We start from the raw sequence: 57,671 nt of genomic DNA, 5'->3' as shown, positions 1-57,671 counted from the left end.
GGCATCAACAAGTGTATAAAGCAGAGCTATTTGCCAAACTGAAAAAAGAAATTCCATGTAGCACATGGCAGGCGAAAAGCCCGCAGCAAATATTGTACTTTTCAGGTTGGTGTTTTGAAGAACTGACCGATTTAGACCGTATTATTGAAGAATCGAAAAACTTTAAACACTGTTTGGCACTGAGCTATGCCAAAGCCATGAGTGAAGGACAATATGTGGCGTTTCACATGGCATCACCACATTATGTGCAGCAATTGACCTTGGGCTGTCACTTTAGGAATGGGCAACTTGTGTTTGATCAATTGGAATATCCTAATAATCAAAAAGCGGAACAATTGTTGGTTACTATCGCAGCGCAGTTTATTGCATGGCTGAATCCACAATTACCATCAAAGTCATAAGTTACAAGTCATAAGACAACTGTTGTCGTATTCACGGACTTGAGCCTTAACTTTTGGCTCAAAACTCGTTAGGCTATAGCCGTTCAATCATGGTATAGGTCTTATGAAACAGGAAACTGCACTTAAACTTTTAAAAGCAGGCGAAAATGTCTTTTTAACAGGCTCGGCTGGTGCGGGTAAAACCTATACCCTGAATCAATACATCAATTATTTAAAAGCGCGCAAAGTGCCAGTGGCAATTACGGCATCTACAGGCATTGCTGCAACGCACATGAATGGCATGACCATTCATACATGGGCAGGCATTGGTATTAAAGATTTTTTGTCCGATGCCGACCTGAAAAATATGAAAGAGCGCAAATATCTCAAAGAACATTTAGAAAATGCGCAAGTGCTGATTATTGATGAAATTTCGATGTTGCATGCTAAGCAACTGAATTTGGTCAATCAGGTTTTAAAATATTTCAAAGACAGTGATGACGCTTTTGGTGGTATTCAGGTGATTGTCGCGGGAGATTTTTTCCAGTTACCGCCTGTGGGAAAAAACGATGAGCGCAATCGTGACAAGTTCTGTTTTATGTCAGATGCGTGGGTCGAAGCTAAATTTCGGGTCTGTTATTTAACCGAGCAGCACCGTCAGGGCGATGACTACTTAAATGACATTCTCAATGCGATTCGTGTACAAAGTATTGATCATCAACATATTCAGGCTTTGGAACACACCCGTCATCAAGATATTGGCGACACTTTCACGCGTTTATATACGCACAATATGGATGTGGACAATATCAACTTTAAGCATTTGAATGAAATTGAAACTGAGAGCAAGCAGTTTGATGCCGTGTGTGATGGCAATGAAAAGTTGATTGAAACGCTGAAATCATCCGTACGTGCGCCTGAAATTTTAAATCTAAAAAAACATGCCAAAGTGATGTTTGTTAAAAACAACTTCGATATGGGCTATATCAACGGCAGTTTGGGCGAAGTGATTGGCTTTGAAGAAGATGATGATCACGGCATTTTGCCTAAAGTAAAATTGACCGATGGCACAGTATTACTGGTCGAGCCTGAAACTTGGTCGGTGGATAATGATGCAGGCAAAACCATTGCCAGTTTCCAGCAAATTCCGCTGCGTTTGGCATGGGCAATTACCATCCACAAATCACAAGGTATGACCTTAGAAGCGGCAGAAATCAATCTTAGCCATACTTTTGAAAAAGGGCAGGGTTATGTGGCGTTGTCACGATTAAAATCGTTAAGCGGTTTGCGTTTATTGGGATTTAATAGCCAAGCTTTGGAACTCGACAGTTTAGCGATTAAGGCTGACCGCCGTTTTCAGGAATTGTCTGAAGAAGCTGAAACGCACTATGAGCTGATGGATTTAACACCACAACATAATGCATTTATTCGTCACTGTGGTGGCACGTTGAACGAAACCGAAATTTTGCGCAATGAAAAGAAAATTGCCAAAGGTGGAAAAACCAATTATGCGACTGCCACGTTAGATGAAACCCGCGCTTTATTTGAAGAAGGTTATGATATTCAGGATATTGCAGTAGAGCGAGGTTTAACTCCTGCAACTATTATCAACCATTTGGCACGTTTGCAAAAAGAACAAAATCTGGATATTTCAGTGGCACATCCAGGTGAAGAAGTGGTGGAAGAGGTCCGTAAAATTTATAAGCGATTAATGAAGCGTCAAAATGCAGAGCACTTCAGCGATGATGGCGCAATTAAACTGCGCCCGATTGTTGAAGCGACTAGTCCACGCATGGGCTATGATCAGGTGCGTTTAGCATTACTGTTTATTCAGTAGTTTAGTCATTTGGATAATGATGACTTATACTGCAATTCTGCATTAAAAATGCCCGCTTAACGTCACATAAAATACTATCGTTTTGAGAAAAACTTCGGTTAAACTGCCATCACTGTAAGCTTTAAAATATAATATTCGGTATGGCATTTACACCGTGGTACACATTTCGAAAATTTGTCTATAACAACTTACACGACGATGACTATGAAACATGGTTTAGTCGTTGCATTAACTATTTTTTAATTTTACTGATTTTAGGCAATGCCAGTGCGGTTATTTTAGAGTCGGTGAATGATGTCTATCTTGCCTATCAGGTATTTTTTGACCATTTTGAAAATTTTTCCATTGCAGTGTTTACGCTTGAATATTTGCTGCGGATTTGGAGTATTGCCGAAAAAGACCCGTTTATTTCGCCGTGGAAACAGCGTGTAAAATGGCTTACCAGCGGTGGGGCAATTATAGATTTGTTGGCGATTCTACCTGCTTATATTAACTTCTTTGTGCATCTAGATTTACGGTTCCTAAGAATTTTACGTTTGCTGCGTTTGTTAAAACTGACACGTTACTTTGTATCATTGCAAATTTTATTAAGAGTGATCGAACGGGAAAAAGGATCATTTCAGGCAGTCATTTTTATTCTCTCTATTATGATTGTGATGTCTGCCGCAGGTGTGTATGTGGTGGAAAGCAAGGCACAGCCTGAAGCCTTTAGCTCAATTCCCGCTTCGATGTGGTGGGCAGTGGTGACTTTAACCACAGTCGGTTATGGCGATGTCACACCAATTACCCCTTGGGGCAGAATTTTAGGTGCGTTAATTACGGTATTGGGTGTCGGCTTGGCAGCATTGCCTGCAGGTATTTTAGCCACAGGTTTAGCCAACGAACTTGAACAACGTAAGCAGCATTTAGGGTTGAAATTTAGAGAGCTATTGCAAAATAGTGAGATTGATCTGTTAAATGATCAAGAAAAAATTGAAGATTTACGCAAACAAGTCGGTTTAAACACTGAGCAAACCCAAGATATTTTATTGCAGTTAATTCGTGAGCGTCGTGAAGAAGAGCTGCGTTTAGAACAGGAGCCTTATAAATACTGCCCACATTGTGGAGAGAAGTTGTCGGAGTAAGCGAGGCTTGGGTTAAGAATTTCAATTCTAGTTTGGCTCTGCACGTTGGAAGCCTAAAACATGCTTGCTGAAAGCCATATTATTTTTATGGAATTGTATTGATTTCGTAGTAAATATCATCGAATAAAAACTAAGATGAAGAAAACTCATTATTTACATGCTAAGATTAAATTAATTCATTATTAAATTGAATCATGTTTGGCTTTGTCTCTTATTTTGCAAAATAAAAATGCGACCTAGGTCTAAACATGCAGTCAATAACTTGAAAAACTAGGAACAAGCAATGCTTGAAATTCGCCACTTAAAAACGCTATCAGCCCTGCGTGAACATGGTTCTTTGGTTGCTGCCGCCAATGATTTATGTCTGACGCCATCTGCCATTTCTCATCAACTCAAAGAACTAGATCATTGGTATGGCGTAGAAGTGGTGAATCGCCGTAGTCGTCCTGTGACATTTTCCAATGTTGGGCAGCGTTTATTGAAACTGGCGGATGATGTCTTGCCACAAATTCAAATTACCCAAACCGATATTACCCGCATTGTGCATGGGCAAACGGGGCGGATTATTTTTTCTTCGGAATGTCACAGTTGTTTTGACTGGTTGATGCCGCTGCTGAATCAATATCGTCAGCAATACCCTGATGTAGATTTAGATTTTGCTTCAGGTTTTGAAGCCAATCCGCATGAATTATTGCAAAACGCAGAATTTGACCTATTGATTACTGCAGACCCGATTGCCTTAAAAGGTATCGAATATTTTCCAATTTTTGAATATGAATCGCGTTTGGTGTTGTCAAATACTCATCCTTTAGTACGTGCCGAGCGCATTACCGTACAGGAGTTGGCAGAAGAAACCCTGATTACCTATCCTGTCGATAAACACCGTTTAGATATTATGTCTAAGCTATTCATTCCAGCCAATATTCAGCCAAAAGCTATTCGTACTACAGATTTAACCCAAATGTTGATTCAACTGGTGGCGAGTGGGCGAGGGATTGGCGCATTGCCAGATTGGGTGGTGAATGAATATGAGCAAAAAGGCTGGGTAACTTCACGTCGTTTAGACTGCGTTGCTGCGGGAGGATTACGCCGTACCTTGTATGCGGGTTATCGTAGCGAAGAAAAAGAAAAGAGCTATTTTGAAGGCTTTTTGAAGCAATTAGAGAAATTTTCCCAAAAACGCACACAATATTATTCGAGTTAAAAATTGCACAATCAGCATTTTAAAGAGGATGCTGATTAATTGCTAAAAACACTAAGCTCATCTAAATCTCCACTAAAAACAGTGAGATGTTCTTGCTAAGCTTGCCTTGCGAAAATTAAGGGAGAGCGCTGTGAGTTCGGTACGTTGGCTGACCAAGGATTTATGGATTGTTGCTGCGGGTTTTATGGCAGCAATGCATATTGGCAAGTTGCCACCGACTGTGTCTATCCTTCAAGCTGAACTCGGAATTAGTCTGGTTCAGGCAGGCTTTTTGCTGTCTTTAGTACAAGCTGCAGGCATGACTTTGGCGTTGTTGCTAGGCAGTTATACCGCAAAAATTGGCTTAAAACGCTGTGTACTTTTGGGTTTGTCTTTATTGGCAGGTGCAAGTTTTGTCGGTGGTTTTGTACATAGCTTTTCCGCACTATTAAGTCTGCGTGTAATTGAAGGTTTTGGCTTTTTACTGATTACACTCAGCGGCCCTGCATTTATTCGTCAACTGGTTGCAGTGGAGCAGTTGCCTGCCAAAATGGGGCTGTGGAGTGCCTATATGGGCGGCGGGATGGGTATTGGTTTACTAAGTACGCCGTTTTTACTGACCATCTTGGATTGGCAAGGCGTGTGGATGTGTTTTGGATTGTTATCCTTTGCGCTCGCAATCATCATTTATAAAGCCGTACCGAGTGTGCAGATCAGCACGCAAGCCATTGCCATCTTTGAACTGATTAAAAGCACTTTGAGCCATCCACCCGCATGGATATTGGCTTTGGTTTTTGGTGTTTATGCAGGGCAGTGGTTCAGTTTGGTGGGTTTTTTGCCGATCATTTATCAGCAATATCAAATATCTTTACAAACCGCAGGTGTGCTCACAGCTATGGTTGCAATGGCAAATGCGGTGGGTACATTTGTATGTGGGTTGTTATTACAGCGTGGGCTGAGAGCGCAAGTGTTGATGCAAATGGGTTTTGCGGTATTGATGCTATGCGCACTGAGTTTTTATATTTTGCGTGATGTTTTACCATTCATTGTGCAGTTTTTATTGGTCATCCATTTCTCTTTATTTGGTGGTTTAGTCGCAGCTGTGGTATTTGCGCAAGTACTTAATTTTGCACCACAACCGATTGCGATTAGTACCACCGTAGGTTTGGTGTTGCAGTGCTCGGCAATTTCACAATTTTTATTGCCGCCTGTGGTCGCAGCGATCGTATCTGCCACAGGAACATGGCTTTGGGTTGGTATTTTAATGGCCGTTTTATCTGCAATGGGAATGATATTAACATCTATCTTGTTTCGCAAAGTGGCTTAGATTTGGATGGTTTTTATTGAAATTGGTTGATACAAGACGATGAATTCAAGCAAAACCATCTAAACCAAGCGTCCCTAAATCTATGTTAAGAATAGCCAATAAACAAGGTGAGAATTCCTGCTGCAATCAGTGGTCCCACAGGCACGCCACGTAGCACAGCAACACCTGCGACTGTACCAATCAATAAGCCTGCGACCACATCAGGCTGATTGGTCATGAGCTTGACACCACGCCCGCCTAACCATGCCACAAAAACACCAATTGCAATCGCAAGTAAAGATTTCCAACTCAGGAAAGATTTTAGAATTGCTTCGCCTGGAAGTTTGCCACTGGCAATAGGTGTCAGTACGCCAATGGTGAGAATGATAATGCCCAGATTTAAGCCATGCTGCTGCAATAGTGGGAAAAATTCACTTAGCGGCGTAATTCTAAAAACAATCAGTACTGCTGCGGCAATGGTCACAGCCGTATTTTGGCTAAAAATACCGCATGCGAGTAGAACGATCAGCACCATCAGGTTAAGGTCTAATTGAGAGAGCATGGTGATCCATAAAAGGGGAAATAAATTGGAAAAGTGCAGTTATTGTAACTGTTTTGAACTACAAGCGGGCAAGGTACGCAATGTGTTCAGAATTTACGGTGTATTTGGTTTAGAATAGCAGCAAATATATTTATACTTTTTATCATTAGGTCGCTCATCATGTTGTTGGAAAAAATGTTGCAATCACAAGGCTTTGGATCACGTAAACATTGCCAACAACTCATTAAAAATGGTGCAGTCACCATTATGGGCGAAACCCAGACCAATCCTAAATTCGCGATAAAAATTGCGCCTGAAACGGTTTTGCAATTTTCGGTGTATGGGCAAAATTATCAATATCGTGAAAAGGTCTATATCGCCTTACATAAACCACAAGGCTATGAGTGTTCGCATCAAGCGACCCATCATTTTAGTGTGTTTGACTTGTTTGATGATGTATTGCTGAATCGTGGTTTGCAGTGTGTTGGACGCTTAGATCAGGACACCACAGGGCTGTTATTGCTGACGGATGATGGACAGTTTTTACAAGCATTGACCCATCCTAAAAAGCATGTGGCAAAAGTGTATGCTATGCACACCGCAGACCCGATTAATGCAACACAAATCCAGCAACTTGAGCAGGGTGTCGCATTGCGCAATGAATCAGGGACATTTGCTGCAACAGAGGTACAACAGCTTGCTGAACATGAATTGCAGATGACCATTCATCAAGGTGTTTATCACCAAGTTAAACGTATGCTGGCAGCAGTGGGCAATAAAGTAGAACAATTACATCGTCAGCAAGTTGGTGCATTAAACTTGACTGATTTGGCTTTAGATGTGGGTGAATGGATGTATTTAAGCCCTGAACATGTCGAGTTGGCAAAAAGCCGTATGGAATAACATGAGTTTAGCTGAGCTTTCATCAATAGCTTATGAGCAATGGCTTGGGCTAGGTTAAATTTAAATCCATTGTCTAACTCTGCAATCGTCAGATCAGGTGACTATTTTAAAAAGCAGTGATAAGTCTGGAATTCATCATCTTTGACAAAGCCCATCTTTTCATACAATTGGTGGGATTGGTAATTACTTTTTTGTGTTTCAAGGCTAATCCGTAGCGCATTTTCATGTCGTGCAAATAAAATTGCAGTATCAATGAGCTGTTTGGCCGAACCTTGTCGTCTAAAAACAGGGGTGACATAAACGTCATCTAAAATATAGTAGGTCGAGCAGGCAACCGAAGAAAAGCCTAAATAAAGTAATACAAATCCAGTGATTTTTTGATCTTTGATATGAATGAAAATCACACTTTCCTGATTTTCAAAACGCTGTTTTAAGAATGCTGCTGAAAGGCTTAAATTCGAGGATGCACCATAAAACTGACGATACTCATCGAACAATACAGCAAGCTGGTCTAAGTCTTCTAAAGTGGCACGTCTTACAATCATTACGATACTCCATGCTTTTTTATTGTCCTTGCATGAAGCATAGCTAAGTTTTTAAAGTAAATTTTTAAAGAATTGTTTAAAAATGCAACACTGTTAATTTTTGTCAGTTTCACCCAAAATTGCATTGAGTTCATCAAACAAGTCTAGATGTTCATCATCCAGTTCAAAATCTTCAACACTATTATTGCCAGTTACAGATGCTTCATTGCTTGGGGTTGCATCCACTAGCGTTGCTTTTTGCTCTTGTTTTAATTTGCGTAACTTAATCAATTGTTCCAGATTAATATTCTGATTTTCAATTGAAAAGGGAATTGATTTAGTCAGCACGACTTGCTTAAAAAACAAACGTACCGCTTGCGCAGGCGTAATCCCCAACTGTTTAAACACAGCAAAGGCTTGTTTTTTCTCTTGAGAGTCCAAGCGTACTTGATAGACTTCAGTTTTTCTCATAATTTTTAATAGAAGGAAATAGATTTAAATTTTAGCAATATTGTAAACAATTCATTTGTAATTTCAATATGACTACAACGAAAATCCACTATTTTGTAATGACAAACATATTACAATGTCAATTCCTGCTGTGCGCTAAAGTGGAATTGTTGCTGGCTAATCGGGTCAAAAAAACTTAAATGCTTGGCAAGCAATTGTAGCGGTGCAGAAAAATCATCTGCTTGTTTGTGCTGTAAAATGGGATAAAACGGGTCGTTCTTAATCGCAATACCTAAGCTATTTAAATGCACACGCAGTTGGTGCTGCTTGCCTGTTGTAGGCTTTAATTCATATTTTGCCCATGTTTGATTATGTTCAAGCAAACGAATTTCTGTTTCGCTGTTAGGTGTGCCTGCCACGACGTGCATCAAATAAAAAGGTTCACCTTTTTCCATGCGTAATTGCACAGTACATGGTAGTGACAAATTAGCTTGATAAGGCGCAATGGCATGGTAGGTTTTTTGCACCTGACGTTCTACAAATAATTGCTGATACACCGCCCGAGTTTCTGGTTGTTTGGAAAACAGCACCACACCCGCAGTTTCGCGGTCTAAACGATGAATAGGTGTGAGCTGCTCATTCTGTGTTTGTTTTTTTAAGCGTACTAATAGGGTTTCTTGTACATATTGCCCTGTAGGACTCATGGTCAAAAAATGTGGTTTATCTACAACCAATAAGTGTTCATTTTCAAATAAAATTTGATGCTGAAAAGGCACGGCAACTTCATGCGCTAAAAAACGATAATAAAAAATATCCTGATGTGCGCTATAAGGTGTATCTAAATCTAAACGCTTGCCTTCGGCATCATAAACCAGACCTTCCTCAAAGCGTTGCAGCCATTCCTGTGCAGAAATATGGGCAAACTGGATACATAAATAACGAAAAATTGATTCAGGCTGTGTGCTTAATTTGGGTAAATGCAATTTGCTGGCGCTCACACCATCTAGCATGGGTGGAACAAAGGTGTTGGGATGAGTCGACTTCATCTGCAAATTGCTCATATTCAGGTGGGAGAGTTTCTTTTTCATCATATTGAAAATAGCCTAAGCAGTTTGGGTGCTAAGCTTAACAATATTGATTCATTGCCTTGTCTAAACTTGTTATAAATTGTCCACATTTACACAGTTTTATCCATCAGTACATAGGCTTTAAAGCAGTGCGATGCTATCATAATTGGTCTTTTGAATCATGTCGTGAGCGTTATGCAGTATTCATTTAATTTGGCTTTAAATAATGAGCAAGATACCCAAAATCTGGCGCAGGTTTTGGCAACGCATTTTCGGTCGGGTGTGATTTATTTAATTGGTGATTTAGGCGCAGGAAAAACCACTTTATCGCGTTATTTTCTACAGCATTTGGGGCATCAGGGCGCGGTTAAAAGCCCGACTTACACCTTGGTGGAACCTTATCAAATACAAGGACAAGATATTTTTCATTTTGATTTATATCGTTTAAATGATCCTTATGAATTAGAGCTGATGGGCATTCGTGATTATTTAGAAACCCCAAATGCCTTGTTTTTATTTGAATGGCCATCAAAAGGTGGCGATGAAATTCCGCCCGCAGACTTGATCATTGAAATTAAAAAATCGGAAGATGAATTAAGCCGTACAGCAATGCTAAGTTCGTCTTCGGCTGCATTACAACAAGCTTTGGAGCAACAATTTAATCATGCCTAATGATGTGTTAAATCTACGTCGGATCCACACGCTTGAACCTGCCTTAGCCAACCAAATTGCTGCGGGTGAGGTAATTGAGCGTCCTGCCTCTGTGGTCAAAGAGTTACTAGAAAACTCCATTGATGCAGGTGCAACCGAGCTGATTATTCGTGTGGCACAAGGCGGCAGTACACTCATTGAAATTATTGATAATGGTCGTGGCATTCATGCCGAAGACTTGCCTTTGGCGGTGACTCGTCACGCGACCAGTAAAATTCAAACGGCCGATGATTTACATGCCATTGTCAGTTTAGGCTTTCGTGGAGAAGCACTGGCATCAATTGCAGCAGTATCGCGTTTGACTTTGGTCAGCAGCCAAACTGAAGATGGTGTTGGTTATCAGGTCGAAGTCAATGGCACTGCCTTTGACCATCAAGATATTCAGGCCGTTGCTGCACAAAAAGGCACACATATTCGGGTACAGGATTTATTTTTTAATGTGCCTGCACGACGTAAATTCCTGAAAAAAGCGGGTACAGAATTCGGACATATTGAAGAAATTGTGCGTCGTTTGGCACTCACACATTTCGATATTCGTTTTGTTTTGGAACACAACGACAGCATCAAACTGAATTTACCCATTGCAGACAGTGGCGAATTGCGTTTTCAGCGCGTGCAGCAACTTTTAGGACGAAACTTTGTCGAAAATGCCTATTGGATAGATGCTGACAGTGTCACCATGCACTTATCGGGTTGGTTGGGGCATCCTTCCGATGCACGTTCGCAAGCCGACTTGCAGTATGTGTATGTGAATGGGCGCATTGTAAAAGACAAGACCATCTCCCATGCTTTGCGTATGGCATACGAAGGTATTTTGCATGGACATCAGCATGCTGCGTATTTACTGTTTTTAGAGGTTGAGCCTGAAAATATTGATGTCAATGTGCATCCGACCAAGCATGAAATTCGCTTTTTAAATCAGCGGGAAGTGCATGAGTTTGTACGACATTATGCCAAAGAAACCTTGGCGCAATTTCAAACTGCAACAGCAGATTTAGCCACTGCTATGAAAGCTGATCCTGTCGAACAAGCTGCGCCTTATGTGGTGCAACCGCGTTATCAGGAACAATTTTTACTGCACAAACATGCCGAGGCAAATCCTTACAATTCCGCTGACGATGCAGTAGATGCGTACACGATGCAGCCCGCTTCACAAGCGGGAAGTGAGTTACTTACCGATTTTAATCAGAGTCAGCCGCAGACAGTTCAATATAACCGACCTGTGCAGAGTAATTATCAAGGTTCGCAACAGCTCAACAATGCTTTAAAAAGCTATCTCGCGCCTTTACGTGATCTAGATCAAGACTCAGCCAATCTTACGCAAACAAACACAACACCTGCGGTGGATGAGCATCCGCTCGGCATTGCAATTGCGCAATTGCATGGTATTTACATTCTGGCGCAAAACAGTGAAGGCTTGATTATTGTAGATATGCATGCCGCCCATGAACGAATTGTGTTGCAACAGATGAAAGCCGCTTGGGATAAACCTGAGTTTTGGACTTCGCAGCAATTGCTGATCCCCAAAGTTATCAGCATTAGCCGCATGCAAGCCATGCGGGTGGATGATTTAAAAGAACAATTGGCACGACTGGGCTTGGAAATAGACCAATATGGCGATGAACAGGTCATTGTGCGCGGTGTGCCCGCGATTTTGCATAAGGCAGATTTTGCCGAATTAATTCCTGAATTACTTGATGATTTAGACCCGAATGATGAGGCGCAAGCCTTGTTGCAAAAGCGTGATCATATTTTGGCGGGAATGGCATGTCATAGTGCAGTACGTGCACATCGGATGTTAAGTCTTTCTGAAATGAATGCCTTATTGCGTCAAATGGAACAAACCGAATTTGCTAGCCAATGTAATCATGGTCGCCCGACTTGGCGTGCCTTTCCATTGGCACAACTAGATAAACTTTTTGCTCGAGGAGAGTAGCGTTACATGTCAAATCAATTGCCGGTCATCAATTTAATGGGACCAACTGCAAGCGGTAAAACTGCTTTGGCATGTGAGCTGTATGAATTGGGGCATTTTGAGCTGATTTCAGTCGATTCTGCGCTAGTTTATCGAGATATGGATATTGGTACAGCCAAACCAACTAAAGCGGAACAGGCGCGTTATCCGCATCATTTGATTGATATTATCAGCCCGCTTGAAGTGTATTCTGCTGCACAATTTGTCGAAGATGCCTGCGCCTTGATTGACGATATGCACGCGATAGGAAAAACCCCAATTTTAGTGGGCGGAACCATGCTGTATTTTAAGGCATTGCTTGAAGGTTTATCTTCAAATTTACCCAGTGCCAATTACCAAGTACGTGCTGAAATTGAAGATAAAGCCGCGCGTGAAGGTTGGGAGGCTGTATATGCAGAATTATGTGCGGTAGATGCATTGGCGGGACAAAAGTTTAAAGTGTCCGATAAGCAACGTATTATTCGTGCTTTGGAAGTTTATAAATTAACAGGCACACCAATTACCCAACTGCAAGCAGAACAACCTAAAAATGTACCATATCGTTACACTTTTCATAACCACGCCTTAGTGCCTGATCGGGTAGAATTACATCAGCGTATTGAAAAACGCTTAGAGATCATGTGGGAAATGGGTTTTTTGAATGAGGTGCGACATCTTATTGAAAAATACGATTTAGATGCAAATTTACCTTCCATGCGCTCTGTCGGTTATCGTCAAGCTTTAGAGTTTTTACAAAAAGGTGATGAAAGTCGCGGAAAAATGCAGGAAATGGAGGATAAGGCGCTATTCGCAACACGACAACTTGCGAAACGTCAATATACTTGGCTCAGATCGTTGCAAGAATCGCATAAATTTCACACATATTTTACGATAAAGCAGGCTCAAGAAGACTTGCGAAACTGCTACGGATAAAGCAAAATTTACACACTGTCTTTTTTATAATTTTTAATTGAAAAATAAAGATAGTTTTTGCGCTGATTTTTAATTATTTTTGGAGTTATAACATGTCTAAAGGTCAAACTTTACAAGATCCGTTCTTAAATTCTCTCCGTAAAGAACGTATTCCTGTTTCTATCTTCCTTGTGAACGGTATCAAGCTACAAGGTCATATTGAATCTTTTGACCAATATGTTGTTTTATTGAAAAACACGGTAAGCCAAATGGTTTACAAACATGCAATTTCTACAGTTGTTCCTGCACGTAATCCACGTCCAGCGGGTGCACCAGCAGGCGGTCAAGGCGCAGGCTTTGGTGGTCAAGGTGGCGGCTTCGGTGGTCAAGGTGGTGGCTTTGGTGGTCAAGGCGGCTTCGGTGGTCAAGGTGGTGGCTTTGGTGGTCAAGGTGGCGGTTTCGGTAGTCAAGGTGGCTTTGGTGGTCAAGGCGGCGGCTTCGGTGGTCAAGGTGGCTTCGGTGGTCAAGGTGGCTTCGGTGGTCAAGGTGGCTTCGGTGGTGGTCAAGCAACTGGCGGTTTTGACAACGATTCTAAATTTGAAGAATCTTCAGAAGACGATAACAACCGTTAATTGATCTTCTTAAAAAAACCTCTCGAAACGAGAGGTTTTTTTTATGTCTATGGTTTTTATCAAAGTCATATTTGAGTAGTAAATAAGATGCGGTGCACATGTTAGAAAAGCATAAAAAACCAGTGTTGCTACACTGGTTTAATCTTAGAAATAGCATAAAACTTAAGCTTAGTTTTTCTTACGGTCTAAGCTTGGGTCTTTAATTTCTACAAAAGCATTGTTGCGTGTTTCACGTAACCAGCTATCCAATTCAGTATCAAACTGGCGTTCACCTAATATTTGACGTGCCATACGTTCTTGGTATTCACGAGTCATATCTTGCTGGCGTGTATCGGTCACTTGTAGTACATGCCAACCAAACTGGGTTTGGAATGGTGCGCTGATTTCACCTTTTGCAGTGTTTTTCATTTGATTTTCAAATTCTGGCACCATCATGCCAGGATTCACCCAGCCTAGACTGCCACCATCACGTGCAGAACCAGCATCATTAGAGAACGTCGCTGCTAAGGTTGCAAAGTCTTCACCCGCTTTTAAACGGTTGTGAATACTGTCAATCATGTGTTTCGCATTTTCAGGGCTTACGACTTCACTTGGCTGAATCAAGATATGTCGAGTTTGGTATTGTGGAACTAGTGCACGTTGCTCAGTACTTTTGCGCTCCAGTAATTTTACGACATGAATACCATCACGGACTTCAATCAGTTCACTGGTTTGCCCCACATCTAATGGCGTAATACGTGCAGCAAGTTCCGCGGGAATATCGGTCAAGTTACGTAAACCCATGTCTGCAGACTGAACGGTTACACCATTGCCTGTATATTTTTTACTAATGGCTTGAATATCGTTGCTTTGTGCCAATTCAGCTTTTACTTTTTGCGCAACTTGTGCGGCGTTTTCTGCTCCAGAAACACGCACATGCAAAATATGTACTTGATTGCCTAAGGCAGCCTGACCTTGTGGTGTTTTCAGGAAATTATCAACATCTTGGTCGCTAATTTGAATACGTGACATTACGACTTGCTGACGTAAGCGATTCATTGCCAAATCTTCAGCAATACGGTTACGTAAAAACGCATAACTGCCTGGTGCAGATTTATCTAATTTTTGCTGAAAAGTTTCTAGGCTGTTTGCGCCATTTTGCTGTGCAACTTTTAAAACTGCTTCATTTAAAGATTTTTCATCAGCTTTAATGTTATAGCGTTTGACTTGCTCTAATTGCGCTTGGCGTACAATCAGTTGTTCTAAAGCTTGTTGTTCTAAAATGTGTTGTGGTGGAACAGGGCGCTTTTGCATCTCAAGTTGTTGTTTGAGTTCAACCACGCTTTGCGCTAAATCACTTTTTAAAATGACACTATTGTCAACTACAGCCACAATTTGATCATTCGCAGCAAATGCAGGCAGCGCTGCTGTCATGCAAAGTGCTAAGGTTGATGCTTTTAAAAATCGTTTTAACTGTTCTGTTTTCATTAACGTTGTGTCCAAGATTGATTAATTTTATTAAAACCTAAAATACGGTTTTCAAGTAAAGATGCAAGTTTATTATTGAAACTGCCTAAACCTTTTAAATTTAACTCTGCCATAATGGCACGTTTGGGTTTAACGCCCGCATCCGTCACATCATCCAAGTCGTTATAGTAAGAGCGTCCATAGACTGAAATGCCCCAACAGCAAGATTCATAATTCACCCCTAGCAAATATTCACGGGCGACGCTATGGTCTAGGTCGTATTGCGCATGACCTAAAATACGCCAGTTGTTGTGAATCGGCTGAATAAACGATGCCACAACTTGATCATAATGATCTTGACGGTTTGGAATAACACGACGGTTAATATAACCAAAGCTATATAAGTTGCCTTGATCACCCGTGTAAAGCATATTGACACTGCGCTGTGCATTGTCGCCATTTGACATCCATGCAGCATTGGCACCCACACTGAGGTTTTGACTTAGCTGACTGGTTAAGCTCACAATTGGCCCAGTACGGTTTTCCGTATTAAATTCGTCTTCGGTATTATCCAGCGTGACACGACGATCTTCAAAGTAAAAACTTTGACCAATTCCTGCTCTAAGGCGTTCCAAACCAATTTCATCAAATAGGCTATAGTTTAAACCCAAAGACAAAAAGTTGTTGTCTTCTAAACGGTCATGACCATAGAAACGGTTTGGACTGAACAACTGGTCATAATTAATCGAAGCTGTTGCAGAGTCAAAGTTCGGGTGGTCGTTTTGATTGCGGTACGGTGCATAGGCATAGAACGCACGCGGGGTGATGGTTTGCAAGAAGCGACCATCTTTTTCAAAGGTAATCCCTGTATCTAAAGTGAATTGCGGAACAGTAACCGACTCACTTTTACTTGAAGATTTATACGTATCTGTACTTAGGGTCTCTTTGTCATAGAAGGTGTTGATGTTACGTAACGATACTTCAGGAATTACAAATGACCACGGGTTGCGGTAGTTGTAACGCACAGCAAAGTCATTATAAATACGCGTACCACTTGGTTCCCCATCTTGCGCAGCTAGATCTTTTTTGAAGTAAGCTGTGTCGTTATTAAATTCGACTTGGAAGCCTTGAGGATTGCCCGTTTTATAGTTCAATAAAAATTGTGGTAGGCGTGCATAAGGGCGATCCACAGATGGAATCGTCTTATCCAGGGTTTGGAAATCTTCAACTTTGAGCTGTGCTTTTAAACCCGGAATGCCGTTACGATAGTTAAGTTCCCAAGCACGACGTAAATTAAGATCGGTTTTGGAGTTAGGATTATTATTTAAATCGGCAAAGTAGTCTTTGTCCGATGCATAGTTATATTCCAAGTTGGTTGAAAATTGTTCGTTGATTTGCCAACCGTGTAAAAAATGTAAGTCTTTACGGTCTTGGTCATCATATTTGGCATCCGATGCTAAATAACCGCCCCAAATTTTACCTGAACCAAAATTTTCAGTTAAATAACGGAATTCACCTTCTAGCATCGCGCCACGATCTGCAATATAACGTGGGCTAACGGTAGCATCAAAATTCGGTGCAAGGTTTAAATACACAGGCACAGATAGCTCGACACCACCATCATTGGTAAAGCCAAAACTAGGCGTCAAAATACCTGTGGTACGGCGGTCATCAATTGGGAAATTGAAGTAGGGTACAGCCAAAACTGGTACATTTTTCACATACAATTTGGTGCCGCGTGTTTCACCGCGTCCCGTTTCCTGATTCAGCTTAATTTCATTGGCTTGAATTTTCCAAGTCGGGGCTTGTTCAGGCGGGCAAGTACTGTAAGTGGCATTATTCAGCACCATCGTATTGGTTGAGGTGCGTGCAATTTTTTCTGCCATGCCGTGTGCATGTTGTTCTTCGGCAATATAAAAACTGTTGTTTAAGTCACCTTGCTGGGTTTTTAGGTTGTAATTAATTTCATCACTTTGCGCCAGTAAACCCGCTTGCGCCATTTGTACCCGACCTTCGGCTTTGGCAAAGGTCTGAGTTTGATCAATGGTAATTTTATCGGCACGAATTTGACGACCTTCTTGGTCAATCACCACGTTGCCTTCTAAGACTGAATCACCATTTGGGTCATAGTGCCCATAATCGGCAGTCACTGTAGAAGTGGCATTTGCAGCATCTACCGCAACAGTACCTGAGCTGATCGGCGTTAGCCACGCACCCTCACAATAGGCAGAACTTTGGCTGTGACCAAATTGTTGTTGTGCTTCAGGTGCAGCTTTATCAACATAATATTGCTCAAAGAACTGCTGCCCAGGATAAGCTTCCTGAATGGTGTGTTTAAGCTGTTGGTTATTGAGATTTGTGACAGATGAAGTCTGATCTGTGGTCTGCGCATAGCTGGAAACAGAGTGACCACATAACAGAGTTAAGACCGCAGTCGCTAAAGGATTAAATTTAAACTGATGCTTCATTTATCTCATCAACCAAGAATGCTTAATCGCAATTAATTATTGTCGCATCATAGAGAAAAAGCGCAGAAGTAGCTACACTTAGCACTTTAAAAACTCAGCCTGTATTAGAATTTATTGCAAATGAATACACAACGCGAACAATTGATACAAACATGGATAACATCTGTACTTGGTTCAGATCAATTTGAAACTCATTTTTTAGCAGGCGATGCAAGTTTTCGTCGTTACGCACGAATCAAGTTGAATAATAAAACATTTATGCTCATGGATGCACCACCAGAAAAAGAAGATTGTGGTCCTTTTGTGACGATTGATGAATTTTTTGCTGCCCATGGCGTGCGCGTGCCAAAAATTGTAGCCAAAGACCTGACACAAGGCTTTTTGTTGCTTGAAGATTTTGGTGATGTCTTATTATCTACCTTGCTGAATGATCAGACTGTAGATGACTACTATGCGCAGTGTTTTAAGCAGTTAATTCAATTACAAGATATTGATGGTACGGCACATTTCCCTGAGTATTCCTATGACAAACTCATCAGTGAAATGGAATTGCTCACCGATTGGTTATTGCCTGCCTTACAGATTCAGCCAAGCGCAGAAGAAAGTGCCTTAATTAAACGTACTTTTGCTATTTTAGCCAATGCAGCTGTGGCACAGCCGCAAGTGATTGTGCATCGTGATTTTCATAGTCGTAACTTAATGAAAGTAGGCGATGACACGGAACTTGGTGTGATTGATTTTCAGGATGCGGTCATTGGTGCAGATACATACGACTTAATTTCGATTACCCGTGATGCTTATGTGCAGTGGAATGCTGAGCATGTGTATCGTTGGTTTAAAATGTTCTATGACTTGTTGCCAGAAGCATCTAAACAAGAACGTGATTTTGAACAATTTAAAAAAGATGCCGATATGATGGCGATTCAGCGTCATATCAAAATTTTAGGTATTTTTGTGCGCCTGTTTGAACGTGATGGCAAATCGGGTTATCTCAAAGATTTACCGCGCGTGATGTGGTATTTACTTGAAGAAAGTAAGCCTTATTCAGAATTACAACCATTTATGCACTTTATTCACACGACAGTAATGCCAAAATTTACTGCTAAATATGGTCAGTATGAGGTGGTTGCCTAAATGAAAGCCATGATTCTTGCCGCAGGAATGGGCAATCGTATGCGTCCTTTAACACTGCATACGCCTAAACCTTTATTGGAAGTCGGTGGTAAGCCTTTAATTGTGTGGCACATCGAAAAGTTGCAAAAAATTGGTGTGCAGGAAATTGTCATTAATACCGCATGGCTAGGTGAAAAACTTGCAGATGCTTTGGGCGATGGTTCTCAGTTTGGTGTGAAAATTTTGTGGTCGCATGAAGGCGAAGGCTTAGAAACTGCAGGTGGCATCATCAATGCGTTGCCATTATTGGGCAATGAACCTTTTATATTGGTGAATGGTGATGTCTGGACCACTATGGATTTTGCACCATTATTAAATGTGCAGCTTCAAGACGATTTAGCACATTTGGTTTTGGTGGAAAATCCCGTGCAGCATCCACAAGGTGATTTCACTTTGGCTGCAAATAAAGCCTATACTTTTGAGCAAGCACGCTCAGGTGAAAATCTAACTTATAGTGGCGTGGCGGTGATGCATCCGCAAATGTTTAACGGTTTGGAATCGGGCAAACGTCCGCTTGCGCCATTGCTCAAACAGGCCATGCAGCAAGAAAAAATTTCTGCACAGAAATTGCAAGGTGTTTGGGTGGATGTTGGCACTCCTGAACGATTAAATGCGCTAGATCAACAAATTCAGCAGGGTGTGTACGCTTAAGTGCATATTCACTAAGCATTCGCCCCTATGACTGCAACTATAAATCGGTATACTTCCATTAACTTTTTCGAGATGTGAATTGTGATGCATTCGTTTTTTCAGGAACTCAAGCAAGGTAGTCAGGCTTTAGGTTTAGAGCTCAGTGATGAGGCTTTAAATTTATTACTCAAATACCAAGATGCTTTGGTGCTATGGAACAAAGCGTATAACCTCACTGCAATTCGTGACCCGAAAGAAATGCTAGTGAAGCATTTGCTAGACAGTCTGAGCATCCTCAAAGATTTGCCTGCAGGTCGTTTACTAGATATTGGTACAGGTGGCGGTATGCCGGGCATGATTATTGCCTTGTGTCAGCCTGAGCGCGATTGCGTGTTATTGGACTCGAATGGGAAAAAGATTCGTTTCTTAAAACAGTTTATTGCCGATTTAAAACTGAAAAACGTCGTGGCAGTTCAGACCCGTGTTGAAAATGAAGACAGCATCCGCAAGTTAGGTCAGTTTGATGTAATTACCAGTCGTGCTTTTGCATCTTTAACTGACTTTGTTGCAGCATCTAAACCATTTATGCATGAACAAAGTATTATTGCTTCTATGAAAGGTTTGGTTCCTGCCGATGAAGTGGAAGCATTGAAAGATGAGTTTAGCTGTGAAATTATCGAGCTTAAAGTTCCGCGCTTAGACGAACAACGTCATTTACTTTTATTAAAACGTATTTAATTTTCAAGGACTGGGGTGATCATGGCACAAATTATTGCGATTGCGAACCAAAAAGGTGGTGTCGGAAAAACCACAACCGCAGTAAATTTGGCAGCATCTTTGGCTGTTTTGAAAAAGCGCGTTTTATTGGTCGATATGGACTCACAAGGCAATGCCACCATGGGTTCAGGCATTCAAAAAAATGATTTGCTGTATTCAGTGACCGATGTATTGTTGGGCGAAGTGCCGATTGAAACCGCAATTAGCAAGGCAGAAGTTGGTTATAAAGTCTTGGGTGCCAATCGTGATTTGGCAGGGGTTGAATTGGTGATTGCTGAGCAAGAAGGGCGCGAGTTTATTTTGCGCAATGCCTTGCAAGAAGTTGCCAAAGACTTTGATTATATTATTGTCGACTGTGCACCAAGTTTAAGCTTAATTACAGTAAACGCTTTAGCAGCAGTGCAAAGTGTGATCATTCCAATGCAGTGTGAATATTACGCACTTGAAGGTTTGGCTGACCTGACGCAAACCATTGACCGTATTCAACAAGCACTCAATCCTGATTTAGAAATTATTGGTGTATTACGCACCATGTATGATGCGCGTAATGCCCTAACCCGTGATGTGTCTGAAGAATTATCACACTATTTTGGTAAAAAATTATACGATACCGTGATTCCGCGTAATGTACGCTTGGCAGAAGCACCTGCACACGGTTTACCCGTCATTTATTTTGAAAAAAGCTCGAAGGGTGCAGTTGCCTACCTGAATTTAGCAGCTGAAATGTTGAAAAAAAGCAAAGTGAAAAAAGGAAGTAAAGCATGACCACAAAAAAACGCGGATTAGCCAAAGGTCGTGGTTTGGATGCCTTATTGGGGTCAATCCAGAAAGAAAAATTACAACTTGAAGTGCAATCTTTAGATCATGGTCAGCTAAAACAAATTGATGTCAGTTTATTAAAACGTGGTGAATATCAACCGCGTCGCTTTATTCAAGAGCAAGATTTACAGGAACTGGCGGCATCTATTGAAAAACATGGTGTAATGCAGCCAATTGTGATTCGTCCTATTGATGACGAACTACATCCTTATGAAATTATTGCAGGTGAACGTCGCTGGCGTGCTGCACAGTTGGCAGGTTTAACTGAAATTCCTGCAATTGTGCGTGATTTGACCGATCAGGTCGCGATTGCTTTGGCATTAATTGAAAACATCCAGCGCCAAGACCTTAACCCAATTGATCAGGCAATGGCGTTACAACGCTTTCACGATGAGTTTGGCTTGAGTCATCAGGAAATTGCCGAAACAGTAGGTAAAGCACGTACCACGGTCAGTAATTTATTGCGTTTACTCACTTTGGCTGAGCCTGTTAAAGAGTTGATGCAGCAAGGCTTGCTAGATATGGGGCATGCACGTGCTATTTTAACTTTGAAAGCTAAAGATCAGCTCAAAGTCGCGCAGCATGTAATTGAAAAGAATTTATCGGTACGTCAAACCGAACAGTTGGTACGTGACTTTAATGCGCCAAAACAAGAAAAGCCGAAAACGGCTATTGCGCCTGATATTCAACAACTCACGCAACGTCTTTCTGAGCGTTTTAGTGCAGATGTTAAAATTGATTATAACAAGCAAGGTAAGGGCAAATTGACCATCAGTTATCACTCTCTGGAAGAGCTGGATGGTATTTTAAATATTTGCCTGTCCGATTAATTTTAATTCGTATTTTATTGGGGAAAAGCGAATGTGGGAATTGGTAAAAGCAGGTGGCTGGCTGATGCTGCCGTTGGTATTGTGCTCGGTATTTACCGTTGCAATTACCATTGAGCGTTTTATGCGTTTAAAGAGAGCAGGTATTTTGCCCAATGCGTTGTTGCTCAACCGCGGGCAAAGTTTAGCGACTGTGTTGCAACAACTGAATCAAAGTGCCAACTTAAAAAACAGTACATTAGGCCGTATTTTTGAGGCGGGTGCGCGTAACAAACAACAATCAGAACACTATGCGCGTGCACAAATGGAAGCGACAGCTTCACAAGAAATTGGTTATTTAGAAAAAAATATCAACTTCTTGGGTACGCTCAGTGCAGTTGCGCCATTATTGGGTTTATTGGGTACAGTGCTTGGGATTATTGAATCATTTTTAGTGATTGATGTGGGTGCAAGTAATCCAACCTTAATGATTCCAGGGATTTCTAAAGCCTTAATTACCACTGCTGCAGGTATGTTAATTGCAATTCCAGCCTTATTTGCCTATCGTTATTTTCAGCGTTTGGTGCAAGAATATACTGCTGAGTTAGAGCAGCAAGCGACTTTGTTTCACGCAGGATTATTTCATCAGAGTCAACCTCATCAGCTTGATGCGGATGTGCAAGATGTGAAAAAAGTAAGCTAAGGTGAGTTTATGAAATTCAAACGCTCGCAAGTTGAAGATATTCATATTAACCTGACTCCAATGATTGACTGTTTACTGTTCATCTTGGTGTTTTTGTTGCTTTCGACCACATTTAACCAATTTAGCCGTATGAATTTAACTTTGCCAGATGCGCAAGGCGTACCACCAAAATCTTATGAACATAAAATTGAAGTCGTGGTAGATTCTTCAGGGCATTATTCTGTCAATGGTCAGGCACTTTCGACTAAGGAAGTGGCAGATTTAAGCACAGCAATTAAACAAATTTCTCAAGATCGACGTGATTTAATGTTTATCATTGCTGCAGATGCCAAAGCCACTCATCAAGATGTGATTCGAGTGATGGATGTCGCAGGACAACTTGGTTTCGTCAACATCAATATCAGTACGAAAGTCCCAACTCGAGGTTATTAGTGAAGAAGGATTTACAGGTCTATCGCCGTCTTCTGAGATATTTGCTCCCATTTTGGGGCTTGGCAATCTTGGTGATTATCGGTTTCGCCATTAATGCAGCCACAGAAGTATCTGTGGCAAAACTCTTGGAAAAAATTATTAATGCCATTCAGGAGCGTGACCAATCTTTCACCACACTATTTCCGCTATTAGTCATTGCACTGATGTTTTTCCGTGGTTTGGGAACTTTTATTGGCGGTTACTATACCGCAGTGATTTCACGTAATTTGGTATTCAATATCCGTCAGGAAGTCTTTGCTAAATTGCTGCGTTTACCTGCACAGTATTACTTAGATAATACCAGTGGGCACATTACTGCCAAAATTATGTATAACGTAGAGCAGTTGACCGCTGCATCTACAGAATCGCTGCGTACATTGGTACAACAGGGTTTGATTACACTCGGCTTGCTCGGCTATTTGCTGTATACCAACTGGCGTTTGACCCTCTGTATTTTGGTATTTGGCCCATTAATTGGCTTGCTGATTCGTAAAGCTGCAAAACGCATGCGTCGTTTATCTATTCAAGTACAAGACACCATGGGGGATGTAAACCACGTGGTGCAAGAAACGGTGAATGGTAATTTGGTCGTCAAAGGTTTTGGTGGTCAGACCTATGAACAAAGCCGATTTAAAGAAAACTCTTTAGAAAACCTGCGTCGTGGTTTAAAGATGGTGGCAGTGCAGCAATTGAACAGCCCTGTGGTGCAGTTCATTATGTCCATTGCTTTGGCAATTATTATCTGGATTGCCTTACGCCCAGAAATTCTACGTGATATTTCAGCAGGCGAGTTTGTAGCCTACATTACTGCCGCAGGTATGTTGAGCAAACCAATTAAAGCCCTTACCGATATTAATGAAAAATTACAACGCGGTTTGGCAGCAGCGCATTCGGTTTTTGAATTGCTCGATATGCCTGAAGAAGATAATCACGGGACGCTTACACCAGACTTAAAAGGTAATTTGCAATTTAAGAATGTGAATTTGGTGTATTCCGATGGGCATCATGCCATTCATGATTTTAATCTGGATGTCAAAGCAGGTGAAACTGTGGCTTTAGTTGGGCGTTCAGGTGCGGGTAAAACCTCATTGGTCAATCTGTTGGTACGTTTTCAGGAAGTATCTTCAGGGCAAATTTTGTTTGATCAGCAGGATATTCGTGACATTGAGCTGAATAGCCTGCGTTCACAAATTGCTATGGTCAATCAGCAAGTGGTATTGTTTAACCGTACGGTGCGTGAAAATATTGCCTATGGTCAGCTTGAAGGTGCGAGTGATGAAGCAGTGATTGCTGCAGCCAAAGCGGCTTATGCACATGACTTTATTATGGCTTTACCGCAAGGCTACGACACAGCATTAGGTGCGCAAGGCTTGAATTTGTCTGGTGGTCAGCGACAGCGTATTGCCATTGCACGTGCAATCTTGAAAAATGCACCGATTTTAATTTTAGATGAAGCCACCAGTGCTTTAGACAATGAATCTGAATACTTTATTCAACGTGCATTTGATGCGGCCATGCAAGACCGTACCACCATTGTCATTGCACACCGTTTATCTACCATTGAAAATGCTGACCGTATTGTGGTGATGGATCAAGGACGTATTTTAGAACAAGGTACTCATCAGGAACTCATAGCGCGAAAAGGTGCGTACTTCCAGTTGCATCAACGTAACTTCGAGGAACATTAATTCATGTCTTTGGCACAATTTATTCAGGACGCTTGGCAGCAACAAGCCAAATGGCTGGTTGTGCTTAGGCCCTTGTCTTTATTGTACCGTGGTGTGAGTTTGCTCAATCAAAATTTATATCGTTCAGGTATTAAAACCGCTTATACCGCGCCCGTACCTGTGATGGTGATTGGCAATATTACTGTGGGTGGCAGCGGCAAAACCCCTTTGCTGATTCACTTGGTCAAATATCTACAAAGTTTAGATGTTCGTGTTGGCGTGATTAGCCGTGGTTATGGCGGAAAAGGCCCATTTCCAGCCTATGTCAGCATTGACGCTAATGTTGACGTAGTGGGCGATGAACCGACTTTGATTGTGCAATCTACAGGCGTACCGATGGCTGTGGGGCCAAATCGTCAAAAAAGTATTGAATTGTTACTTGCACAGCATGAATTGGATTTAATTATTAGTGATGATGGTTTGCAGCATTTGGCTTTAAACCGTCAATTGGAATGGATTGTTTTAGATAATAATCGTGGTTTGGGTAACGAGAAAATATTGCCCGAAGGTTATTTGCGTGAACCAAAATCTCGATTAGAGCATGCCACGGTGATTGAACATGCAGCGCAACCGAGTTCTGAATTAAATATGCATTTGGCCGTTGCAGCGCCATACTTATTGCATCCCGCACAAGAATTAATTTTTGATCCGACCCAAAATTTTTATGCTGTCGTGGGCATTGGCTTTCCTGAGCGGTTTTATAAAACTTTAGAGTCGATGGGTGTGACCCAATTTCAATGTCATGAGTTTCCAGACCATCATGACTATGAAATTACCGATTTGCAGTTTGAAGACTCGCAACCGATGATTACCACAGAAAAAGATGCGGTCAAGTTATTGCCCCTGTTAAAGCAATATCCAGATTTTCAGCGCGAAATTTGGGTTGTACCTGTAGATGCAGTATTGTCATCGGCCTGCTATGTCACCTTACATCAACAATTGAAACAATTGGGTTTAAACCTGCCTGAAAGACCATGATAAGGAAAATTATGAAGCACATTGTTATCCCTGCACGTTATGCTAGTTCACGCCTGCCAGGCAAACCTTTACTGGAAATTCATGGTCGTGCCATGATTTTACGTGTGGTTGATCAGGCAAAAAAAGTGGCAGGTTTTGATGACTTGTGTGTGGCGACCGATGATGCTCGTATTGCAGAATTATGCCGTGCCGAAGGTGTAGATGTAGTGCTGACTTCGGCAGACCATCCATCAGGTACAGATCGTTTAAGTGAAGTGGCGCGCATTAAAGGTTGGGATAAAAACGATATTATCGTCAATGTGCAGGGCGATGAGCCACTTTTGCCTGCGCAATTGGTGCAACAAGTGGCGCAGTTGTTAGAAGCTCAACCTGAATGCTCGATGTCTACGCTATGTGAGCCGATTCAGCAACTAGATGAATTTACTCGCGACAGCATTGTTAAAGTGGTCATGTCTAAACACAATCAGGCTTTGTATTTTAGCCGTGCCACGATTCCTTATGACCGTGATGGTGCGAAAGCAGCGACACCACAATTGCATGCACATGCGTATCGCCATTTAGGTTTGTATGCGTACCGTGTGGAATTGCTGCAAGAATATGTGACTTGGGAAATGGGAACATTGGAAAAGCTGGAAAGCCTAGAGCAATTGCGTGTCTTGGAAAATGGACATCGTATTGCCATTGCAGTTGCAGAAGCCAATTTACCACCGGGTGTAGATACCCAAGCAGACTTAGACCGTTTAAATGCAATGGATATTGCCCATTTTGAGTAAGTGAATCACCGACCATGCAACGTGATGTAATTGGACAAGTATATCCTTGGCAGCAACAAGTTTGGGAAAACCTGACAGGGCGATTTCCCAAAATGGGGCATGGTTTATTGTTTTTTGGCAAACAGGGTTGTGGTAAAGAAGCCTTTGCACAGCAATTTGTGGCTTGGATTTTATGCCAACAGCGTGATGTGCAGTCACAGCCTTGTGGTGAATGTAGCAGTTGTCAGTGGTTAAAATCAGATACACATCCGAATTATGTCTATATCAGCACCGATGAAGAGAATAAAAAGCAAAACGCGAAAATTAAGATCGAGAAGATCCGTGATTTATTACCTTTTGTCCAGCAAACGGTAGATGGCTGGCGGGTGATTGTGATTGAACCTGCTGAAGCCTTAAATATTGCATCTTCCAATGCGTTGCTGAAAACCCTCGAAGAACCGGGTGATCGCATCGTGATTATTTTGCTGGCAGATCATTATCTTAAATTACCTGCAACCATTCGTAGCCGTTTGCAGCATTTTGCTTTAGACCGTATTGATGCTGCACAGGCTACGGCATATTTGCAGCAGCATTTGCCCGATTTAGATGCGAACAAACAGCAATTGTTGATGAATTTGTCTAATCAAATGCCATTGCAGGCTTTGCAGTTGGCACAGGCAGAATGGCTGGAACAGCGTACAGATTTTCTGAAAGACTGGTATAAACTGGTGACGCAAAAAAATATGCCGATGGCAATCGCAACCAAGTGGAACAAGGCGCTGAGCTTTACTGATTTTAGTCAGATGTTTGAATACTTGTTGTGTGATTTAATTTGTGTCAAGCTAAATCAAAGCATTAAAAATTTGGATTTAAGCACCGCTTTGCAGCATTTGGCTGAACAATATGACTTAGAAAGTCTGTTTGGTTTATATGCAGAATTACAGCAAGCCAAGCCAATGCTTGAGCAAAACGTGCAAAGTAATCTAGTGCTTGATCAATTATGTATTAAGTTGATGAATATTTAAGGGGAACATGATGCAACCACGTATGGGCGGTATTATTCAGGCCAATATTCCTGATGTCGAAACGCTATATTTAAGTTATATGCCATACGTTGTGGGCGGTGGCTTATTTGTACCCTCAAAACAACCTGTAAAAATGGGTGAAGAAATCTTCGTGCTTGCAACTTTGCCTGAACAATCACAAAAAATTCCACTTACAGGAAAAGTCATCTGGATTTCGCAAAAGCAAAACGGCATCAAATTGCAGGGCTTTGGCATTCAACTGAGCGGTGAAAAAGGCGTTTATTACAAATCTGAAGCCGAAAGAATCCTTGCGGGGCTTAAGTCTGACAACCGTAACAGTTACACTATGTAGGTTGTTTGCTTTTAGGAAAAAATCGTGTTTGTAGATACACATTGTCATTTAACGATGTTGGATTTAAGCCCTTATGATGGTGACTTAGATGCAGCAATTGCACAGGCACGCCTAGCGGGTGTGTCTAAAATTATGGGTATCTCTGTCGATTTAGACGATCATATTGCATTGTCAAAAATTGCAGCACGCCATGCCGATGTCGGTTATAGCGTGGGTGTGCATCCTTGTGAAAATGCAGAAAATATGGCGCGTGCCACCACCGAGCAACTGATTGCTTTAGCACAAGCAGACAAAGTCTGGGCTTTGGGCGAAACAGGTTTGGACTATTTTCACAGTACCGATTTTGTCGCAGAGCAAAAAGCCTGCTTTGCGCGGCATATTCATGCGTCACAAGCTGTAAAAAAACCTGTGGTGGTACATACCCGTGCTGCCAAGCAAGATACAGTAGATATTATCCGTGCTGAAAAGTCGACACATGGTGTATTACATTGCTTTACTGAAGACTGGGCAACCGCCAAAGCGGTGTTAGATTGTGGTTATTATGTGTCGTTTTCAGGCATTGTTTCCTTTAAAAATGCGCAAGATTTACGTGATGTGGCTAAGCAAGTACCTTTAGACCGTGTCTTAATTGAAACTGATAGTCCATATTTGGCACCTGTGCCATATCGCGGTAAGACAAATGAGCCAAAATACGTTCCGTATGTAGCCAAAGCCCTAAGTGATGTATATGATAAGTCCTTAGAGGAAATGGCTTTCATAACAACACAAAACTTTGAAAACCTGCTCAAAGGACATTAATTTGCATAGTGGAATGATGCAAAAATTTAATGTTCTGGTGATATTAAAAATTTCCATTGATTGAATAGTGAAAAGAGAGTTTATCGGGTGAAGATGGATCGTCAGGCTCAGTTTCGAGCAAGAGAAACGTTAATTTTCCAAGTGGCAGAGCAGTTGCTTTTGGAAAATGGTGAAGCAGGAATGACCCTTGATGCTTTGGCAGCAGAACTGGATTTGGCCAAAGGTACTCTATATAAACACTTTCAAAGTAAAGATGAACTATATATGTTGCTTATTATTCGTAATGAGCGCATGTTGCTAGAAATGATTAAAGATGCGGAAAAACAGTTTCCTGAACATCTAGCATTTTTTATGCTGCATCACTTACATCATCCTGAACGTACTGTGCTTTTTCATCAAATTGAAGAACGCCTTTCTACAACGGGTGTTGGCATTGGCTTGTTGTTTAGTGAACTATATCAGGTTCGTAAAAGCCGATTACGCATCATTATCCGTATGACTGAACAATATTTGGAATCTATTAATAGTCACATGGAAGTGCGTGATTATCTGGCTTCAATTTGGGCACTTACGCATGGTGCGGCAGCCATTTTAAACTCAAGTTTCTATCAGCGTTATTTAGGTTCCCGGGATACTTTACGTGTGGCCTATATCGATCAAGCGTTGGCGATGCCCAAACAAGCACAATCTTTCGAGCAATTGAATTAATACGCTATGAACACACCACTATCTTCGGTTCGCGGTTTTACGCTCATTGAATTGATGGTGGTGATAGTCATTATGGCGATTATGGCATCGCTGGTTTTAATGAATATCGGTGGTGTTGATCAGCGTAAAGCCATGCAGGCGCGGGAAGTGTTTTTATTGGATTTGCGTAAACTGAATCGTGAAGCCAATGATCAAGCGCGTATTTTTGCACTCAATTTGCATCAAGCAACCGATGTTTCAGCTGCGCGTTATGATGTGTTGGAATATCAGCCTTATGCCACAGAACAACAATTAAGCCTGCAAAATAATCAAAAATGGCAAAACTATGGCGAATTTAAAAGCAGAACGTTGCCTGAACAAGTTTCTATCCAAATTTTATCTTTAGAACAAAGCTATCCGAATGCTAACAATAGTGAGTTGCTGCAAGGTAATGCACCCGCACTGATTTGGCTGGGCAATGGTGAAGCCAAACCTGTGCGTATTCAGTTCTATTTAGAACAGCGTCCTGTAGGTGCGGAAATAGAGGTCGATCATTTAGGAAAAATCCATGAAAGCTAAAGGATTTACACTACTTGAAGTTATGGTGGCTTTGGCAATTTTTGCAACAGCAGCTATGGCAATGACCAAAGTGGCGATGCAATATACCCAATCCACCGCCAATGCAATTTTAAGAACCAAAGCACAATTTGTGGCTTTGAATGAAGTGGCATTGATGGAAATGAATCGGCAATGGTTAAGTGGAACAGAGTCAAAGCAAGTGACACAACAGGGCGAAACATGGCAAATTGACAAGTCCACACAGCCAACCATTAGTCCGAATGTGCAACGTGTCGATCTTCAAATCAGTTTATATAATCAAGACACAGGACAAGTTGAAGCAGGAGTGACTTCTTTAGTGTTTTTTAATGCCCGTGAGCAGCAATCATGAGTACAAAGAAAGGCTTCACTTTAGTTGAGTTGCTAGTCGCTATTGCAATTTTTGCAGTGCTGTCTGCTTTGGGTTGGAAAGTATTTGATTATCTCGCCAAAGTCAAAGATCGCAATGCGATGCATGAAGCCAATCTAGAACAGTTGCAAGAAAGCTATCAACAAATATTACGTGACACGATGCAGGCTGTTCCATTAACGGCCAATGTCAAAGGGCAGCAACAACCTGCTTTGGTTTTACAAAATGGACGTTTTAATTTCAGTAAAACTGGTGTGACCGATCCCTTGCAGCAGGGTATTTCACCCCATGAGCGCGTAGAATATCAATATCGTGCCGATGAAAAAAAATTGTATCGTTTAAAATATCGTAATTTGCATCAAACGGGCAATGATCAGCCTGAGTCGAGCGTGATGTTGGATGAAGTCGAAGCCTTTGAGATTATGGTATTGAATCCAAATGAATTAAGTAGTTGGCCTGAAAGTAGTGTCGATTCGCAACAAACTGAACAATTAAGACTGCTTCCGAAAGGAATAAAAATAAATTTAACCGTGCGTGACGTGCAATATGAATGGATATTTAGCTTATTGCAGACTGATTTTTTAAAGAAGAAAGACAATTAAAGGCACAGTGGCAATGTATTCAAAATCGACTCAGCGCTTAGGTAGCATCATCAAATCACAACAAGGCATCGCCTTGATTACGATTTTGATGTTGGTTGCCTTAGCTACGATTTTGGCAGCGACCATTGCCAAGCGGCAAATGTACACCAGTGAAAATACCGCCTATTTGATGCGTCAAAATCAGGCATTGTTATATGCCAAAAGTGCTGAAGTATTTTTTGCAGAATTACTGCAAGATGATGCTGAAAATGCTGGTCAAGTTGATCATTTACAAGAGAACTGGGCAAAACCGATGCCGCCATTTCCAGTCGAAGATGGTTATGTATCGGGCGTATTGCAAGATGAGTCGGGGAAATTTAATTTAAATAGTTTGCTGACAACCGAAGATCAAGTGAACGAAAAAGCAAAAAAATATTTTGAAAAGCTGTTGCAGCGTGTTGGGCTACCTGCGCAATTAAGTGAAGCTGTGATTGATTGGCAAGATGCAGATGATGAACCGAGTGGTGCTATGGGTGCAGAGTCGAGTTATTACCAAGGTTTGCCAATTCCTTATTTACCGCCCAATAGCTTGTTTCATAGTGCGGAAGAATTAAAACAAGTCCGTGGTTTTGAAGGTGCGAAGTATCAGCAAATTGCACCTTATGTGAGTGCCTTGCCAAAACGAGATACCACTATCAATATTAATACAGCACCTGCTTTAGTTTTGGCGAGCTTTGATGAAAAATTGGATGTGGTTGCTGTGCAAAATCTACTTGATCGTCGTAATGCCAATTTAGAGCACTTTAGCAATGTAAATGCTTTGTGGGAGTTAGATGGCTTTCAAGCTGTCGATAGCGCGATACGCAATGAATTTACAGGTTTATTGGGTGTACAATCCCATTATTTTAAAGCCAAAATTGAAGTGGTATTGGGCGAGCGCAAACGTCAATTTAGCAGTGATTTGGTGCGTAGTGAAAAATCTGTCAATGTTAGTGGGCGAAGTCTGACGCCATTTTAAGTATCATCATTAACCTTGTGCTGCTATTTAGATGTAAATGCATTGCATGTCTGTGCTGAAACTGATCATTACGATTTTTGTCTGGCAATCTGTGGGCTAAAATTGGCTTATTGTTCACGTTTTGCATTATACTTAAAAAGAATATCCCCCAAATATTTTGATGACGTTAAGACCCATGTTAATTCGAAAGTTATTTAAGTTTGAAAATGCGCATATTGTGCGTAATTGCACTTCAGACCGCTGTAAGCGCTCGATTCATGGTCATAGCTATAAAGTAGAATTGTTACTGAAAGCTTCAAAACTCGATCATGGACAAATGGTGTATGACTTTGGTTTGCTTAAAGGTGTAATCAAAGAATTATTTGATGCTTTTGATCATGCCATTTGTTTTTGGGAGCAGGACGATCCTGCATATATTCAAGCCTGCAAAACGTTCAGCGCACGTTGGGTTTCTTTACCAGTATCGCCATCGGCAGAGCAGTTTTCACGTATTTTCTTTTATTTGGCACAGCAAGTTTTGGCATCGACCATCACGCAAAATGGGGAAGGTGATGTAGAGGTCTATTCTGTGATTGTACATGAAACTGATACAGGCTATGCACAAAGCTTTTTGGAAGATATTGAAAATGCGCAGATGGGATTGCTAAATCTGGATCAAATTCATTTCTCTGAGCAAGTACAGACAGAATGGTCAGACCCACAAATGTATGAAAAATTAAAACAGGGGATGACATTCCAAAACCCGAATGTCGAGTTACAAGTTAAACTTTAAATCACATCATTAGACATCAACAAGGATTGATAGCGGTATGTCTTTTACTGAGCAGCAATATGCGAGCTTAAATAAAGTTCAGTTAGATGAGAGTTGGAAATACAATCTAGCTGAATTTTTATTGAGTCCACAAATGGATGCGCTACGCGATTTTTTGTTGCAGGAAAAACAACAGAATAAGGTGATTTATCCACCAAGTTCACTGATATTTAATGCTCTAAATACCACGCCTTTAAATCAGGTGAAAGTCGTGATTATTGGGCAAGACCCTTATCATGGACCTAATCAGGCACATGGACTTAGTTTTTCTGTACAAAGAGGGGTTGCATTGCCACCATCTTTGCGTAATATTTTCCATGAGTTACATACAGATTTAGGTGTGCCTATTCCAAGACACGGTGATTTAACGCATTGGGCAGAGCAAGGGGTATTGCTGCTCAACAGCGTGTTAACGGTAGAAGCAGGACAACCAACCTCGCACCAAAAGCAGGGTTGGGAAGATTTTACAGATCATGTGATTGATGTGTTAAATCAACAACGTGAGCATATTGTGTTTATTTTGTGGGGCGCGTATGCACAACGTAAAGGACAACGTATAGATCCAAATAAACATCTGATTTTGAAGGCAGCGCATCCATCCCCATTGGCAGCAAACCGCGGTGGTTTTTTTGGATGTAAAGTATTTTCAAAATCAAATAATTATCTTAAACAAAATGGCATTGAGCCTATAGACTGGCAGCTGGACGCATGACACATTCTCCCATTTCTAAAGAATATCATCCGGATTTAATTGTCGAAGAAGCAAATAACGGTTGGCGCATTGTACGTTTGAATCGCCCAAAATCTTTGCATGCTTTAGATGAATCTATTGTTTCTGCATTATTGGCAGTATTTGAAGACTTTCATACCGATGATAGCGTAAAAGCAATTTGGCTAGATTCGACCACACCAAAAGCATTTTGTGCAGGCGGTGATGTGCGTAAATTACGTCAGCTTGTCATTAATGATGAGGTTGCAACTGCCAATAAATTCTTTGAGCAAGAATATGCGTTGGACTTGTTGCTACATAACTATGCCAAGCCTGTTTTAGTGTGGGGTGAAGGTTATGTCATGGGTGGTGGCTTAGGTCTATTTATGGCTGCACCATTCCGTTTGGTGACACCGTATTCACGTTTAGCTATGCCAGAAATTAACATTGGTTTATACCCAGATGTAGGGGCAACTCGTTTCTTGGCTGACCGTGGTGCGATTGGCTTGTTCACAGGTTTAACGGGTTCAATTATGACTGCTGCAGGTGCGTATGGTATTGGTTGGGCAACCCATATTTGTGATGCACAACGCGCTTCTGTATTAGAAAAAGTCATTAATATTGACTGGAATCATTACCCTGCAGGTGACTTCCGTGCCATTGATGATACCTTGAACAGCATGCACCGTCCTGTAGGGCCTGGGCCGCTACAGAATTCTTTGGATGTGATTCAAAGCGTGTGCCGTGGTGTGAGTTTTGAAAGTGATTATGAATCCATCATTGGTCTAAGCGATGCACGTAGCGATTGGTTACGTCAAGCCAGTGAAAACTTGCAAAAAGGTTCACCAACCACAGCAGCTTTAACGTGGTTACTATGGCAATGGGGTAAGAAGGTTCACGCTTGGAATGAAGTGTTTGAACTGGAAACGCAAATTTCAGACTGGAAAATTCGCCACGCAGATTTTGTCGAAGGTGTGCGCGCACGTTTGGTCGATAAAGACCTTGCACCAGCTTGGCAGCAAAATGGGCCAGTGCAGCTCAAAACCATTTTTGCAGACAATCCACCTGTGACGAGCATTGAAAGCTGGAATGAGTTATTGAAACAATACGAGATTATTTAATTCGTATTGATTTTTACTCATATTTAAATGTCAGAACAGAACTATAGTGATGAAGACTGGATGCAGCTTGCCTATGCGCAGGCTGCTTTGGCTGCAGCACAGGGGGAAATTCCTGTGGGGGCTGTCATCGTTAGTCAAAATCAAGTGATTGGCGCGGGTTATAACGCGCCTATTTCCTTACACGACGCAACCGCACATGCCGAAATTGTGGCAATCCGTGCAGCATGTGATCATATTCAAAATTATCGTTTACCTGAAGATGCCACGCTTTATGTCACACTGGAGCCTTGTACCATGTGTGTGGGTGCGCTCATTCATGCGCGAATCAAACGTGTGGTATTTGGAGCAACTGAACCCAAAGCCGGCTCATTGATCAGTGCTAGAAAGCTTTTAGAGTCAGGCTATTACAATCATATTTTTGAGTATCAATCAGGTTGTTTAGAGCAGCAATGTTCAGCCCAGTTGAGTGATTTTTTTAAGATGCGCCGTGCGCAAAAGAAACAACAAAAGCAGCAATAGTTGATAAATGACCTCCATGATCAAAACCAGTTCAGAGTTTTAGGCTTGATTTGCGTTAAACTAAATCAAACACAACATAGCATTCATCATCAGGGCAAACCATGCACGCTATTCAAATTAAAAAAGAATTTAATGCGCCAGTTGCGCAAGTATTTGAATTACTTTCTAAACATGCAACTTATAATATTGCATTTGCACCAATGCAAGTGGTGCGCATTAAAGACTCTGCTGACCCTGAACGTCCAGATGGTGTAGGTTCGGTGCGTCGTATGGGGATTGGGCCAATTAAACCTTTGCAAGAGCAAATTACCGTGCTTGAACCGAATCAGCGGATTGAATATAAAATCATTAAAAATCCATTGATCAAACATCATTTGGGTACCATTGAATTTCAGCAAGTGGCGGATCACAAAACCTTGGTCACGTATCGCATTGAGCTACAAGCGCGTGTTCCATTTGTGAGTAAAGCTATTCTTGCGCAATTGAAAACTGCAATTAAAATTGGTTTATCCAAACTCGCAAAATCTCTTTAATCATTTCGGAAACAGCATGACGGTTCAAATTATAACCATTGATGGCCCTAGCGGTTCAGGTAAAGGCACACTCGCGGCAAAATTGGCAGCACATTATCAGTTTCATTTGCTCGACTCTGGTGCGTTGTATCGTTTGTTGGGTTTGGCGTTACATAAGCAGAATTTGCTAGATCAACTTGATACTGAACTGAGTCAATGCGTTGCCATTGCAACACAGCTCAATATTCAATTTGTGACCCAGCCAGATGGCACACAAGTGTTGCTTGATGGTGAAGATGTCACGCAAACCATACGTACCGAACGTGTGGGGGAATATGCCTCAAAAGTTGCGGCAGTACCTGAATTGCGCACAGCATTACTTGCACGTCAGCATGCCTTTGCCCAAGCACCGGGCTTGGTTGCAGATGGACGCGATATGGCGACCAGTATTTTCCCAAATGCGCAGGCTAAAATTTATTTAACTGCTTCGGCAGAGTCACGTGCACAAAGACGTGTAAAACAGTTGCAGGGTATGGGGCTGGATGCTAAAATAAGCGACATTTTACCGAATATACAGGCTCGCGACAAACGAGACATGGAGCGCACAGTTGCTCCGCTCAAGCCTGCAGAAGATGCTTACATCATTGATAGTTCTGAGTTGAACATTGATGAAGTATTTGCATTAATGACAGCTTATGTCGATCAGAAGCTTGCTATTTGCCGCGCTTAACCGCGTGAAATAAAGCTATTCAGCGAACGCATAGCTTGATCAGTTCTATACGGACTATGTAGACGCTTAACTAAACCGGCCTTGTCTGATCCAAGACCGCTGACTTTATCAGGTATATCATGACCGAATCTTTTGCAGCCCTCTTTGAAGAAAGCGAATTAAACCTCAACGTTGAAAAGGGTGCTGTCATCCAAGGCGTTGTAGTAAGCATCGACTCTGACTGGGTAACAGTTGATACTGGCCTTAAATCAGAAGGCGTTGTTGACCGCGCTGAATTCTTAAACGAACAACGCGAACTTGAAGTTCAAGTTGGTGACACCGTTGATGTTGTTGTTGAAGCACTTGACAACGGTATGGGCCAAACTGTTTTATCACGTGAAAAAGCGAAACGTGCTGAAACTTGGACTAAACTTGAAAAAATCTTTGAAGACGGCGAAATCGTTACTGGTGTTATCTCTGGTAAAGTTAAAGGCGGTTTCACTGTAGACATCGGTCCAGTTCGTGCGTTCTTACCAGGTTCTTTGGTAGACACTCGTCCTATCCGTGACACAACTCACCTTGAAGGTAAAGAGTTAGAGTTCAAAGTTATCAAACTTGATGCTAAACGTAACAACGTTGTTGTATCTCGTCGTGCAGTTATGGAAGCTGAATCTTCAGCTGACCGTGAAGCGCTTCTTGCTCAGCTTGAAGAAGGTCAAACTGTTACTGGTACGATTAAGAACCTTACTGACTACGGTGCATTCGTTGACCTTGGCGGTATTGACGGTCTTCTTCACATCACTGACATGGCTTGGAAACGTATCAAGCATCCATCAGAAGTGGTTGAAGTGGGTCAAGAAGTTACTGTTAAAGTACTTAAATTTGACAAAGAGCGTAACCGCGTATCTCTAGGTCTTAAGCAATTAGGCGAAGATCCATGGTTAGCGATCATGAGCCGTTATCCTAAAGGTTCTATCGTTAAAGCTCGCGTAACAAACTTAACTGACTACGGCTGTTTCGCAGAAATCGCTGAAGGCGTTGAAGGTTTAGTACACGTTTCAGAAATGGACCACACTAACAAAAACATCCACCCATCTAAAGTTGTTCAGATTGGTGACGAAGTTGACGTTATGGTTCTTGAAGTGGACGAAGAGCGTCGTCGTATTTCTCTTGGTATCAAACAAACTCGTGCTAACCCATGGGAAGAGTTTGCTAAGAACCACGACAAAGGTGAAAAAGTTTCAGGTACAATCAAGTCAATCACTGACTTCGGTATCTTCATCGGTTTACCAGGCGGTATCGATGGCCTAGTTCACTTGTCTGACATTTCTTGGAACGAGCAAGGCGAAGAAGCTATTCGTCGTTACAAGAAAGGTGACACTGTTGAAGCGGTTATCCTTTCTGTAGACGCTGAAGGCAACCGTATCAGCCTTGGTATCAAGCAATTGAACAGCGATCCATTCAACGATTTCTTAGCTGCTAACGAACGTGGTGCTTTGGTTAAAGGTACTGTAACTGCTGTTGATGCTCGTGGCGCAACTGTTAAGTTAGCTGACGAAGTTGAAGCAACACTTAAAGCATCTGAAATCAACCGTGATCGCGTTGAAGATGCAACTAAGTTCTTGGAAGTTGGTCAAGAAGTTGAAGCGAAAATCATCAACGTAGACCGTAAATCTCGCTCTATCAACTTGTCTATCAAAGCGAAAGACGAAGCTGAAGAGAAAGAAGCAGTTGCTAACTTGAAAACTGCAACTAGCGGTCAAGACAATGGTCCTAAGACAATTGGTGACTTGATCAAAGCTCAAATGGGCAACTAAGTTGCGGGTAAACTGTATGGTTAATGTAAATTAGCACATACTTTTTACACAAATACTGTAAACGGTAGCGTAGTATTCAATTATTACGCTACCGTTTTGTATTTAAACAGGTTATTATCAGTTTAGGTAAAAGTAGCTTGATAATTAAAGAGGTCGCAGATGACTACTGAAGCACTTAATAAGTCTGACTTGATAGAACGAATTGCTTTGAAAAATCCACATTTGGCTGAGCCATTGGTGGAAGAAGCTGTGAAGATCATGATTGATCAAATGATTGCATCACTATCGGCAGATAACCGAATTGAAATTCGTGGATTCGGTAGTTTTGCATTGCATCACCGTGAACCACGTGTAGGTCGTAACCCAAAAACAGGTAAGTCTGTAGAAGTTGCGGCTAAAGCTGTACCGCACTTTAAACCGGGTAAAGCACTACGTGATGCAGTAAACGAGTCTGTAAATAAATAAAATTCCTAGGGGTGTTTATGCGTTACGTTCTAGTCGCTATTTTAGTTATTCTATTTGGATATTCTCTGGCATTGGTTTTGCAAAACGGCACTGAACTTTCAGTTGACCTGTTATTTACTCAAGTGCCTGCAATGCGTTTGGGTCTATTGCTACTGATTACATTGGCACTTGGTTTGGTGCTAGGGTTATTGTTGGGCGTGCAGGTTTTCCGTGTGTTCCAAAATAGTTGGGAAATTAAGCGACTACGTAAAGATATTGAATACCTACGCAAAGAGCAAATTCATGCAGCTCAACTGGCTGCTGCTGAAGCTGCTGCGCATACTCGTCATGAAAAAACGGTATTAGATGTGCATACTGAAGATCGTTCTTCTAATGCACTTTAATTTGCTCTGTTGAGCGAATTGATCATCAACACCTCAAGGTTATCTTGGGGTGTTTTTTTATGTGTGCCTTTGACGAATGGCTGATTATCGCTGCGATGGGGGATAAGCTGTCTTTTTGACTATCTGCTTGGCACGAATCACTTTATAATAGCGACTCTTTGTCAAATCCATAGGTAATTCTCTTGAGTATCATTGTTGCCCTCGATGCTAAAAGCCAATATGACGCCTTAACCATTGCAGAACAATTAGACCCTGCATTATGTCGAGTAAAAGTTGGTAAAGAGTTATTTACCCATGAAGGTCCTGCAGTCGTGAAAGCCTTGCATGACAAAGGTTTTGAGGTTTTTCTAGATTTGAAATTTCACGATATTCCAAATACAACGGCTCAGGCTGTATGTGCTGCAGCAGATTTAGGCGTATGGATGGTCAACGTGCATGCCTCAGGTGGTCGTAAAATGATGGAAACCTGTGTGGAGCGTTTAAAAGCAGGGGATTATCAGACTCAACTGATTGCAGTGACTGTACTAACCTCTATGGGGCGTGAAGATTTAAAAGATTTAGGTTTAGATATTGAGCCTTTTGAGCAAGTTCAGCGTTTAGCTAAACTCACTCAAGAAAGTGGTTTAGATGGTGTGGTGTGTTCTGCGCAAGAAGCCAAAATGTTGCGTGAAATCTTAGGGCAGGATTTTGCCTTAGTAACTCCAGGGATTCGTCCTGAAGGCTCAAATGCCGATGATCAAAAACGTATTGTGACTCCCAAACAAGCTATGCTGGATGGTTCTACGCATTTGGTGATTGGTCGTCCAATTACAAAATCTGGAAATCCACGTCAGACTTTGAAAGATATTTTAGCGACGCTTTAATTTTACTATCGCTGACTCTCTAAAAGGGAGATAAGCCCTCTCTCTAACTCTCGCCTAAATAGAGCGCAAACCCTCTCTCCAACTCTCTCCCAGAGGGAGAGAGGACAATTGTTGATTCTTTTTAAATAGCAGCCAATACACTTACAGCAATGGGTGCAAGGATTGACAATACAAATCCACTGACCATGGCATGTGGAATAAAATCGTTGCCACAGGCTTGTTTTACCATGGGCAAAGTGACGTCCATGGCAGTTGCGCCTGCGGCAGAAATTGCAGCACGTGGATAACGCCATCCCAAAATATACATCAGCAATATCGCAAAAATCTCTCTGAATAAATCATTCATTAACGCAATACTACCCAATTCGGCATTGCGAAGTTCCGACACCACAATCCCGCTCATGGAATAAAATCCATAACCTTGTGAGAGCATAAGCAAATCTTGTAGAGCGATGGGGAGCCAAAGTGCGCAAAGTAGTACCCCTGCAACTGAACCGAAAATACAGCCTACGGGCACCATTAAAATTTTCCAATTCAGCCAAGAACGATCTAAAGGCGAATAAGCGAGATCGAGTCCAATCATCCACATAAACAGCAACAGTAAATACCAAGTGTTGATCTGAACTTGGAAATCCATAGCACTAAAAAGTAGATGCAGCACGTAGCCTGCCAATAGTGCAAAAAAGGCATAACTGATGTTGATGCAGGATTGAATCAACAACTGTAATGAAACTTTGCCTTGCGTTGCTTGCAGCCCCAAACCTTTGTAAAGCAAATAACAACACAGAAAAGCACCAATTGATGTAGCAAATGCAATCTGTAAAGCTGTAGATAGAATATGCGATGGCTGCTGTAGTGAACCGAGCGTTTGTGAAAATTCCATCGCAATTGCAATTAGCAGGATATAGCTAAAATATGGAAGCAGTTGAAACGCAATTTTTTCGATTATTCGAGGGAGGCGTTTTGCCAGTACAAAGCCTAGACATAAACAGCAGAGTAATTGGAAAATCAGCCAAAGAGATTGCATGAGATCAACAGGTGGGAGATAGATAAAAACCTGTTGATTATGCCAGTTTGCTTTTAAAAGCGGAAATTTATGCCGCTTTACTGATTAATCTGAAATCACTCGGATGCAGCGACTTGGTTTTTAGCCAATATTTCCAAGTATAGGTTGGCCAAAGTGCAAAGTTTTTTCCACCATCTTGTTGATACCAACTTACACAGCCAGATTGCCAAACCGTGTTATTTAGCATGTCTTGCACATCGTGGTTAAATTGATCTTGTACTTGATCTTTTACTACAATTGCATTGCTCTGTGATTGTGCCACCAAATCCATCATTTGCAGAATGTAATCGACTTGCGATTCGATCATAAAAATAACCGAGTTATGCGCCAAAACTGTATTTGGCCCAAGCAACTGAAACAGGTTCGGAAAACCTTTGTGGCTAATGCCGTAATAGCTTTCTGCGCCATCTTTCCATGCCTGTTTTAATTCAACGCCATGTTCACCAATGCAGCTAAATGGCTGTAGATAGATACGCGGATCGGTAATAAAGCCTGTGCCATAAATCAGACAATCAATTTTTCGCATTTTACCATCTTTGGTGATGATGCTGTCTGCAGTCAATTCCTGTATTGCATCAGTCACTAATTCGACGTTGTCACGGTTAAAAGTTGGGAAGTATTTATTGGACACTAAAATACGTTTACATCCCATAATGTAGTCAGGCGTGAGTTTTTGTGCCAATTGTTTGTCTTTGACCTGAAAACGAATAAACGCTTCTGCCAGTTTTTGAGTATATTTCATCACGCTAGGTTGCATGATTGGAATTGCACGTGATTCATTCGACCAATACAAACGCGCACGATGCAACTTTCTAAACCAGTCTGCTTGTTTAAACAGTTTTTTCTCAACACTCAGATATTTGCGTTCATCTCGTGGAATGACCCATGCAGCCGTACGTTGCATTACATACAACTGTTTAACTTGAGGTGCAATTTCAGGAATGTATTGAATCGCGCTGCCGCCTGTGCCAATAGATGCCACAACTTTGCTATTTAAGTTGTATTGATGATCCCATTGAGACGAGTGAAAAACCTTGCCCTGAAACTTTTCAATGCCTTTAATGTGCGGGATTTGTGGCACATGCAGTGGGCCAGAAGCAAAGACTAAATATTGGCAACTCAATTGTCTGCCATCTTTTAACGCAACATGCCATACACAGTCTTTTTCATGGTATTCGGTATGCACCACTTCGCTGTTAAATTGGCAATATTCGCGCAGATTAAACTGTTGCACCACATCTTGAATATACTGAAAAATTTCTGGTGCTTCGGCATAGCGTTTTGACCAGTCAGTTTTGGGTGCAAATGACAATGAATACAGATGCGACTGCACATCACAAGCCGCGCCAGGGTATTGATTTTCACGCCAAGTACCACCCACTTCATTAGACTTTTCTAAAATCACAAAGTTATGAATGTTGCGTTGTAGCAAACGAATCGCCATGGCTAATCCACCAAAGCCTGCGCCAATAATTGCGACTTGATAATGAGCTGCTGCATCCTGCATGAAGACATCCTTATATTTATTTTGTTTGACTTGAGTTTGTTTGAGTCAGGATAGAATAAGCCAGCATGTGGTAACATGATCGTGCTGACATAAAAATTGATATTTTCGGCAATTTCTATCTGTGGATGAATCGGGTAAAAAGGATATTCCGTTTCGCACTGTTCATTTTATGAAAAGATCCATACTTGGCTTAATGTATTTAATACAAGGCATGCGTAAAGCAGGCGTTGATGTCGATGCAAAATTGCAAAGTATCGGCTTGCGTGCAGATGCGCTGGATACCAGTTCAATTATTCATCCGAGTTTGGAATGGGATATTCTCAAAGTCATTGGTGAAGATGTAGAGCCTGAAATGGGGCTGTTTATTGGACAGCATTATGCTTTGGCAGGTTATGGTCCTTTACTGATGTTATTGGTGACCAGTCCAGATATTGCCACTGCATTAGAAAAAGGGATTCAATATCAGGGATTGACGCATTTAAGCGGGAAACTGAGTTTGCAACATAGCACGCGACATATTGCCTTGTGTTATCAACCCTATGATTTACATAGTAGTTTAGGTGTATTGCGTGCGCAGTGTGAAATTTCAGGCACGTTCAAATTTATTCAAGACCTATATAAAATGATGGGGATGAGTGCGCCACGTATTCGCATAGAATTGCCATTTGCACAGCCGCAGCAAAGTGAAGTTTTGCAAACTTTTTATGATTATTACGGTCAAGATATTGTTTTTACTCAACCCCAAGCAGCGTTTTGGTTTGATGATGCAGTTCTCACAGCACGTATTCCATCTGCCGATGCAGTCACTTTTAGTAGTTATGAAGCCAAATGCGTGATTGAGTTTGAGCGACTTAAACTCGAAGATGATGCGCCTTCGGTGGTACAGCGCGTAAAAGATTATTTGGAATTACAACAAGGCAGTATGCCGAGCATGGCAGAAACAGCACATGCTTTGCAAATTCCTGAACGGACATTGCGCCATCAACTGCAACAATTGAACACTAGTTACAAACAAATTCGTGAAGATCTTATCAAAGATAAAGCATTGCGATTAATTGAATATCAGGAATATTCAATTGAAATGATTGCAGAGTTACTTGGTTATTCAGAGCCTGCGGCATTTAACCATGCCTTTAAACGGTGGTTTGGACAAAGTCCACGCCAATATACAAAATAGCCTAAGTATTTTGCAAACTATGCCAAAGTGCTATATCTCGTGATTCGATCTTCGTTATAATCTATTTGCCCAAATAAGTACTGATGAATATGTCTGATTTTAATTCGCCACAAACCACAGCCTTTACTCCATTATCGCCTGCGGAGCGTTATGCACAAGCGTTAGCCTCTGGACAATTTATGCCAGATGATGCGCAGGCGCAGGCTGTACACGAACTTGAGCGTGTGTGGCAGGAATTAATTCAACGCTATAAAGCATCAAAAAAAGCGTTCCGCCGTTTCCGCCGCCAAACAGCACCACAGGGTGTTTATATGTGGGGTGGTGTAGGTCGTGGTAAAACATGGCTCATGGATCAGTTTTACGACTCGATTCCATTTAGACGTAAAACACGTATGCACTTTCACCACTTTATGCAGCATGTGCATCGTGAACTGAACAAACTTTCAGGGCAGCGTAACCCGCTCGATTCTGTTGCAGACCAAATTTATAAAGATGCAGTGGTGATTTGTTTCGATGAATTTTTCGTATCTAACGTGACTGATGCGATGATTCTGAGTGACTTGTTCCAAAAATTATTCCATCGTGGCATTACTTTGGTGGCAACATCTAACATCGCCCCAGACGGTTTATATAAAAATGGTATCCATCGAGATCGTTTTATTCCAACCATTGAAATGGTCAAAAAACATTGCCAAGTGCTAAATGTCGATGCTGGTGTAGATTATCGCTTACGTGTTTTGAAACAGGCGCAATTATTTAAATCGCCTTTAACGCATGATAATCAAAACTGGATGGCACAGCGTTTCAGTGCTTTGAGTAATACACAACATTATTCTTCTGAGCCAATTATTATCAACCAACGTATTGTTGAAACAATTGCGCATACTGAAGATGTGTTGTGGTGTGAATTTTCAGAACTGTGCTTTAAACCGCGTAGTCCTGCAGACTTTATTGAAATTGCCAACATCTACAACACGGTTTTGGTGAGCAATGTACCGCATTTAACAGACTTCTTGTCTGAAGGAACACGTCGTTTTATTTATTTGGTCGATGAATTTTATGATCGTGGTGTCAAGTTATTACTGACTTCTGAAGATTCGATTATTGAAATTTATCAGGGCGAAAAACTGGCATTTGAAATTGAACGCACACGTTCACGTTTATTGGAAATGCAGTCTGATGATTACTTAAATGAAGAACATCGACAGATACAGGCCACCGAAGCCAAACATCAAATCAGTTGATCTTTTAAGCGCCTAGAACTAGGCGCTTTTTTATGATAGAAAAGATGTGACTGTTGGTTTTATCGACATTTTGTCATAAACATGGCTTAATCTTGAAGGGTTGCAATAAGACTGACGTCGATTTTTACAACAAAATCTGAACTTAAGTCTAATTTCGACATTTCAAAAACTTTATACACTGTAAAAGTGTATTTAGATGAGTAATAGTGTCGTGTTTCTGATCAGGATTTATGATGATTGTTGTCATTCATCTTGTAATAAATGATCGTTATTTTGAAATGTGATAATACTATTCAGCTAAATATAAATCAGTATACTAGAATCTCTTGTATAAAAAGTAGCAATATCAGGAAAGACAATGACTGCACGTATTCAAAAAGGCAAGTTAGCGATTGCTAAAGAACTTTACGATTTCATCGAAAATGAAGCATTACCAGGTTCTGGTTTGGACAGTGATACATACTGGAAAAACTTTGAGCAAGTCGTTGTCGATCTTAGCCCTAAGAACAAAACATTACTCGCAAAGCGTGATGAGCTTCAGGCTAAAATTGATGAATGGCACCGCAATAATACATTTGAATTAGAAGCTTACAAAGCTTTCTTGACTGAAATTGGCTACTTATTACCAGAAGTAGAAGATTTTCAAATTACCACCGAAAATGTTGATGAAGAAATCGCATTATTGGCTGGTCCACAGCTCGTAGTACCTGTACGTAACGCACGTTATTGCTTGAACGCAGCAAACGCACGTTGGGGTTCGTTATATGACGCACTTTACGGTTTTGACGTTATTTCTGAAGAAAATGGCGCAGAAAAAGGTAAAGGCTACAACCCAGTTCGTGGTGAAAAAGTAATTGCATTCGCGAAAAACTTCTTAAATGAAACTTTCCCATTGGCGCAAGGTTCACATGCCGACGCGACTCAATATGCTGTAGAAGCAAACAAACTTGTTGTTCGCCTAAAAGATGGTTCTACAACAACTGTTGCGGATAGCTCTAAATTCGTTGGTTACAATGGCGAAGCTTCTGCACCAACTGAAATCGTACTGAAAAATAACGGCCTGCACGCAGTCATCCAGATTGATGCAAACAGCCCAATTGGACAGACAGATGCAGCTGGCGTGAAAGATGTTGTGCTTGAAGCGGCTGTAACGACGATTCAAGACTTGGAAGACTCTGTTGCAGCAGTTGATGCTGAAGAAAAAGTTGAAGGCTACCGTAACTGGTTAGGCTTGATGAAAGGTACGCTTGAAGAGTCTATCGAGAAAAATGGCAAGACCATTACCCGTAAACTAAATGCTGACCGCACCTTCAAAAATGTTGAAGGCGGTGAGACCAAGGTTCATGGCCGTTCATTGATGCTGCTTCGTAACGTGGGTCACTTGATGACAAACCCGGCGATCCTTGTAGATGGCGAAGAAATTTATGAAGGCATCATGGATGCATTGGTCACTCCATTGCTTTCTGTGGCTGATATCCGTGGTGAGAACACGATCAAGAACTCACGTACCGGTTCTATGTATATCGTTAAGCCAAAAATGCACGGTCCAGAAGAAGTAGCATTTGCGGTTGAGCTGTTTGAACGTGCTGAACAAGCGCTTGGCTTACCTGCTAAAACCCTGAAAATCGGTATCATGGATGAAGAGCGTCGTACCTCTGTTAACCTGAAAAACTGTATTGCTCAGGCGAAAGACCGTACCATCTTTATTAACACCGGTTTCATGGATCGTACAGGTGATGAAATCCATACCTTCATGGAAGCAGGTCCATTTGTTCGTAAAGGCGAAATCAAAGGCCAAAAATGGTTCCCAGCTTACGAAAACCGTAACGTCATGGTAGGTCTACAAACAGGTCTACGTGGTAAAGCACAGATTGGTAAAGGCATGTGGCCAAAACCAGACATGCTGTTAGACATGTACAAAACCAAGACTGAACATCCTGAAGCAGGCGCAAGCTGTGCATGGGTTCCGTCTCCAACAGGTGCAGTGATTCACGCGATTCACTACCATCAAATTAATGTAGCAAACCGTCAGCAAGAATTGCTTGCAACTGAAGCATTGCCTTTAGATGATTTGTTAACTCCACCTCTTGCAACTGATACCAACTGGTCTGAAGAAGAGAAACTAAAAGAACTGGAAAATAACTGCCAAGGTATCTTGGGTTATGTCGTTCGTTGGGTTGATCTGGGTGTAGGTTGTTCTAAAGTTCCAGACATCAATGATGTGGGCCTGATGGAAGACCGTGCAACTTTACGTATTTCTTCTCAGCACGTTGCCAACTGGTTACGTCACGGAATTGTAACGCGTGAACAGGTTGAAGAAGTAATGCAGCGCATGGCGAAAATTGTAGATCAACAAAATGCTGATGATCCACTATACACGCCTATGTCTAACGACTTTGCTAATAACATTGCATTCCAAGCTGCATCTGACTTGATCTTCAAAGGTGGCGAGCAACCTTCTGGTTACACAGAGCCACTTTTACACGCAGCGCGTTTAAAGTTAAAAGGTTATACAGGTGATTAATCCTTTAGGATTTGATTTACTGATTGTGTAATACAAACAAATGAGCCTCTTCGGAGGCTTTTTTGTTGCCTGTATTTTGCTTATGGTTTTTTGAAAATTTTGCAGCTGAATAGTTACAGGATGTACTTGCTGCTAGAAAAACATCAAGCTGCGGAGTAGAGTGAAAGTCATATATAAAAAGTAGCGCAAGGACAAATACATGCCAGCATATCAAGATTTGAATCAACAATTTATTGGCGGCAAGTGGTCGGTTGGGACATCTACTAAAACCATTCCAAACTTGAATCCATATCATCAAACTACAATTTTTGAGATGCAGGGCGCCAGCGTGGTAGATGTTGATAGTGCCTATAGTACAGCGCAAAAAGCTTTTGATGAACAATTGATTCAATCCACAAGTCTGCGTCAATACATCATTAAGAACTTAGAGCAAGTCATTCAGCAACGACGCGAAGAAATTATCCAGTGGCTGATTGATGAGTCGGGCAGTACCCGTTTAAAAGCCAATATCGAAGTCGATGCTGCTTTAGGGATTATTCAAGAAGCTGCACAATTTCCCGAGCAAATGACCACGACGCAACTGGAAAGCAAAGATCCGAAAGTCCGTAGTGTTGTTTTGCGTAAACCTTTGGGTGTTATTGCTGTGATCAGTCCGTGGAATTTCCCTTTCCATTTGTCTATGCGTTCAGTGGTTACAGCGATTGCTTGTGGTAATAGTGTAGTGCTCAAACCTGCCAGTGATACGCCAGTCACAGGTGGAACTATACTCGGTAAACTGTTCGAAGAAGCAGACTTGCCTGCAGGCGTACTCAATGTGGTGGCGGGTGCGAGTCGTGAAATTGGTGATTACTTTGTTGAGCATGCAACTCCTAAAATGATTTCATTTACAGGCTCTACAGAAGTTGGACAGCATGTAGGGCAACTGGCCGTTGCGGGTGAGCATTTAAAACGTGTCGCCTTAGAACTCGGTGGCAATGCACCTTTAGTCATTTTGGATGATGCAGATATAGATTTGGCCGTAGAACTAACTGTGATGGGGCGCTTTTTGCATCAAGGTCAAATTTGCATGAGTACCAATCGGGTCATTGTCGATCAGTCTATTTATGCAGCCTATCTTGGAAAATTGTTAGCAAGTGTGTCGCAATTAGTAGTAGGTGATCCGAATAAAAATGACACCTTGATTGGGCCAATTATTAATGCAGAACAGGTGAAAAAGCATCAGCATATTATTCAAAAAGCACAGGCGCAGGGTGCAGAATTGGTTTATGCGGGCGGGGTTACGGGGAACTTAGTTGCACCACATGTTTTTGTGAATGTCGCTGCCGATTCAGAAATTGTACAAAATGAAAGTTTTGGACCTATTTTACCGATTCTCAAAGCAGCAGATACCGCACATGCCTTACAGTTAGCGAACGATACACGCTATGGTTTATCTGCTGCTGTATGCACTACAAATGTAGAACGCGGTGCAGAATTTGCAGCACAGTTTGATGTTGGAATGACACATATTAATGGTATTACCGTTGCCGATCATGCCAATGCACCGTTTGGTGGTGAGAAAAACTCAGGCTTAGGTCGTTTTAATGGGCGCTGGATATTTGAAGAATTTACCCGCACGCATTGGCTGACATTGCCAGCTTAACGGTAATTATTTGTCTGCGTTTTGTTTGAGTAAGAAGGAATGCGTGGGTGCGCACTTACTGTTCATGATCAAAACGCATAATATAGTGCGTGTGTCTAATCATCCAATTTGTATATGTGTGCCAATTTTAAACCAATAAGCATAGCGCAATTATCTGCATTAGGTCTGCCTGAAATTCCGTTTGAATATGCTGAAGAAGCGTATCCAAATTCGAGTGTGCCACTATTGTTTAAGTCTGAACAAGGTTTAGAGTGGCGCTCGGTGAATTTTGGCTTGATTCCCAAATGGGCGGAAGACAGAAGTATTGCGCAAAAAACCTATAATTGCCGTAACGAAACTTTATTAGAAAAACCAAGTTTTAGTGAAGCTGCTTATAAGTGTACATTTGGCGCGATTGTTGTGTCAGAATTTTATGAATCCAAATATATAGACAGTAAACCGCAGCGTTGGGGTGTACGTCGTAAAGATGGACAGGCCTTTTTTATTGCAGCACTGTATGAAATTTGCCGTTTAAAGGATGGGCAAGGCACGGAAGAAATTGTGCGTTCTGCGAGTATGATTACCATGGACGCAATTGATCACGCGATGATGAAGGAATTTCATGAGCCTGGGCCAGTCAAACGTTCTGTTATTGTTATTCCACATGCACGTTTAGATGAATGGCTAAGTTTGAAAACACCGAACATACACAGCTTTGTGCAGGGCTTTCCTGTAGACGAGTTTGAGTGTTCACATGTACCAAAAGCAAAGATCGAAAAAGTAAGCCCCCAGCTCAATTTTTTCGATCTTTAAGTACATCTTGTGCTTATATAGGATAAGAACAGATGTGGAACAATAACGTGATGTTTAGCGTGCTAAATTATTAAAAATATGACGTAAACTTTCCATCATTTTTTCAATTTGTAGTGGAGTTAAACCATCAAATGACTGCTCTAAAACAACGCTAGTCAGATCATTAATTTTGTTGGTCATCTCATTACCTTTTTCAGTAAGCACGACACGAGTGATACGCGCATCATCATCACAAGAATAAGTTTCAACCAAACCTTCATCTTTTAAACGATAAACAATTTTAGTTGTAGTTGACATTTTTGACACCACCATGTCTGACAAATCAGACACACTCGCATGTGCTTTTGACCTTAATGCCAATAAAATACGACGGCGAGAATTATCTAAACCATACTTTTTAAGTGCCTGATCGACATTCTGTACATATTGAGCATGTACTTGTGTGACCCAATAATACGGAAATTGTTCAATATCATATTGGTCGGCGGATGGTAGAAATTTTGAATATTTCTTGGACATTGCATATTCCCTGCATTGTTTTAATTGTATTTTTGATATTTCACATTTTATGTGAAAACTCATGTGCTTAGCAAGATGCTTTCAGTGGCTAAAATTTGGTTGAAATCTGACGAAATATGATGAATCTCGATTTAGAAGCTGGCTTTGAAATGGCTATTTTTCCAAGCGCGTAGGCATTTGTTTAAGTTCAATCCATATTCATGTGTCATATCAATTAATCCTATAGAATTGTTTTAGTTTGGATTAGTAGTGAGTTATCTGGTTTTATAAGTTGAATTATCAATTTAACCATCAACTTAGGCTGCATTTTAGTTAAAAAAATACATTTGTACACTTGGCTTTTAGGTAAAAGTGCGGGTTATTGCGTTGAATTTTGCAAAAAAATTATAAGCTTTGGTCTAATCTTTTAACAATAGTTATTTTTTATCAATATTTTAAGTTTAGATTAAAGTGTGGGTTGGCTTACAGTTGTAATCTATGACTAATGCGTCTAAAAATACATTACAATTCATTTGACATTTTTAATCCATTCTCACGGCTTTTGTTTGGCTGTCATCGCTCTAAAAAAATTAAGAATGTGAAAAATAAAGTAAAAACCTTCTTATAGATCGTACTGTTTAGTTTTATTCAAAAAAATTAAAAATTTAATTACAAATGTTCAAGATTGTGCATAATTAAGCTATCTATTGCTAAAAAGGTTACTTTTATGGATCCGTCGCCGTGCGCAGGTCTACTTTATATTTCGATTTCTGCTAACTATCTCGGAGCTATGAACTAATGGAGTTTTTATTAGATCCGGGAATATGGGTTGGTTTAATTACACTTATTATTCTAGAAATCGTATTAGGTATTGATAACCTAGTCTTTATTGCAATTCTTGCAGAAAAATTACCCCCAGAACAGCGTGATAAAGCCCGTGTGATTGGCTTATCTTTAGCGTTGTTTATGCGTTTAGGATTGTTATTTGCAATCTCTTGGTTGGTTACTTTAACCGAACCGTTAATTACCTTATTTGAAAAAACCTTTTCAGGGCGTGACCTCATTCTCTTGGGTGGCGGTTTGTTCCTCGTCTATAAGGCGGTAGGAGAGTTGCATGAGAAGATGGAAGGCAAACCCGAAGTCAAAGTCACGACCAATGTGGTTTATGCAAGTTTTGCCGCAGTTGTAGCACAAATTGTTGTTCTAGATGCAGTTTTCTCTTTAGACTCAGTCATTACCGCAATTGGCATGGTCGACAACATCTATGTGATGATGGTTGCCATGGTGGTTGCAATGTTGGTGATGTTACTTGCATCTAAGCCATTAACTGCTTTTGTGAACCGTCATCCAACAGTGGTGATTTTGTGTTTAAGCTTCTTACTATTAATTGGTATCAGCTTGATTGCAGAAGGTTTTGGCTTCCATATCCCTAAAGGTTATATCTATTCGGGTATTGGTGTTGCGATTGCTATTGAAGCGTTTAACCAATTTGGTCAGCGCAATGTTGCAAAACATGAAGCAAAAATTCCGTTACGTCACCGTACTGCAGATTCAATTTTAAAATTGATGGGGGGGCGAGTTGAAACCAGTAGCCCTGATTTGCATAACGAAGCGCAAGAAGCGTTTGCAGATGAAGAACGCTACATGATTGGTGGTGTCTTGACCTTGGCAGAGCGTTCAGTCGCATCAATTATGACGCCACGTAGCCAAATTTCATGGGTCGATATTGAAGATTCACCTGAACAAATCCGCGAACAGATTCTATCTGTACCACACAGCTTATTCCCAGTGTGTCGTGGTAGTTTAGATAAAGTCATTAGTATTGTACGTGCCAAAGAGTTGTTGGATGTATTGGACGAAGAAGAAGAGCTTAAAGCTTTAATTAAACGTCAGCGTCCAATTTACATTTTTGAAAAAATGAAAGTGATTGATGCGATCAATACGTTACGTACCTCTAAAGGTTCTTTGGTTTTAGTCAGCGATGAGTTTGGTAATGTTCAAGGTTTGATTTCACCGCTTGATGTGTTTGAAGCGATTGCAGGTGAATTCCCTGATGCAGACGAACAGTTAGATTTGGTTAAAACCAATGAAAACGAATGGAAAGCAACAGGTATGCTGGATTTATACCAGCTTGAACTTGAACTGGGTATGATGGATCTGATTGAAGAAGATGCAGGCTACATTAGCGTTGCAGGTTTGATTTTAGATAAAACCCAAGGTGAAGTTCAGGTCGGCACGCAGTTGGATTATCAAGGTGTGCACTTTGAAGTGACAGAACTTGATGGTAACCGTATTAAAACTGTGATGATTCGCTTACGCTAATTACTAAGCTTTGAATTAAATCACTCAAAAAGCTCTACCGAAATGGTGGAGCTTTTTTATGGTGTAATAAAAAGATTGTGATGTTTCATCCTGAAAATGTGTATCAGCGATAAGTCTGGATTTTAAAAGCTGAACATGAAATGTGGCATGGAATAGAAAAAAAGAAACAACCAAACAGGATTACAAATTTGGTTGCTTAAACAGGGAAAAGAAAAAGCGAGAAACTAAAACAAATGTTTAATTTGTATGTGACTTCGCCACTAAAAATTAAACTGCCAATTGATTTTTCAATCACATTCCATAAATTTCGATGTGACTTTTTAAACATCGCCATATGCCCAATGGCTTTATGCTGATAACGCTTTGGTTTAAGTTCAATCATATTAGTCGATGCATGGGGATAGAGACGGAGTAAATCTTTCACATTGGCTTCGGTGGCAATCTCATCATCCGAACTCCAAATAGCAGTAATCGGGCAACGAATTTCATCGTGATAATGCTGTGAAACTGTTTTGCCTATAGCATTGATGACATAGCCGGGTTTGCTACAAAATTGTGCCCATTGTTGGGCCACATTTTTAGGTAGGTTTTCGCCCATGCCAATTGCATTGGTTGGGCCATAACCATGTGTGATTCTGGCAAGTGGAAAAATAACTTTAAACATCACAGGGGCAAGTAGGCGAGTACGACCTTTTAAACCTTTTGTGTGGCCTGTAGAGCCTGAAACAGCTACGACTTTTGCCACTTTATGATATTCAGGATTAATCCCCAGTAATTGTCCGCCTGCGCTGTGTCCCAATAAAACCACTTGTTTAGCTTGCGTTTTTTGCAGCAAAGTATTTACTGCTGCAGGAATATCTAACTGCCCCCAATCAACAATACTGGCTTCACATTGTTTCAATGGTTCGTGTAACGAATCACCAATACCACGAAAATCAAAACACAGCACAGCATAGCCTTGTTCATTTAGCCATGTGGCAAAAGCGTGATAAAAATTCTTGGTAATGCCTGTCGCGGGACAAATCAAGACGGGTAGACGCTGTGCTTGTGTATATTGATTTGGATAATAACGGGCAGCGAGGGCATAACCATCTGCACATATAATATTTAAGCTTTCAAATGTGCTCATAATGTTTTAAGGATGATGAGAATAAAGTTACTTTACACGAGTTCCAAAAAGAAACTTGTATTTATTCTGACTCTAGAGTCAAGCTTAGTAGTCTGCGAGTGTAGTTAAATAGCCACACGAAAAATAAAAGAGTGTTAAACATGGAAAGTTTATCTTTGGCAGTGCGCCTTGCGATTATTTTCAGTGGAATATTTTTGTGGGTGGGGATGCTTACAGGCGTGTGGAAATATTGGCAAATTCGTGCTTCTGCCCAAGCGCGTGCTCATTATTATGTGGATATCGCACATCGCAGTAGTTTGTTATATGCACCTGCAAGTTTAATTTTAGCGGTCTTGGCTTATTTTTGTATTTGGGATGCCACTGTAATTTTAATTTGTGTGATTCTAAATTTAGTATTTTTTAGCTTTTCTATTCTGAGTTATATCTTGCATGGATTGCTTAAAGATACCACTAATCAATTTAAACAACCGCATCAAATTGCAGCATGGACATTGCCAAGTTGGTGCATGAGTTTGGCGATGCTGTTATTGATTGTGGCTGAATTGGGTGGGACTAGTGTGTTATTGCTTGGCGCAATCTATGGATTGTTGTAATTCTAATTGCTCAGTTTAATTTTTTCTTGGTAGCCCGTAGAAGATTTTGAGATTTTTGCTGTAGATCAGGAATGATGATTAGAATCTACTTTTTGAGTTTGGCGGCAGAGGAGTGATCCATCTGCCGCAAAGTGAAAGCGAAAAAGCTAAAATGAGTGGGTGCTAGGGTAAGATTAATGAACTTCTACGTTTTTATGTTCACGAAACTTTTGGTCAATGGATGTCCAAATCGCAAAGGCTATACATACCAATAAGGCATATAAAAAATAGGTTGGTTTCAAGTTGCCTTGAATTGAGCCTTGGAGCAATAGGGTCAGCATCAGTGCAAAAGTGGTGCTTAAAAAAGTAACTAGATTTTGGTTAGCCTTCAGAGCGTTAATGAAGACTTGCGTATTGAAATGTGAAAACATCTCCATCCCTCCTTGTTATAAATCACTAAAATCAGAGCATTTCAGTCAGATTGGTTTTATTGTTCTACCTTGTTTAGCAAACTATTTCAAGTCCTTATAGTCATATTTTGATAAAAAACATCATTTTCATATGAAATACCACTATTTATTATCATTTATTTACAAAATAATAAAAAGTAGTGTGTTTTTTAAGCCATTTAAATACGATTTCAATCGTACTTGCATATTTTATGCCAGCTAATTTTGAGGGCGACTATACGACTTTAGCGTTAATTTGAGCTCTGCTTAAAATGGGTGAATGATTTATTTGTTTTAGTTTTTTATTGAAAATATTTTAATTTCATTTGTTTATTTATACCAAATAATTATTTGGGTTGCTACTATCATGACTGATAAATTGCCTTAAAAAGAGGCAGTTTTAGCACAAGAAACAATAAGTGCGGGTTTGGGTAAAACCTGACAATTATTGTCTAACTTAAATTCGTATTTGGATAAAACACGACTTTAATACAATACAGCTCGAAAATAGAGCATGACTTGAAAAAATAGCCGAGCTCGAAGTCCGTACTGGCTATTTTTTCATTCGATCACGAATTGCAGCGAATACAAAGATCAGCAATGCATGGATTAACCAAGCGAGGTTTTGTTCACTCAGCGGTAAATTGGTCAGTGTGGTTGGCAAGAATTTGGCTAAGTCTGCGGCTTTCATCGCATCAATGATGCCAAAGAGCAATGCAACTGCGGCAGTAGGTGCAATCACGCGGGTTGGAATACGGAATAATCCCCAGAAAAAGCTGAGTAGAATGACCACAATTGCAGGTGGATAAATCGCGCTTAAAATAGGCACTGAAACTGCAATGAGTTTGGTGAGTCCAAGATTGGAAATAACAAAGGCAAAGCCCACTAAAATAAATACCCAACGGCGATAATGAATTTTAGTAATTTGCTCAAAATATCCAGCACATGCGCATGTCAGTCCAATTGCCGTAACCATGCAGGCAATAAAAATCATTGCAGCTAAAAATACCGAGCCAAATCCGCCAAAAGCATGTTGCACATAGGCATGTAAAATGACTGCACCATTACTGGCATTGGCGGCAACATCGTGACTGCCCATCCCCAGTTTAAATAGGCTTAGATAAACTAACGTTAAACCGATCCCTGAAATTAAACTTGCCCATACCGCATAGCGGGTGATGAGTTTTTTATCAGTTACGCCACGTGAACGAATCGCATTAATAATCACAATCCCGAATACCAATGCACCTAAGGTATCCATAGTGAGATAACCGTTAATAAAGCCTTCAGATACAGGACTGTTCACATAATTGTGAATGGCAGGTGAAATTGTACCTGTCGGAATAATAAATGCAGTGATGCCTAAAATTAGTAATGACAGAATTTTAAGCGGGGAAAGTACATAGCCCACTGTATCTAAAATTTTGTGTGGATACAGTGAAACTAACATCACCAAGGCAAAATAGATGGCGCTATAAATGAATAAGGTGCTCGCGGAATCGCCAAAATAGGCAGAGAAACCAATTTCATAAGATACGGTAGCGGTACGTGGTGTGGCGAAAAGCGGGCCAACCGCTAAATAACAGACGACTGTTAAAATTAAGCTCGCGATTTTGCCTAAAGGCGAACTTAAAATTTGTATAGAACCTTCGACACGTGACAACGCCATAATGGTAATCACGGGTAAGCCAACTGCGGTAATGAGAAAACCGAGCGCAGCAAGCCAGACGTGTTCGCCCGCTTGCTGTGCCACGATAGGTGGGAAAATAATATTACCTGCACCAATAAACAGCGCAAAGGTCATAAAACCCAAGGCAATAATATCCCGTGTGCGTAAATTCGTCATGGGAGAGAAATAAGATGTAAACAAAAGAAAGCGATTTTAGTAGATCGAGCTATGATTTTCTAATTTATTTTATAGGTCATATGAATATTTTTTATGATATGTGTTTGTAGGCTATTTTAATCTTCACTATAAAAATTAAATAACTTACTGTTTATCTGATGTATTTTTGAAAAATGCTGATCCCACATAGTATAGATGGCTTATCTAGTATAAGTTTTGGTTGCTATTTTAAATGCGCAGTTCTTGAACAAAACTGTTGGTCGCATGACGATGGATACTTGTTTGGCAGCTTGAGCTGATTTTACAAGCCGAAAGGGTTAATAACTGCTAGTTGAAATCTACCTATTTCTATATTATTATATACAAATGAGTAGATATGTTAGTATTGGCGTTGCAGCTAAAACACTGGGTGTTTCCATCCAAACCCTAAGAAGATGGGATGAGGAAGGCACTTTAGTCGCAGATAGAACCCCAAAAAATCACAGACGTTACGATCTAAGCAAGATCACACCTGAACTTATCCATGATCTATCAATTCAGAACAGCCGAAAAACTATTGCTTATGCAAGAGTATCTAGTCACGATCAAAAGGCTGATCTTGAGCGACAAAAACAAGTTTTGGAAATGTACTGTGCCAAGCAGGGATGGACATTTGAGATTATTAGTGATTTAGGCTCAGGGATGAATTATCACAAAAAAGGGCTTAAGGCTCTTTTGGATGGAATTATTAATAATGAAATTGGTCGATTGGTTTTAACCCACAAAGATCGATTATTACGTTTTGGTGCTGAATTGGTTTTTGCTTTATGTGAAGCTCGGAATGTTGAAATTGTAATTATTAATCAGGGTGAAAATTTGAGTTTTGAGGAGGAACTGTCTCAAGATGTCCTGGAAATTATCACTGTATTTTCAGCACGATTATATGGAAGCCGAAGTAAAAAGAACCAAAAGCTAATACAGGTGGTCAAAGAAGCACTATGAGTCGATTTATACGAGAGCATATCATTGAATTGATGCCCAATAATAAACAAGCAAGCCATTTTTCTCAGGCAAGTGGTGTTGCTCGTTTGTCGTATAATTGGGCTTTAAGAGAGTGGCAGCGACAATACAAGGCTGATAAGGAATATCGAGATCAGTGTGAGTATTATGATGTTGCGGTGAATGAAATGCTTCTTAATAGACCTAAAGAGAGTAAATTAACCCCAGTTACGGATAAGCCAAAGATTTAATCACATGAATTTTAGGCTTATTCTTTTGGCAAAGTTGATACGCACATAGTGAAGAAAATACGC

At 40.9% G+C, this 57,671-nt stretch carries 59 protein-coding genes (1 of these 59 running past the window's edge); 47 read left to right on the top strand and 12 right to left on the bottom strand.

Features of this window, described 5'->3' with window-relative positions:
- From F947_RS13405 to F947_RS13385, 5 genes are all read left to right on the top strand, one after another.
- A protein-coding gene (locus tag F947_RS13405; RefSeq protein ID WP_004976865.1) for a hypothetical protein crosses the window boundary here: on the top strand, window positions 1-401 show its 3' portion. The gene continues 1,603 nt to the left of window position 1, outside the view; the window shows 401 of its 2,004 coding nt (coding positions 1,604-2,004); its start codon lies beyond the left edge, outside the window; its stop codon occupies window positions 399-401.
- A 103-nt stretch (window positions 402-504) separates the two neighbouring features.
- The gene (locus F947_RS13400; protein WP_004976863.1) at window positions 505-2,217 is read left to right on the top strand and encodes an AAA family ATPase; all 1,713 of its coding nucleotides are present in this window, start codon (window positions 505-507) and stop codon (window positions 2,215-2,217) included.
- A 140-nt stretch (window positions 2,218-2,357) separates the two neighbouring features.
- Window positions 2,358-3,341, top strand: coding sequence for an ion transporter (locus F947_RS13395; protein ID WP_004976861.1), 984 nt, complete (start codon window positions 2,358-2,360; stop codon window positions 3,339-3,341).
- Window positions 3,342-3,624: 283 nt separating this feature from the next.
- The gene (locus F947_RS13390; RefSeq protein WP_004976859.1) at window positions 3,625-4,545 is read left to right on the top strand and encodes a LysR family transcriptional regulator; all 921 of its coding nucleotides are present in this window, start codon (window positions 3,625-3,627) and stop codon (window positions 4,543-4,545) included.
- A 130-nt stretch (window positions 4,546-4,675) separates the two neighbouring features.
- Window positions 4,676-5,851, top strand: coding sequence for an MFS transporter (locus F947_RS13385; protein WP_004976856.1), 1,176 nt, complete (start codon window positions 4,676-4,678; stop codon window positions 5,849-5,851).
- Window positions 5,852-5,936: 85 nt separating this feature from the next.
- Here the strand turns inward: F947_RS13385 and F947_RS13380 are convergent, their stop codons facing one another.
- Window positions 5,937-6,392, bottom strand: coding sequence for a DUF441 domain-containing protein (locus tag F947_RS13380; RefSeq protein WP_004976854.1), 456 nt, complete (start codon window positions 6,390-6,392; stop codon window positions 5,937-5,939).
- Between the two features lie 159 nt (window positions 6,393-6,551).
- Between F947_RS13380 and F947_RS13375 the strand changes: the two genes are divergently transcribed.
- Window positions 6,552-7,274, top strand: coding sequence for a pseudouridine synthase (locus F947_RS13375; RefSeq protein WP_004976852.1), 723 nt, complete (start codon window positions 6,552-6,554; stop codon window positions 7,272-7,274).
- 101 nt (window positions 7,275-7,375) lie between these two features.
- Here F947_RS13375 and F947_RS13370 read toward each other — a convergent pair whose 3' ends face one another.
- The 3 genes from F947_RS13370 to F947_RS13360 all read right to left on the bottom strand — a co-directional run bounded on the left by F947_RS13370 (window position 7,376) and on the right by F947_RS13360 (window position 9,294).
- Complete coding sequence (locus F947_RS13370) at window positions 7,376-7,819, bottom strand: GNAT family N-acetyltransferase (RefSeq protein ID WP_004976850.1); 444 nt, start codon at window positions 7,817-7,819, stop codon at window positions 7,376-7,378.
- A 93-nt stretch (window positions 7,820-7,912) separates the two neighbouring features.
- A complete protein-coding gene (locus F947_RS13365) occupies window positions 7,913-8,269 on the bottom strand; it encodes a type II toxin-antitoxin system RelB/DinJ family antitoxin (protein WP_004976848.1) in 357 nt (118 codons plus the stop codon).
- Window positions 8,270-8,379: 110 nt separating this feature from the next.
- The gene (locus tag F947_RS13360) at window positions 8,380-9,294 is read right to left on the bottom strand and encodes a pseudouridine synthase (protein ID WP_004976846.1); all 915 of its coding nucleotides are present in this window, start codon (window positions 9,292-9,294) and stop codon (window positions 8,380-8,382) included.
- Between the two features lie 216 nt (window positions 9,295-9,510).
- On the opposite strand from F947_RS13360, the gene tsaE reads away from it, so the two are divergent.
- The 4 genes from tsaE to hfq all read left to right on the top strand — a co-directional run bounded on the left by tsaE (window position 9,511) and on the right by hfq (window position 13,524).
- Entirely contained in the window at window positions 9,511-9,987 is a 477-nt protein-coding gene (gene tsaE, locus F947_RS13355) for a tRNA (adenosine(37)-N6)-threonylcarbamoyltransferase complex ATPase subunit type 1 TsaE (protein WP_004976844.1), read from the top strand.
- On the top strand, window positions 9,980-11,962 hold the full coding sequence (mutL, locus tag F947_RS13350; protein ID WP_004976842.1) for a DNA mismatch repair endonuclease MutL: 1,983 nt from the start codon (window positions 9,980-9,982) through the stop codon (window positions 11,960-11,962). The genes tsaE and mutL overlap by 8 nt, the downstream gene beginning before the upstream one ends.
- A 6-nt stretch (window positions 11,963-11,968) precedes the next feature.
- A complete protein-coding gene (gene miaA / locus F947_RS13345; protein WP_004976839.1) occupies window positions 11,969-12,913 on the top strand; it encodes a tRNA (adenosine(37)-N6)-dimethylallyltransferase MiaA in 945 nt (314 codons plus the stop codon).
- A 92-nt stretch (window positions 12,914-13,005) separates the two neighbouring features.
- Complete coding sequence (hfq, locus tag F947_RS13340; protein ID WP_004976837.1) at window positions 13,006-13,524, top strand: RNA chaperone Hfq; 519 nt, start codon at window positions 13,006-13,008, stop codon at window positions 13,522-13,524.
- A gap of 168 nt (window positions 13,525-13,692) precedes the next feature.
- On the opposite strand, the gene F947_RS13335 is transcribed toward hfq, so the two are convergent.
- Both F947_RS13335 and F947_RS13330 read right to left on the bottom strand, forming a co-directional pair.
- Entirely contained in the window at window positions 13,693-14,991 is a 1,299-nt protein-coding gene (locus F947_RS13335) for a peptidylprolyl isomerase (RefSeq protein ID WP_004976835.1), read from the bottom strand.
- Window positions 14,991-17,438, bottom strand: coding sequence for an LPS-assembly protein LptD (locus F947_RS13330; protein WP_004976831.1), 2,448 nt, complete (start codon window positions 17,436-17,438; stop codon window positions 14,991-14,993). The genes F947_RS13335 and F947_RS13330 overlap by 1 nt, the downstream gene beginning before the upstream one ends.
- A 120-nt stretch (window positions 17,439-17,558) precedes the next feature.
- Between F947_RS13330 and F947_RS13325 the strand changes: the two genes are divergently transcribed.
- From F947_RS13325 to pyrF, 28 genes are all read left to right on the top strand, one after another.
- The gene (locus tag F947_RS13325; RefSeq protein WP_004976827.1) at window positions 17,559-18,572 is read left to right on the top strand and encodes an aminoglycoside phosphotransferase family protein; all 1,014 of its coding nucleotides are present in this window, start codon (window positions 17,559-17,561) and stop codon (window positions 18,570-18,572) included.
- On the top strand, window positions 18,573-19,262 hold the full coding sequence (murU, locus tag F947_RS13320; protein ID WP_004976825.1) for an N-acetylmuramate alpha-1-phosphate uridylyltransferase MurU: 690 nt from the start codon (window positions 18,573-18,575) through the stop codon (window positions 19,260-19,262). It begins immediately after the preceding gene.
- An 84-nt stretch (window positions 19,263-19,346) separates the two neighbouring features.
- Entirely contained in the window at window positions 19,347-19,979 is a 633-nt protein-coding gene (gene rsmG, locus F947_RS13315) for a 16S rRNA (guanine(527)-N(7))-methyltransferase RsmG (RefSeq protein WP_004976823.1), read from the top strand.
- Window positions 19,980-20,000: 21 nt separating this feature from the next.
- Window positions 20,001-20,783, top strand: a complete 783-nt coding sequence (locus tag F947_RS13310) for a ParA family protein (protein ID WP_004976821.1) — start codon at window positions 20,001-20,003, stop codon at window positions 20,781-20,783.
- The gene (locus F947_RS13305; RefSeq protein WP_004976817.1) at window positions 20,780-21,667 is read left to right on the top strand and encodes a ParB/RepB/Spo0J family partition protein; all 888 of its coding nucleotides are present in this window, start codon (window positions 20,780-20,782) and stop codon (window positions 21,665-21,667) included. Before F947_RS13310 ends, F947_RS13305 begins: the two co-directional genes overlap by 4 nt.
- Before the next feature lie 31 nt (window positions 21,668-21,698).
- Window positions 21,699-22,346, top strand: a complete 648-nt coding sequence (locus F947_RS13300; RefSeq protein ID WP_004976814.1) for a MotA/TolQ/ExbB proton channel family protein — start codon at window positions 21,699-21,701, stop codon at window positions 22,344-22,346.
- Between the two features lie 9 nt (window positions 22,347-22,355).
- Window positions 22,356-22,778 (top strand): ExbD/TolR family protein, encoded by a 423-nt coding sequence (locus F947_RS13295; RefSeq protein WP_004976812.1) that lies wholly within the window; start codon window positions 22,356-22,358, stop codon window positions 22,776-22,778.
- Window positions 22,778-24,505 (top strand): lipid A export permease/ATP-binding protein MsbA, encoded by a 1,728-nt coding sequence (gene msbA / locus F947_RS13290; RefSeq protein ID WP_004976810.1) that lies wholly within the window; start codon window positions 22,778-22,780, stop codon window positions 24,503-24,505. The genes F947_RS13295 and msbA overlap by 1 nt, the downstream gene beginning before the upstream one ends.
- 3 nt (window positions 24,506-24,508) lie before the next feature.
- Complete coding sequence (gene lpxK / locus F947_RS13285; RefSeq protein ID WP_004976808.1) at window positions 24,509-25,522, top strand: tetraacyldisaccharide 4'-kinase; 1,014 nt, start codon at window positions 24,509-24,511, stop codon at window positions 25,520-25,522.
- 11 nt (window positions 25,523-25,533) lie between these two features.
- Window positions 25,534-26,295: a 3-deoxy-manno-octulosonate cytidylyltransferase gene (gene kdsB / locus F947_RS13280; protein WP_004976805.1), complete on the top strand. Its 762-nt coding sequence runs from the start codon at window positions 25,534-25,536 to the stop codon at window positions 26,293-26,295.
- 14 nt (window positions 26,296-26,309) lie between these two features.
- Window positions 26,310-27,299, top strand: coding sequence for a DNA polymerase III subunit delta' C-terminal domain-containing protein (locus tag F947_RS13275; RefSeq protein ID WP_004976804.1), 990 nt, complete (start codon window positions 26,310-26,312; stop codon window positions 27,297-27,299).
- Between the two features lie 10 nt (window positions 27,300-27,309).
- On the top strand, window positions 27,310-27,651 hold the full coding sequence (locus F947_RS13270) for a PilZ domain-containing protein (RefSeq protein ID WP_026438361.1): 342 nt from the start codon (window positions 27,310-27,312) through the stop codon (window positions 27,649-27,651).
- Between the two features lie 24 nt (window positions 27,652-27,675).
- The gene (locus F947_RS13265) at window positions 27,676-28,449 is read left to right on the top strand and encodes a TatD family hydrolase (protein WP_004976800.1); all 774 of its coding nucleotides are present in this window, start codon (window positions 27,676-27,678) and stop codon (window positions 28,447-28,449) included.
- A gap of 93 nt (window positions 28,450-28,542) precedes the next feature.
- Window positions 28,543-29,157 carry a TetR/AcrR family transcriptional regulator gene (locus tag F947_RS13260; RefSeq protein ID WP_004976797.1) on the top strand — a complete coding sequence of 205 codons (615 nt, stop codon included), beginning with the start codon at window positions 28,543-28,545 and terminating at the stop codon, window positions 29,155-29,157.
- A gap of 6 nt (window positions 29,158-29,163) precedes the next feature.
- Entirely contained in the window at window positions 29,164-29,715 is a 552-nt protein-coding gene (locus F947_RS13255) for a prepilin-type N-terminal cleavage/methylation domain-containing protein (RefSeq protein WP_004976794.1), read from the top strand.
- Window positions 29,705-30,085 carry a type II secretion system minor pseudopilin GspI gene (gene gspI, locus F947_RS13250; RefSeq protein WP_004976793.1) on the top strand — a complete coding sequence of 127 codons (381 nt, stop codon included), beginning with the start codon at window positions 29,705-29,707 and terminating at the stop codon, window positions 30,083-30,085. Before F947_RS13255 ends, gspI begins: the two co-directional genes overlap by 11 nt.
- On the top strand, window positions 30,082-30,705 hold the full coding sequence (gene gspJ / locus F947_RS13245; protein WP_004976791.1) for a type II secretion system minor pseudopilin GspJ: 624 nt from the start codon (window positions 30,082-30,084) through the stop codon (window positions 30,703-30,705). The genes gspI and gspJ overlap by 4 nt, the downstream gene beginning before the upstream one ends.
- A 13-nt stretch (window positions 30,706-30,718) precedes the next feature.
- Window positions 30,719-31,702: a type II secretion system minor pseudopilin GspK gene (gene gspK / locus F947_RS13240; protein ID WP_004976789.1), complete on the top strand. Its 984-nt coding sequence runs from the start codon at window positions 30,719-30,721 to the stop codon at window positions 31,700-31,702.
- 175 nt (window positions 31,703-31,877) lie between these two features.
- The gene (locus F947_RS13235; RefSeq protein WP_004976787.1) at window positions 31,878-32,474 is read left to right on the top strand and encodes a 6-pyruvoyl trahydropterin synthase family protein; all 597 of its coding nucleotides are present in this window, start codon (window positions 31,878-31,880) and stop codon (window positions 32,472-32,474) included.
- A gap of 37 nt (window positions 32,475-32,511) precedes the next feature.
- The gene (gene ung / locus F947_RS13230) at window positions 32,512-33,225 is read left to right on the top strand and encodes a uracil-DNA glycosylase (RefSeq protein WP_004976786.1); all 714 of its coding nucleotides are present in this window, start codon (window positions 32,512-32,514) and stop codon (window positions 33,223-33,225) included.
- Window positions 33,222-34,343 (top strand): enoyl-CoA hydratase/isomerase family protein, encoded by a 1,122-nt coding sequence (locus F947_RS13225; RefSeq protein WP_004976784.1) that lies wholly within the window; start codon window positions 33,222-33,224, stop codon window positions 34,341-34,343. The genes ung and F947_RS13225 overlap by 4 nt, the downstream gene beginning before the upstream one ends.
- Before the next feature lie 27 nt (window positions 34,344-34,370).
- Entirely contained in the window at window positions 34,371-34,862 is a 492-nt protein-coding gene (tadA, locus tag F947_RS13220; RefSeq protein WP_004976782.1) for a tRNA adenosine(34) deaminase TadA, read from the top strand.
- A 101-nt stretch (window positions 34,863-34,963) separates the two neighbouring features.
- Entirely contained in the window at window positions 34,964-35,395 is a 432-nt protein-coding gene (locus F947_RS13215; protein ID WP_004976780.1) for an SRPBCC family protein, read from the top strand.
- A gap of 16 nt (window positions 35,396-35,411) precedes the next feature.
- Window positions 35,412-36,104, top strand: a complete 693-nt coding sequence (cmk, locus tag F947_RS13210) for a (d)CMP kinase (protein WP_004976777.1) — start codon at window positions 35,412-35,414, stop codon at window positions 36,102-36,104.
- 119 nt (window positions 36,105-36,223) lie between these two features.
- The gene (gene rpsA, locus F947_RS13205) at window positions 36,224-37,900 is read left to right on the top strand and encodes a 30S ribosomal protein S1 (RefSeq protein WP_004976774.1); all 1,677 of its coding nucleotides are present in this window, start codon (window positions 36,224-36,226) and stop codon (window positions 37,898-37,900) included.
- A 159-nt stretch (window positions 37,901-38,059) separates the two neighbouring features.
- Window positions 38,060-38,365, top strand: coding sequence for an integration host factor subunit beta (locus tag F947_RS13200; RefSeq protein ID WP_004976773.1), 306 nt, complete (start codon window positions 38,060-38,062; stop codon window positions 38,363-38,365).
- Between the two features lie 17 nt (window positions 38,366-38,382).
- Complete coding sequence (locus F947_RS13195; RefSeq protein WP_004976771.1) at window positions 38,383-38,748, top strand: lipopolysaccharide assembly protein LapA domain-containing protein; 366 nt, start codon at window positions 38,383-38,385, stop codon at window positions 38,746-38,748.
- A 182-nt stretch (window positions 38,749-38,930) separates the two neighbouring features.
- Window positions 38,931-39,611, top strand: coding sequence for an orotidine-5'-phosphate decarboxylase (gene pyrF, locus F947_RS13190; protein ID WP_004976769.1), 681 nt, complete (start codon window positions 38,931-38,933; stop codon window positions 39,609-39,611).
- 121 nt (window positions 39,612-39,732) lie between these two features.
- Here pyrF and F947_RS13185 read toward each other — a convergent pair whose 3' ends face one another.
- Entirely contained in the window at window positions 39,733-40,638 is a 906-nt protein-coding gene (locus F947_RS13185; protein ID WP_004976767.1) for a LysO family transporter, read from the bottom strand.
- 67 nt (window positions 40,639-40,705) lie between these two features.
- Window positions 40,706-42,184, bottom strand: coding sequence for a flavin-containing monooxygenase (locus F947_RS13180; RefSeq protein ID WP_004976765.1), 1,479 nt, complete (start codon window positions 42,182-42,184; stop codon window positions 40,706-40,708).
- 169 nt (window positions 42,185-42,353) lie between these two features.
- Between F947_RS13180 and F947_RS13175 the strand changes: the two genes are divergently transcribed.
- The 5 genes from F947_RS13175 (at window position 42,354) to F947_RS13155 (ending at window position 49,563) form a co-directional block, all read left to right on the top strand.
- A complete protein-coding gene (locus F947_RS13175) occupies window positions 42,354-43,361 on the top strand; it encodes a helix-turn-helix transcriptional regulator (protein WP_026438359.1) in 1,008 nt (335 codons plus the stop codon).
- An 89-nt stretch (window positions 43,362-43,450) separates the two neighbouring features.
- The gene (gene zapE / locus F947_RS13170) at window positions 43,451-44,605 is read left to right on the top strand and encodes a cell division protein ZapE (protein WP_004976758.1); all 1,155 of its coding nucleotides are present in this window, start codon (window positions 43,451-43,453) and stop codon (window positions 44,603-44,605) included.
- 358 nt (window positions 44,606-44,963) lie between these two features.
- Window positions 44,964-47,129 carry a malate synthase G gene (locus F947_RS13165; RefSeq protein WP_004976757.1) on the top strand — a complete coding sequence of 722 codons (2,166 nt, stop codon included), beginning with the start codon at window positions 44,964-44,966 and terminating at the stop codon, window positions 47,127-47,129.
- Window positions 47,130-47,328: 199 nt separating this feature from the next.
- Window positions 47,329-48,771 (top strand): aldehyde dehydrogenase family protein, encoded by a 1,443-nt coding sequence (locus tag F947_RS13160; protein WP_004976756.1) that lies wholly within the window; start codon window positions 47,329-47,331, stop codon window positions 48,769-48,771.
- 114 nt (window positions 48,772-48,885) lie between these two features.
- The gene (locus F947_RS13155; protein ID WP_004976755.1) at window positions 48,886-49,563 is read left to right on the top strand and encodes an SOS response-associated peptidase family protein; all 678 of its coding nucleotides are present in this window, start codon (window positions 48,886-48,888) and stop codon (window positions 49,561-49,563) included.
- Window positions 49,564-49,617: 54 nt separating this feature from the next.
- Here F947_RS13155 and F947_RS13150 read toward each other — a convergent pair whose 3' ends face one another.
- Window positions 49,618-50,082, bottom strand: a complete 465-nt coding sequence (locus tag F947_RS13150; RefSeq protein WP_004976754.1) for a MarR family winged helix-turn-helix transcriptional regulator — start codon at window positions 50,080-50,082, stop codon at window positions 49,618-49,620.
- Between the two features lie 777 nt (window positions 50,083-50,859).
- Between F947_RS13150 and F947_RS13145 the strand changes: the two genes are divergently transcribed.
- A complete protein-coding gene (locus F947_RS13145) occupies window positions 50,860-52,383 on the top strand; it encodes a TerC family protein (RefSeq protein WP_004976753.1) in 1,524 nt (507 codons plus the stop codon).
- Window positions 52,384-52,579: 196 nt separating this feature from the next.
- Here the strand turns inward: F947_RS13145 and F947_RS13140 are convergent, their stop codons facing one another.
- On the bottom strand, window positions 52,580-53,512 hold the full coding sequence (locus tag F947_RS13140) for an alpha/beta hydrolase family protein (protein WP_004976751.1): 933 nt from the start codon (window positions 53,510-53,512) through the stop codon (window positions 52,580-52,582).
- Between the two features lie 140 nt (window positions 53,513-53,652).
- Here F947_RS13140 and F947_RS13135 point away from each other — a divergent pair, with 140 nt between their 5' ends.
- Complete coding sequence (locus tag F947_RS13135; protein ID WP_004976749.1) at window positions 53,653-54,105, top strand: hypothetical protein; 453 nt, start codon at window positions 53,653-53,655, stop codon at window positions 54,103-54,105.
- A gap of 173 nt (window positions 54,106-54,278) precedes the next feature.
- Here the strand turns inward: F947_RS13135 and F947_RS13130 are convergent, their stop codons facing one another.
- Entirely contained in the window at window positions 54,279-54,515 is a 237-nt protein-coding gene (locus F947_RS13130; protein WP_004976747.1) for a hypothetical protein, read from the bottom strand.
- A 571-nt stretch (window positions 54,516-55,086) separates the two neighbouring features.
- A complete protein-coding gene (brnQ, locus tag F947_RS13125; RefSeq protein WP_004976744.1) occupies window positions 55,087-56,379 on the bottom strand; it encodes a branched-chain amino acid transport system II carrier protein in 1,293 nt (430 codons plus the stop codon).
- A gap of 366 nt (window positions 56,380-56,745) precedes the next feature.
- On the opposite strand from brnQ, the gene F947_RS13120 reads away from it, so the two are divergent.
- Both F947_RS13120 and F947_RS13115 read left to right on the top strand, forming a co-directional pair.
- Window positions 56,746-57,360, top strand: coding sequence for an IS607 family transposase (locus F947_RS13120; RefSeq protein ID WP_004976741.1), 615 nt, complete (start codon window positions 56,746-56,748; stop codon window positions 57,358-57,360).
- Window positions 57,357-57,608 (top strand): helix-turn-helix domain-containing protein, encoded by a 252-nt coding sequence (locus F947_RS13115; protein ID WP_004976737.1) that lies wholly within the window; start codon window positions 57,357-57,359, stop codon window positions 57,606-57,608. The genes F947_RS13120 and F947_RS13115 overlap by 4 nt, the downstream gene beginning before the upstream one ends.
- Window positions 57,609-57,671 lie beyond the last annotated feature (63 nt).

The sequence above is a fragment of the Acinetobacter towneri DSM 14962 = CIP 107472 genome, from assembly GCF_000368785.1.
GTDB classification, from domain to species: domain Bacteria; phylum Pseudomonadota; class Gammaproteobacteria; order Pseudomonadales; family Moraxellaceae; genus Acinetobacter; species Acinetobacter towneri.
The sequence above is the reverse complement of the archived record's forward strand: the minus strand, read 5'-3'. Positions and strand labels throughout refer to the sequence as shown.

Bases quoted from the DNA above. Each gene is read 5' to 3' on its own strand.
- F947_RS13390 (WP_004976859.1), top strand. From the start codon at position 3,625: ATGCTTGAAATTCGCCACTTAAAAACGCTATCAGCCCTGCGTGAACAT.
- hfq (WP_004976837.1), top strand. From the start codon at position 13,006: ATGTCTAAAGGTCAAACTTTACAAGATCCGTTCTTAAATTCTCTCCGT.
- F947_RS13160 (WP_004976756.1), top strand. From the start codon at position 47,329: ATGCCAGCATATCAAGATTTGAATCAACAATTTATTGGCGGCAAGTGG.
- F947_RS13155 (WP_004976755.1), top strand. From the start codon at position 48,886: ATGTGTGCCAATTTTAAACCAATAAGCATAGCGCAATTATCTGCATTA.
- F947_RS13195 (WP_004976771.1), top strand. From the start codon at position 38,383: ATGCGTTACGTTCTAGTCGCTATTTTAGTTATTCTATTTGGATATTCT.
- F947_RS13165 (WP_004976757.1), top strand. From the start codon at position 44,964: ATGACTGCACGTATTCAAAAAGGCAAGTTAGCGATTGCTAAAGAACTT.
- F947_RS13380 (WP_004976854.1), bottom strand. From the start codon at position 6,392: ATGCTCTCTCAATTAGACCTTAACCTGATGGTGCTGATCGTTCTACTC.
- cmk (WP_004976777.1), top strand. From the start codon at position 35,412: ATGACGGTTCAAATTATAACCATTGATGGCCCTAGCGGTTCAGGTAAA.
- zapE (WP_004976758.1), top strand. From the start codon at position 43,451: ATGTCTGATTTTAATTCGCCACAAACCACAGCCTTTACTCCATTATCG.
- F947_RS13335 (WP_004976835.1), bottom strand. From the start codon at position 14,991: ATGAAAACAGAACAGTTAAAACGATTTTTAAAAGCATCAACCTTAGCA.
- F947_RS13260 (WP_004976797.1), top strand. From the start codon at position 28,543: ATGGATCGTCAGGCTCAGTTTCGAGCAAGAGAAACGTTAATTTTCCAA.
- F947_RS13365 (WP_004976848.1), bottom strand. From the start codon at position 8,269: ATGAGAAAAACTGAAGTCTATCAAGTACGCTTGGACTCTCAAGAGAAA.
- F947_RS13185 (WP_004976767.1), bottom strand. From the start codon at position 40,638: ATGCAATCTCTTTGGCTGATTTTCCAATTACTCTGCTGTTTATGTCTA.
- F947_RS13310 (WP_004976821.1), top strand. From the start codon at position 20,001: ATGGCACAAATTATTGCGATTGCGAACCAAAAAGGTGGTGTCGGAAAA.
- F947_RS13115 (WP_004976737.1), top strand. From the start codon at position 57,357: ATGAGTCGATTTATACGAGAGCATATCATTGAATTGATGCCCAATAAT.
- rsmG (WP_004976823.1), top strand. From the start codon at position 19,347: ATGCATTCGTTTTTTCAGGAACTCAAGCAAGGTAGTCAGGCTTTAGGT.
- F947_RS13295 (WP_004976812.1), top strand. From the start codon at position 22,356: ATGAAATTCAAACGCTCGCAAGTTGAAGATATTCATATTAACCTGACT.
- F947_RS13395 (WP_004976861.1), top strand. From the start codon at position 2,358: ATGGCATTTACACCGTGGTACACATTTCGAAAATTTGTCTATAACAAC.
- F947_RS13140 (WP_004976751.1), bottom strand. From the start codon at position 53,512: ATGAGCACATTTGAAAGCTTAAATATTATATGTGCAGATGGTTATGCC.
- F947_RS13180 (WP_004976765.1), bottom strand. From the start codon at position 42,184: ATGCAGGATGCAGCAGCTCATTATCAAGTCGCAATTATTGGCGCAGGC.
- F947_RS13120 (WP_004976741.1), top strand. From the start codon at position 56,746: ATGAGTAGATATGTTAGTATTGGCGTTGCAGCTAAAACACTGGGTGTT.
- F947_RS13145 (WP_004976753.1), top strand. From the start codon at position 50,860: ATGGAGTTTTTATTAGATCCGGGAATATGGGTTGGTTTAATTACACTT.
- F947_RS13135 (WP_004976749.1), top strand. From the start codon at position 53,653: ATGGAAAGTTTATCTTTGGCAGTGCGCCTTGCGATTATTTTCAGTGGA.
- F947_RS13270 (WP_026438361.1), top strand. From the start codon at position 27,310: ATGCAACCACGTATGGGCGGTATTATTCAGGCCAATATTCCTGATGTC.
- tsaE (WP_004976844.1), top strand. From the start codon at position 9,511: ATGCAGTATTCATTTAATTTGGCTTTAAATAATGAGCAAGATACCCAA.
- gspI (WP_004976793.1), top strand. From the start codon at position 29,705: ATGAAAGCTAAAGGATTTACACTACTTGAAGTTATGGTGGCTTTGGCA.
- brnQ (WP_004976744.1), bottom strand. From the start codon at position 56,379: ATGACGAATTTACGCACACGGGATATTATTGCCTTGGGTTTTATGACC.
- F947_RS13375 (WP_004976852.1), top strand. From the start codon at position 6,552: ATGTTGTTGGAAAAAATGTTGCAATCACAAGGCTTTGGATCACGTAAA.
- gspK (WP_004976789.1), top strand. From the start codon at position 30,719: ATGTATTCAAAATCGACTCAGCGCTTAGGTAGCATCATCAAATCACAA.
- ung (WP_004976786.1), top strand. From the start codon at position 32,512: ATGTCTTTTACTGAGCAGCAATATGCGAGCTTAAATAAAGTTCAGTTA.
- F947_RS13360 (WP_004976846.1), bottom strand. From the start codon at position 9,294: ATGAAGTCGACTCATCCCAACACCTTTGTTCCACCCATGCTAGATGGT.
- F947_RS13400 (WP_004976863.1), top strand. From the start codon at position 505: ATGAAACAGGAAACTGCACTTAAACTTTTAAAAGCAGGCGAAAATGTC.
- tadA (WP_004976782.1), top strand. From the start codon at position 34,371: ATGTCAGAACAGAACTATAGTGATGAAGACTGGATGCAGCTTGCCTAT.
- F947_RS13330 (WP_004976831.1), bottom strand. From the start codon at position 17,438: ATGAAGCATCAGTTTAAATTTAATCCTTTAGCGACTGCGGTCTTAACT.
- murU (WP_004976825.1), top strand. From the start codon at position 18,573: ATGAAAGCCATGATTCTTGCCGCAGGAATGGGCAATCGTATGCGTCCT.
- F947_RS13235 (WP_004976787.1), top strand. From the start codon at position 31,878: ATGTTAATTCGAAAGTTATTTAAGTTTGAAAATGCGCATATTGTGCGT.
- F947_RS13370 (WP_004976850.1), bottom strand. From the start codon at position 7,819: ATGATTGTAAGACGTGCCACTTTAGAAGACTTAGACCAGCTTGCTGTA.
- F947_RS13175 (WP_026438359.1), top strand. From the start codon at position 42,354: ATGAAAAGATCCATACTTGGCTTAATGTATTTAATACAAGGCATGCGT.
- F947_RS13215 (WP_004976780.1), top strand. From the start codon at position 34,964: ATGCACGCTATTCAAATTAAAAAAGAATTTAATGCGCCAGTTGCGCAA.
- rpsA (WP_004976774.1), top strand. From the start codon at position 36,224: ATGACCGAATCTTTTGCAGCCCTCTTTGAAGAAAGCGAATTAAACCTC.
- F947_RS13300 (WP_004976814.1), top strand. From the start codon at position 21,699: ATGTGGGAATTGGTAAAAGCAGGTGGCTGGCTGATGCTGCCGTTGGTA.
- F947_RS13150 (WP_004976754.1), bottom strand. From the start codon at position 50,082: ATGTCCAAGAAATATTCAAAATTTCTACCATCCGCCGACCAATATGAT.
- kdsB (WP_004976805.1), top strand. From the start codon at position 25,534: ATGAAGCACATTGTTATCCCTGCACGTTATGCTAGTTCACGCCTGCCA.
- mutL (WP_004976842.1), top strand. From the start codon at position 9,980: ATGCCTAATGATGTGTTAAATCTACGTCGGATCCACACGCTTGAACCT.
- F947_RS13225 (WP_004976784.1), top strand. From the start codon at position 33,222: ATGACACATTCTCCCATTTCTAAAGAATATCATCCGGATTTAATTGTC.
- F947_RS13305 (WP_004976817.1), top strand. From the start codon at position 20,780: ATGACCACAAAAAAACGCGGATTAGCCAAAGGTCGTGGTTTGGATGCC.
- gspJ (WP_004976791.1), top strand. From the start codon at position 30,082: ATGAGTACAAAGAAAGGCTTCACTTTAGTTGAGTTGCTAGTCGCTATT.
- F947_RS13130 (WP_004976747.1), bottom strand. From the start codon at position 54,515: ATGTTTTCACATTTCAATACGCAAGTCTTCATTAACGCTCTGAAGGCT.
- F947_RS13255 (WP_004976794.1), top strand. From the start codon at position 29,164: ATGAACACACCACTATCTTCGGTTCGCGGTTTTACGCTCATTGAATTG.
- lpxK (WP_004976808.1), top strand. From the start codon at position 24,509: ATGTCTTTGGCACAATTTATTCAGGACGCTTGGCAGCAACAAGCCAAA.
- F947_RS13200 (WP_004976773.1), top strand. From the start codon at position 38,060: ATGACTACTGAAGCACTTAATAAGTCTGACTTGATAGAACGAATTGCT.
- miaA (WP_004976839.1), top strand. From the start codon at position 11,969: ATGTCAAATCAATTGCCGGTCATCAATTTAATGGGACCAACTGCAAGC.
- F947_RS13275 (WP_004976804.1), top strand. From the start codon at position 26,310: ATGCAACGTGATGTAATTGGACAAGTATATCCTTGGCAGCAACAAGTT.
- F947_RS13325 (WP_004976827.1), top strand. From the start codon at position 17,559: ATGAATACACAACGCGAACAATTGATACAAACATGGATAACATCTGTA.